Here is a 57671-nt window from a genome sequence, read left to right on the forward strand (position 1 = left end):
GCAAGGTGATTTTTTTGTATAACTTTCGTTGCCGCACCCGCATAGCGGGTGGTTTTATGATTCGCGACTACGTCGCGAACCAGTCTAAAGACAATAATATAAAGGTCAAATTTCTATACTATACATTTGACCTTTTAATACATCCCCCTATAATTGGACTTAATCTTAAATTATAGGTATAATAAATGAGATATATTTTTATGAAAGAAGGTGTTGTTATGGCAGAAGCATTAGGACAAGAACTGTTAATTGATTTATATTCCTGCGATGAAGATGCAATCTCATCCGCTACAGCTGTACAAGAAAGTGTAGCAACCGCATTTGATTTAGCTGACCTTGATGTTGATGAAATCAGTTGTCAAGTTATGGACGAGGAGATCGCCCTCCTATCTGTTGCACCAGGCTTTCACTTTACGTTGCACACGTATCCTGCTCTAGGTTATGTGGCTGTAGATTTGTATTCTTTTGAGCAATCCTTACCGCTCACATTAATTATGAAAGCATTGCGTAAATCTTTCAGAGCAGAAAAGGTAAAAGCAACAAGTGTACAACGTGGCGACTTTGGTAACGAGCGCGATATGAAGCCACGTCGCAAAACTAAGATTACTACACTTGGTCGTGTTTCTCGTACACGTATTCAACTCAAACAAACAGGTGGCAAGTTGAAAAAACAAAGTGCTAAGGTTATCAAAACATTAGCTAAAAAAAGTGGCCTAAAAAAATAATACAAAAGGACTAACCTTATGGACTGCACCCCAAAAATTGGACACAATTTTTGGGGTGCAGTTCATTAGTTAGTCTTTTTTAGATAGATACAAAAAGGCTAGAGGAAATTCCTCTAGCCTTTTTAAGGTTCATATTTTATTTATAATAGCTTATCTACGAACCATCATTTCTTCAAGATCGAGAACATCAGCAATTTCATCAACATCATCACAGATGTACTCTGCATCGGCTTCTTTTAGTTCAGCTTCTGTACCATAACCATAAGTAACACCGATAGAAATACAACCAAGTTCGTTAGCTGCCTCTACATCATACTTACGATCGCCTACCATAAAGGCCAAACGACGACCATTGTCATCAGTTAAAGGATTACCACAAAGTTTAAGAGCCTTTTCAAGAATCTCTTTCTTATGCAATAAACCACTTTCATAATTAGCTCCCACAATTACATCAAAGTAAGGTGTTAATTCAAAGTGATCTAAAATATCCTTAGCATAATGCTCAGGCTTTGCTGTAGCAACGGCAATAGTATATTGTTCTGTTTTGCATTTAGCCAATAAGTCTACAATATTCGGATACACTTGATTTTCAAATTTACCGATTGTACCATATCGTTCACGGAATTTAAAGTACGTTTCTTCCGCTTGCTCAAAGGTCATGCCACAATGTTCTTGAAAAGCATCTACCAATGGTGGTCCTAAAAATAATTGCAATGTTTCTTCATCTGGTACATCATAGCCAAAATGTTCCAATGCAAATTTAATACTTTTAAGAATACCTTCTTGAGAATCTGTTAAAGTTCCATCTAAATCAAATAATATTGTTTTCTTCATATTATTTCTTTAAAGCCTCTTTTAATGTATGCCATGCAAGAACTGCACACTTAACACGTGCTGGCATGTTAGAAATATTTTGCAATGCCATAGCATCTTCTAATTCTTCTAACTCATTTTCATCAGTAATTTCTTTTTTGATCATACCTAAGAAAATTTCTACCAAACGAAGAGCTTCCTCAACAGATTTGCCCTTAATGATATCAATCATCATAGATGCAGACGCTTGACTGATAGCACATCCAGAGCCGGTGTAAGCAGCATCTTTGATAATGCCATCTTCTACGTTGAGTTGTAATGTTAGATCATCACCACAACTAGGGTTATGGCCATGTTCAGAATTTGTAAAATGAGCTAACTCATGTTTATTACGCTTATCTTGGTTATGTTCCAAAATAAGTTCTGTATATAATTGATCCATTTCCATTGATGGTAAATCTCCTAATCTTTAAAACCCATTACTGAACGAACTGTCTTCAATACTTCAAGGAATGCATCTAGATCTTCCTTACGAGTATATAAGTACATGCTTAGACGAGTAGATGCAGATACATTGTAGAATGCACCTAATGGTTGTGCACAATGGTGTCCAGAACGAACACAAATGCCTTTAGAATCCAAAATTGTAGCTACATCATGAGGATGGACATCATCTACAGTGAATGCAATTACGCCATGTTTTTCCTTAGGGTTTTGGGAACCAATCACATGAACATGTGGCAATGCAACAATTTTAGGAAGAATATATGCTACTAGTTCCTCTTCGTAGGCTTCAATAGCATCCATGCCAAAGGATTCTAAATAATCAATTGCCGCATGCAAGGAAACGGCACCGTCAGCATTTGGTGTACCTGCTTCAAACTTATATGGAAGCTCATTGAATGTAGCAGTTTGTTCTTTTACATATTCAATCATATCCCCACCCAATAGGAAAGGTGGCATAGCTTCTAACAACTCACGTTTACCATAAAGTACACCAATCCCTTGAGATGCACACATTTTATGACCAGAGAATACGAAGAAATCACAATCTAATTCTTGAACATCAATTTTTTTATGAGGTGTAGATTGAGCACCATCGAGAACTACTACAGCACCTACGGAATGCGCTTTTTCAGTTAATTCCTTTACAGGGAATTCCATACCAAGCACGTTACTAACATGAGCAAAGGCAACAATTTTAGTGTTCTCATCAATTTTATTGATTTCACCATCTTTTAAATGCCCATGTTCATCAAGGTACATATATTCTAAGGTTGCCCCTGTTTGTTCTGCTACATATTGCCATGTTACAAGATTGGCATGATGTTCCGCAACAGTAATGACAATTTTGTCACCTTTCTTCACATTATGAAGACCATAGCTATGAGCAATCAAGTTCATAGATTCTGTACTATTACGTGTAAATACAACTTCTTCACGTTCACGAGCATTGATAAATTCAACTACGCGATCACGTGCATTTTCATAGTCTTCAGATGCTTCAATAGCTAAAATATGAGAGCCACGATGTGGATTACCATTACGTTGTGTCATATGTTCCACAACACGATCAATTACGGATTGTGGAATTTGTGCAGTAGCACCACTATCCAAATAGATAACGCGGTGCCCATTATGCTCTTTATGTAGTATAGGAAAGTCTTTGTATGCTTCTGCAATTGGTCTCATAAAAACGCCTCTTTAAATTTTATTACGTACAGCTGCTAACGCTGCTTCTTCAATCGTTTCGTCACCAATGCGATCAATAATAGGTCGAATCATAGATTCTACAATGATATGTTTTGCTTCTACTTCACTAAAGCCACGGCTCATGATATAGAACAATTTATTATGATCAATTTGGCCTGCACTCGCTGCATGATTACCCACTACATTATCTTCTTTACACAATAATAGAGGTAAAGAAACAGATTTTACAGTTGGATCTAACAATAAGCAAGTATCTTCTTCCGCACCTTCAGAAGCTGTTGCACCATGAAGGAAATCAAGAGTACCACGGAAAGATTTTTTAGAATTGCCACTAAGAGCACCTAATGTATGAATATCACTAAAGGATTTTTTACCACCATGACTCATAACCATGGAGATATCAAATTTTTGTTCTTCGTTACCAAGATAAGCAATATCATGAACCATACGAGATTCTTGACCTACTAAATCATGATAGTAGTTCAAAATATTTTCACTACCACCAAGTTCAATGTTAATGTATTCTACATCTGCTTTATCTTCCAATTTTGTATAACGATGTTCGATATGTTGTACATGTTCAGGTAAAAGATTTACCTTTTTCACTACAACTTTACCGCCTTCTTTTACATCGTATTCATTTAGATAGCTAACATTTGTTAATGCTTCACCAGCGCCAGTTACATAGAATTGGACCTCTAGTTCTGCCTCTTCACCAACGATGAATTGGAAACGATTAGCTACACGTGCATTAGCATCAATGCGGATGCCTACAACTTCCTTTGCCTTAGCAGGAACATTGATAGCATAACCTTCTGCATTATCCACCAATGCTTGAACAGCATCCTTATTAGCACCTTCATATTTAGCATCTAACAGTGCTGTTCCTGTAGGCAATGGTGAAAGTATATTTTGATTCGCTTCTACAGCGATGGCTTGTACAGATGTATCTTCTCCAGCTAGAGAGCTTACAGTATGGTTAACACGCAACCATCTGAATGTCGGTCTAGGGAGTTCATTAAATAGTAATTCGCTCATAATTCCTCCTTAACCGATAGAACCTTCTAATTCAAGATTGATTAGATTGTTCATTTCTACAGCATACTCAAGTGGTAATTCTTTGGAGATTGGCTCAACGAAACCACGAACGAGCATTGCACGAGCTTCTTCTTCGCTAATACCACGTGTCATGAGATAGAAAATCGCTTCGTCGGAAATACGACCGATTTTTGCTTCATGACCTAAATCCACATTATCGTTTTCTACGATAATAGCTGGAATTGTATCAGATTGAGACTCTGCATCAAGCATCAAGGATTCACAAGATACAGTCGCTTTGGAATGTTCTGCTTTAGGACCAATTTTCAAAAGACCACGATAAATAGCAGCACCACCGGATTTGGAAATAGATTTAGAGTTTACATTACTAGTTGTGTAAGGAGCATTATGAACTACCTTACAACCAGTATCAAGGAATTGTCCTTCGCCAGCAAATGTTACACCTGTGAATTCAGCATGTGCACCTTCACCATTAAGGATACTCATTGGATACAAGCAAGATACCTTAGAACCGAAGGAACCAGATACCCACTCAATAGTACCACCTTTACCTACTACACAACGTTTTGTGTTAAGGTTGTACATGTTTTTAGACCAGTTTTCAATTGTAGAATAACGCAATGTAGCATTATCCTTTACAAACAATTCAACAGCACCGGCATGAAGGTTAGATACGTCATATTTAGGAGCGGAACAGCCTTCGATGAAGTGCAATTTAGCCCCTTCTTCTACGATGATCATAGTATGTTCAAACTGACCAGCACCTGGTGCATTCAAGCGGAAATAGGATTGCAACGGAATTTCTACTTGTACGCCTGCTGGAACATATACGAAGGAACCCCCAGACCAAACGGCACCATGAAGAGCAGCCCATTTATGATCTGTAGGTGGAATCAATGTCATCCAGTATTTTTTTACGATTTCTTCATGCTCATGAAGTGCGGTTTCAATATCAGTATAGATAACGCCTTGTTTAACAAGATCTTCTTGAATACTGTGGTATACAACTTCAGAGTCATATTGAGCACCAACACCTGCAAGAGATGTTTTTTCCGCTTCTGGAATACCTAAGCGGTCAAAAGTACTTTTAATTTCTTTTGGAACTTCGTCCCAGTTTTCTTTCATATCTACTTTTGGCTTAACATAAGTATGGATATTTGCCATATCTAAGCCAGAAATATCAGGAATCCAATTTGGAATACCCATGCGATTGTAGATTTCTAAAGATTTCAAACGGAAGTCAAGCATCCATTCAGGTTCATTTTTATTAGACCAAATTTCACGGATAATATCTTCTGTTAAACCAGCATCAGAAATATAAGAATATTCAAAGTCATTCTTAATATCGTAGACACCACGGTCCATATCCGCGACTTGGGTTTTCTTTCTTTCTTCCATTGTGCCTCCTATGCTAATGCTTTGTATGCGTCGTAACCTTTTTCTTCGATTTCACGTACAAGAGAAGCATCACCAGTTTTAACGATCTTACCATTGATCAATACATGAACGAAATCAGGTTTTAATTTTTGCAAGATTTGGTTATGGTGAGTAATGATCAATACAGCATTTTCTTCGTTATGGAAACGTTGTACACCTTCAGATACGATACGAACCGCATCTACGTCAAGGCCGGAGTCTGTTTCATCAAGAATAGCCAATTTAGGATTCAAAATGGACATTTGAAGAATTTCATTTTTCTTGCGTTCACCACCGGAGAACCCTTCATTTACATAACGTTGTGCATAAGATACATCGAAGGATAATTCATCCATTTTTTCTTTCAATTCTTTTTTGAAAGATAAAGCACGTACATTTTCACCAGTAATTGTAGATTTCGCAGTACGGATAAAGTTTTCTACTGTAATGCCAGGAATAGAAATTGGATTTTGGAAGGACATAAAGATACCTGCTTTCGCACGATCATTTACTGCATCTTCCGTAATATCTTTACCATCAAAAATAATAGAGCCACTATCTACAGTATATGTAGTGTTACCCATAATAGCATTGGCAAGTGTAGATTTACCTGCACCATTCGTACCCATTACAACATGGATTTCACCTTTATTAATTGTTAAGTCGATACCTTTTAAGATTTGTTTACCTTCAACGGATACCTTTAAATCTTTTATCTGAAGTAATTCAGCCAAAATGTTCACTCCTTCTCATAATGTATGTATCGATAAGAAACATACAAGCATTATATGTAAAACGTATATATTGACACATATAAAAAGGCGGTACGCACTAACGTGAATACCGCCGTAATTCTCGCTAACTTAGCAAGTATGTGCATAACAATCTATAATCATTATACAGTCTTATCTAAATGATAGCAAGATATTCCTACTAAAATATACAGGAATTAAAAGAATATCATATATTACATATATTGATAGGTTTTTATTAATATTCATTCTCATCCTATTCGATTCTCAATATTAAATTATAGGTTAGAGAAATCGAGGGTGCCAAACAAATCATCATATGTTTCAGCACGACGAATTTGTGTAACAGAACCGTCTTTATGTAATAACAACTCAGCAGAGCGCAATTTACCATTATAGTTGAAGCCCATAGAGTGACCGTGCGCACCAGCATCATGAATGATGATACGATCCCCAATATCGATTTTTGGCAACTCACGTTGAATAGCAAATTTATCATTATTTTCACATAAAGAACCAGTTACATCGTACACGTGATCCTTAGGTGCATTTTCTTTACCCATTACAGTAATATGGTGGTAAGAACCATATAATGCTGGACGCATAAGGTTTGCCATACAGGAATCTAAACCGATGTAGTGACGATAAATATCCTTTTTGTGAATTGCTGTAGAAACTAAGTAACCAAATGGACCTGTAACCATACGACCACATTCATAAGCCAATGCTACATCACCAAGGCCATTAGCTACGAGAATTCTATTGTAAGCCTCTTCTACACCCTTGCTAAGCGCTTTGAAATCTACAGGTGTTTGTTCTGGTTTATAAGCAACACCTACACCACCACCAAGATCAATAAACTCAACATTGATGCCTAGTTCATTTTTAATATCTACTGCTAGATTGAAGCAAAGTTCAGCAGTGCCAACTAAGCCATCAATATCAAGCTCGTTAGATACAACCATTGTATGGATACCAAAGTGTTTTACACCTTTAGCTTGCAATTGTTTGTAAGCTTCAAAAATTTGTTCACGTGTCATACCGTATTTAGCTTCTTCAGGAAGGCCGATAATTGTATTGCCGCCTTCTTTTAAGGAGCCTGGGTTATAACGTACGCAGAATGTATCAGGCAAAGAACCATGATTTTTTTCCAAATATTCAATATGAGTAATATCATCAAGATTGATGATAGCACCTAATTCAAGTGCTTTTTTATATTCCACATATGGTGTGTCATTAGATGTGAACATAATATCATGACCTGTAATGCCCACTTTTTCACATAGCATTAACTCTGCTAAGGAAGAACAATCGGCACCTACACCGAGCTTTTGTAATACACGCATAATATATGGATTAGGAGTTGCTTTTACAGCAAAATATTGTTTGAACCCTTTATTCCAAGAAAATGCATTAATGAATGCTTTCATATTTTCAATGATACCTTCTTCATCATAAATATGGAATGGTGTTGGGTATTGGGCAATAATATTTTCCAATTGTTCAGCTGTAAACGGAACTGTTTTTGTATTCATAATAACCTCGCTATACAAATAAAAGACCCATCAAACGATGAGTCTATTATCCTAATTATTATTTAAATAAAGCTTTATCAAGGCTATAGCGACCTGCGCCAGCGAAGAACAACATAAGAGCACCGAAGCCCATTTGAGATGGGTAATCCCAGCTAAAGAAACTACCACTAAGATTTAATGTCGTTGCTATTGCTAATGTACCTATGAGTAACAAAGATCCAATTCGTGTAAATAGACCAATTACTATAAGTACACCACCTATCATTTCTGCATATGCGGCCATAGTACCTAATATTTCATAACCACCAGGTACACCTAATGGTGCCAACATAGCTCCAACTTTATAAAGGCCTTCAGCACCGCTCAAGTACTTTAAATATCCATGATAAAACATGGAAATACCAAGTGCCAAACGGTAAACTAAGAGGCCAAAATTAATATAATTAGGTTTACTTTTAAAAATAAAGCTTAACATAGTAATCCTTCTTTCAAAGCAAAACAAAATCGAAATAATTCGATATCGTTATTATAGAGGAGAAAAACTACCATGTCAAACTAGACTCAATATTAAATTCTATAGAATTATAACATATGTGGTATACAAAATCAATTTTATCGATTTGATAAACCTCATATGTTAGTCTAATTCGAATCATAAGTATAAAGAAAAATCGTCTGCTATTTATACGATTTATACTATTGGTACTGTCTATATCATATGTATTGTAAAATACCATTGCTAATTTAGATAAATACAAAATAATCCTAATGAAAAAGTGAACATATAGTTCCTAATTCATTAGGATTATTCTAAATTTTATAGATTATGCGCTAAGCAGTTGATTACATCATACCGCCCATGCCACCCATTGGAGGCATTGCAGGTGCTGCAGCATTTTCTTCTACTTTATCAGCTACGATTGTTTCAGTAGTCAATACAAGAGATGCAATGGATGCAGCATTTTGAAGTGCAGAACGTGTTACTTTAGCAGGGTCCACGATACCAGCTTTAACCATGTCGATATATTCTTCAGTCAAAGCGTTGAAACCAACACCAGCTTCTGTATTTTTAACTTTTTCTACTACAACGGAACCTTCAAGACCAGCATTGTAAGCGATTTGACGAAGAGGTTCTTCTACTGCACGTTTAACAAGGTTAATACCAGTTTGAACGTCGCCAGTTTCTTCCAATGTGTTCAATGCAGGGATAATATCGATGAATGTAGTACCACCACCAGCTACGATACCTTCTTCAACAGCTGCACGAGTTGCGTTCAATGCGTCTTCGATACGAAGTTTTTTATCTTTCATTTCAACTTCTGTAGCAGCACCTACTTCGATAACTGCAACACCACCGGATAATTTTGCAAGACGTTCTTGTAATTTTTCACGGTCGAATTCGGAAGTTGTTTCTTCTACTTGTGCACGGATTTGGCTTACACGTTTAGCGATTACGTCTTTATCGCCTACACCATCGATGATTGTAGTTTCATCTTTAGTGATGCGAACTTGACGAGCTGTACCAAGATCAGTAAGTTCTACAGAATCAAGTTTGCGGCCCATATCTTCAGTAATTACAGTACCACCAGTCAAAATAGCGATATCTTCAAGCATAGCTTTACGACGATCACCGAAGCCAGGAGCTTTTACAGCTACTGCTTTGAAAGTGCCACGCAAACGGTTTACTACCAATGTAGCCAATGCTTCACCTTCTACATCTTCAGCGATGATAAGAAGTTCTTTACCTACTTTTACCACTTTTTCAAGTGTTGGCAACATATCAGCGATAGCACTAATTTTACGGTCAGTAATCAAGATATATGGGTTATCCATTACAGCTTCCATACGGTCAGGATCAGTTACCATGTATGGGGAAATGTAACCACGGTCAAATTGCATACCTTCTACTACGTTTAATGCAGTTTGCAAGCCTTTGGATTCTTCTACAGTGATAACGCCGTCGTTACCTACTTTTTCCATAGCTTCAGCAATTAAGCCACCGATTTCTTCGTCCGCTGCGGATACACTTGCAACTTGAGCGATTTCAGCTTTACCAGAAACTTTAATGGAACGTTTTTTAATTTCTTCAACCAAAGTTTTAACTGCTGTTTCAATACCTTTTTTCAAGATCATTGGGTTAGCACCAGCTGCTACGTTGCGCATACCTTCTTGGATCATAGCTTGTGCCAATACTGTTGCAGTAGTAGTACCATCACCTGCTACGTCATTAGTTTTAGTAGCAACTTCTTTAACTAATTGAGCGCCCATGTTTTCAAATGGATCTGGAAGTTCGATATCACGAGCAATAGTTACACCATCATTTGTGATTGTTGGGGAACCGAATTTTTTATCCAATACAACATTACGACCTTTTGGTCCCAATGTAACTTTTACAGCGTTTGCCAATTGATCAACGCCACGACCTAAAGCGCGACGAGCTTCTTCATTAAACAAGATTTCTTTTGCCATATGTATTACCTCCTAGATAATAACAGTATCTAATGTAAGGGAATGTATATGCCCGTAGGCAATATAGAATGTATCAATAGTAGGTTTAGCTCTATACAGCTATAAATTAGCTATTATAGTACTGCTAAGATATCGCGTTCGCTAATGATCAAATGAGTAGCGCCATCGATTTCTAATTCGCTACCAGCGTATTTTGCGAACATAACAGTATCGCCAACTTTAACTTCTGGAGCTACACGTTGACCATTGTCATAAACTTTACCAGCACCTACAGCTACTACTACACCTTCTTGAGGTTTTTCTTTTGCTGTATCAGGAAGGAAAATACCACTTTTAGTTTTTTCTTCTTTTGCTTCTAAACGGATAAGAACGCGGTCAGCTAATGGTTTTAACATATGATGTCACTCCTTATTTACTAGTTATTATTTACAATTTATTAGCACTCTAAGTTACCGAGTGCTAATCACATGTATTATTATAACCTATGTCAAAATAAATGCAAGCAGAAATTTTGATTTTTTGACTTTTTAGCTTTTATTTGATATTAGACACAAAAGACTAGTATAAGTTTTGATTCTTATACTAGTCTTTGTATCTATTTTGAAACTTGATTAATTAATGCTTTACAGATATTAACAATACTATCTCGTTTCTTCATACTTAGGGCGCGAATACGATTATAGGCTTCCTCTTCTGATATAGAGTATAGCTCCATCAATATACCGGTTCCTTTTTGAATGATTTTACGATCCTCTAATGATTGTTCTAATTCAGCCATTTTTTCGCGTAGCTCAGCATCACTATGATAACGCCCTAATGCCATTTCTAAGGTTGGAACCAATTGTTCTTCACGAACAGGCTTAATTAAATATCCATATACGCCAGATTCTCTAGCCTTATTTATTAAATCCTGTTGACTATAACTTGTTAATAGAACTACAGGTGCTTCATGGTGAAAGCCAATTTGTCGTGCTGCTTCGATGCCATCTAATTCTGGCATTTTTACATCCATTAGAACAATATCAGGTTTATATTCTTTGCAAAGCTTGATGGCTTCAACACCATTAGTCCCTTCTGCCACAACTTCATGACCAGAGGATTCAATAATATCGCGTAGATCCATACGTATAAGGGATTCATCATCCACTATTAAAACGCGCATTTACTTCTCCTTCTTCATATGTATTGTCACTAGAACACCGGCATCAGTATTTTTAACAGATAGACGCCCTTTTAACTCATGGGTAACTAAATTATTAATGATAGTTAATCCTAAACGCTTATTCGAGTTAATAGAGAAATCTTGAGGTAATCCTTTTCCCGTATCAGAAAAATCTAATACAATATATTCCTCTAATTCCGAAACAGCTAGACGAATCTCCCCTGCTTTACCATCTAAACCATGTTCAAGGCTATTAGTAATTAATTCATTAGTTATGAGGGATACATAACTTGCCATATGAGAGGAAATCAATATATCTTCTCCACTATAGGTAAAGGTAACCTCTTGGTCTTGTCTGATCATACTCATGCGCAACAAACGACATAACTCGTCATAGATTGATCGGATACCAATATAATCCTCATCATAATGGGACACAATATCGTGAACCAAAGCCATACTTTCTATACGATTGATTCCCTCTTGTAAGGCTTGTTTCACTTCTGGCAGGCTAGAACGTCTTGCTTCCATACGTAGTAATCCCGCAACAGTTTGTAAATTGTTTTTTACACGGTGATGAACCTCTTTGATAATAGAATTCTTTACCAGCAATTCTTGTTGCTGCTTACTTTCACGGGTACAATCATGAAGCACGAGGAAACAACGTGTTTCATTACGGCCCATCGCAATAGGAATCATATGCTGGCGAATTACCATATCTTGATATATTTCTTCACTAGTATATATCGTTCTATCTGCCAAGACTTGTTGGATAGCAGATATTTTTAAAGTACTGCTATAAATTGAAGAGCCTACTAAGCGTCGATCAAAGCCTAACAAGTCTACCAGTTGTAATGCAGCATCATTGCCGTACAGAATTCTATGAGAATCATCAAAAATAATTAAACCATCAAAATAAGAAATAGGTTCGTAAGATTGAATTTGTTCGTCCGTAGCAGTCAACATGAGACGTTGCATCGTATCAGATAAAGTATATTCTTGTTCATATTGCTCTACCTTGATAGATGGAGATACTGTAAAAGCTATCCCCCCAATAATACGTCCGCCATTATCGACAACAGGAAAAACATGTTGTCGTTGATCATGCTCTACCCCAATAAGAGGTTGACCATTTTCCATCATAGAATGCCACGTATTATTTCCTTTTAATTGACGAGTTATAACACCTTGTTCGCTCCGTTCAATGCATAGCATATCTGAACGTTGCTGCATATCACCTTGTGATTTTTCTAGAAGAGGCGTAAAAATCTGTATCCTTTGACGGGTCAAAGACTCGCCAAAGGATATAAGTTTACTAATATGCTCAAGTAATGAGGTTTGTAATGGTCCTAATGGTGTTGTATTTAAAATATCTTGACCAATATCCACAATTAATCCTCTTTCCAAGATACATGACCAATTTCTACGCTTGGTTTTGCATTCAATGTTAAATCGCCAAATTTACCAGCTTGAGCCATATAATAGGCACGACAACCAATCATAGCAGCATTATCGGTGGACAAAATTTTATGAGGCTTGTAATAGGTAAAGCCTTCTTCCTTACACATAACCTCTAAGGCTTGTTGTAAGCCTTTATTAGCAGATACGCCTCCCGCAATGGTAATACGCGTTTCACCTAATGTATGAGCTGCATCTTTCGTTTTTTCAACTAATACATCAACAATAGCCTTTTGGAAGGACGCGGCAACATCGGCTTGGTTAATAGGTTCATTCTTTTGTTGCTTGCTATTTAAATAGTTTAATACAGCAGACTTTAAACCACTAAAACTAAATTCAAAATTACCAGGCTCACTTAAAGCCTTTGGAAATTCAATAGCATCTGGATTACCTTCAAGGGCAAGTGCATCAATATGAGGGCCACCTGGGTAAGGGAAGCCCATAACACGAGCAATTTTATCAAAGGCTTCACCCGCTGCATCATCACGAGTCTGACCAAGAATATCAAACTCTTCGTACCCTTTTACATGAACTAGCATAGTATGACCACCAGATACGACGAGGCTCAAAAATGGAGGTTCTAATTCTGGATTAGCTAAGAAATTAGCAAAAATATGACCTTCCATATGGTGAACTGGTACCAAAGGAATGCCTGTAGCAAAGGATAATCCCTTTGCAGCAGCTACACCAACCAATAATGCCCCTACGAGACCAGGACCATAGGTAACACCAATGTGGTCAATATCTTGTAACGTTACATTCGCATCGCGTAGCGCTTGATCTATAACAGGTATAACTTGTTCTATATGGTGACGTGATGCGATTTCTGGCACAACGCCACCAAATTTTCTATGAATCGGCACTTGGCTAGAAATAACATTAGATAAAACAGTGCGTCCATCCTTTAAGACAGAGGCTGATGTTTCATCACAGCTACTTTCCAAGGCTAATGTGTAAATACTCATTCTATTTCCTCTGAAACGAGAGACATAATATAAGCATCCTCTTTTGGCTCTGAATAATAATCTTTACGAATCCCTTTAACAGAAAACCCAAGATTTCTATACATTGCTAAGGCAGGCAAATTAGATATGCGCACCTCCAAGAAGATTTCGTGCATACCTCTCTTGAAACATTCATCTATTAATTGTTTAGTAAGTTCTGAGCCATATCCCTTACCACGAGCAGAAGGAATAATGGCAATATTTGTTATTTGTCCTTCATCATATACGAGCCAAGCACCAGCATAACCAACAATATGATTGTCTTCGCAAATAACCATATATAATTTATTATCTGCTCCTTCAAGTTCAGCAAGTACAGATTCCAAACTCCATGGAACTGAAAAGGACTGCTGTTCTATATCATAAATGACCTGGGCATCATCGATGGCCGCTAACCGAATCTCCATTATTCTGCTCCTGCCGCTTCAGTTACTATCACAGTAGGATTTTGGTTTAACATTTCAGGATTATCCTTATGTCGCTCCTCCCATAACACCTCTGCCTCAGAGCGACGAATATAGTAAGGAACCATATCCATTGGATCGCATATCTCTTCACGTTCTACCAATTCACGACCTGCTAATAGTAAAGAACTTGCCTTTGGAATACGTTGTGAAATATCTAGGACAGTCAAATTAGTATCCCTTTCCTCTAAGAGCTTTTCAATTCGCTTGATACCATCCCCTAAGAATAGGACCTCTTCCTTTGTTTCTCTAAATTTATCTAATAAATCACTAGCAGCAATAACAAATGGATCCTCTTTACATACCAGTTTGTTATTTTCATATCTATATAAACCAGCATATACATGCTTTTTCTGAGCATCAATAACAGTACAAATTGTACGATTTGTATATGAAACATTACGAGCTAAGCTGTCCATTGTCATCACACCATACAATGGAATTTGTAAGGCATAAGCCATTGCTTTTGCAGTCCCCATGCCAATACGCAATCCAGTGAAAGAACCAGGCCCGATACTAACGATAATACCTTTTAACTCATTCTTTTTTACTTGAGAGGCACGCAATAACATATCAATATGAGGTATTAGTTGCTCAGAATGAGTTAATCCAGCTTGGATAGTCAACTCACCAATAAGGTTATGTTCATCCATTAAAGCAACACTCGAAACGAGTGAGCTTGTATCAATTCCTAACCACATATGGGCCTCCTATTTCTACTAAATCACCTTCTGAAAGGTAATCACTACCTAATGTGATAGATCGGCTTGTATCATCAATGCGCGTCAAATAAATCCATAATGTTTCATCTGGTAATTCATCTGGGAATTTATCGGCCCATTCCACAATGGATACGCAATCCTCTGTATATTCGTAGAAGCCAATATTTTCAAGCTCGCTTATATCATCTAAACGATATACATCAAAATGATATAAATGTGTTCTATCCACATCATAAGTATTCATGATTGCAAAGGTAGGGCTTGTAATCTCCTCTGTAACTCCAAAGCCTTTCGCAATACCTTGGGATAGGTGCGTTTTTCCTGTCCCCAAATCACCAATTAAGGCAATACATAAAGGTTCTCCGCTTTGTTTGGCCCATCTGCCTAATAACTGTCCAAATTGTTGTGTATCTTCTACTGTATGAGTTTCTAATTGAACATGTGCCTTATGATTCATGAAAATGATTATATCCTTTCGCTTCTATGGTCTTAATCGTTTTATCCGGTGTTACCATCTGAACATGACATGGTCCAGATATAACTTCACCGATTATAGTAATGCCAGATAAATTTTCTAATTTAGGAATCAATGCTTTAGGAGCCGTGAATACTAGTTGAAAATCCTCACCACCATATAATGCATAATCCACTGGATTAGTCTGTAAATACTTAGCTAATTCATAAGTTTCTTCATGAAGTGGAATTGCTTTTTCCTCTATAACAATGGATACGTTACTAGCCGATGCAATTTCGTTTAATTCACTACCAAGGCCATCACTAATATCATTCATACTATGAATTCCCAGTTGTCTCAATTGTTGACCTAATTCAATTTGTGGATCAGGTCGTTGATGACCAACCTTCGTCATAGTATAGCCATCTAAATTATAGGATAACGCACCTAAACCAGTGGAAGCATAACCTACATAATTTGTAACGCCCACAATATCGCCAACTTGCGCACCACTACGCATAATAGCAGTGCCAGTAGGAACCTCTCCTATGATGGTAACAGTCCACACCATAGGTCCTTCCGTACGCACCGTATCTCCCCCAAGTATATTGATATGATATCTAGCACATTGATCTTTAATACCTCTATAAATTTCATCTAAAATAGCAGTATCAATATATTCAGGTGCCGCCACAGATAGCACTATTTGTCGAGGATTCCCTCCCATAGCAGCAATATCACTTAAATTAGCTGTCATGAGGCGATAGCCGACATCATATGGTTTCATATAGCGAAAGCTAAAATGAACACCTTCCACCATCGTATCTGTACTAATTAGTTGATCTGTTTCATCTGTAGCACGATACACTGCGCAATCATCACCAATCCCTGTAATTACAGTGCTCGGATCATGTATTGTATCATTTTGAATGTGGCTTATGAAATTAAATTCCCCTACATCTTTTAATTGCATCTCATCACCTGGCTTCCGATTAGTATACATATTGTATTGTAACATATATAAAAGACAACAAAAATAGCAGATAGTTGATATATCAACTATCTGCTATCAATGAGCCTAATATAATTATTTTTTAATTAGGTTTGTCATCCGTTTAACAGGATCTTTCGTATCAAAGGAACCTACAGTAGGAACCTTTTTACCATTATTAACGAAGAGAACGCCATTAATATTATCAAAGGATGTCAATGTATTTACAATGGCAGCCATTTGCAATTTAACAGTTAAGTCCCCACCATTACCTTTTACGAAAGCGTCATTCACTTCTACAGAAGCAATACCGTCCTTTACAGTAACAGATGTGATTTGAATATCCTTAGAGAATACTGGATATTTTTGTGCTCTATCAGCTTTTAACATCGCTAGAAGAGCGGCTTTAGGCGTTACTTTATCCGCCTCCATCTCAACGGTTGATTGTGTTACCCCTGAGCCATCTTCTGTTGGAACAAAGAAGGCCATCTTAACCTTTTCTTGAGATACTTTCGTTGTTTCTGCATCCTTATTGACTTTCGTCTCTTGCACAGGTTCACTTTTACCTGTTGTAGGAGCTTGATTAGGTGTACAACCTGCTACAAATGCAAGCAAGCCTACACAGAGGATCGACAGAACTTGTTTACGTAATTTCATCGATTAACCTCCAAAGTAACTAGCAATACCATTGGCAATGCGATTAGCAAAGTCTTCTTGTGTTTGAGGGGATTGCAATGCACGTTCCTCATTAGGATTGGAAATAAATCCAAGCTCTACAAGAATGGCAGGCATATTAGTATGTCTTAATACATACAAGTTGCCTTCTTGAATGCCACGGTCACCATTGAATCCTGGTACACTAGCAATTTGAGATTGTACCTTTTGTGCTAAACGAGCATCATTACCTGTTTTAGTATAGTAGTATGTTGCAATACCACCAACGCTTGGATTGTTAAATGCGTTAATATGCACGCTTATGAGCGCATCAGAATTGCTACGGTTCGCTACATTAACACGAGCGCCTAATTCATCAACACCACTTGCATTAGGACCATATACGTCTACGTCTGTAGTACGAGTCATAAGCACTTTAGCGCCACGATTTTCTAAGGCTTTTTTCAAGTACATAGAAATCGGTAGTGTAATATTTTTCTCTTGTACACCATGAGGTCCAACGGCACCAGAGTCACTACCACCATGACCTGGGTCAATAGTAATTGTCTTGCCAGATAAACCACCGCTAATAGAATACTTACCAGATCCTGTGGGCATATTTTTCGCAGGATGTGCAGAAGGAGATGGACGTTTACCATAGTAAGCAGGTTTAGCTACCACACCTTTTTTCTGTACATCTACAACGATGCGATACGGTTTCTTATTAACCGTATCTTTCTTTAAGGAAAATACCTTTACATCACTCGTATCGATAGATGAAGGTGTCTTGATTGTTACCTTCACATCTCTGCCATCCTCTGTAAGTCTAGCAGAACTAGCTATGCTAGAGTCCATATTAATATTCGCTTTAGCAGTTTTTAGCTTTGTGTTATTTAAGGTAACAGTCGTCGTTTTCCCATCTTTGCTAATCGATGCAGATGCTTTCACAGGTGCTGATAAATCCATTACCATACGAACATATGGTACAGGTGCATCAGTTCGTGTCACCCATCGAGCATCTTCAAGATTAGCTGCCTTTGCTTGAGTCAAGAATAGAGGTAAAGCCATCAAGACAGCAAGGCACATAAAAAATAGTTTACGCAATACATTCACTCCAATCTAACTGACATACGTAGTGTCCAAACCATAGAGATGAGTCGATGATATCTTTGTGAATCAAAATCTCATCGTTCCAATCTATCCATAAACTAATGTTAGATTATAGATAGATTATTTCATACAAACATGAAGATTAGTATGCCGATTATACATATTACTATATAAAGTCTTTATACAGTAAACACAAAAATCAGTTGCTTAAAATTATTTTTTGTGCTATACAATCGATGCTAACGTTCAGTTGTAATTTGCCATTCATTCCCATCCGTACTAATGTGAATACGTCCCATCGTATCTGTACGGTAAATGGCAATATTGTTCTCCTGCAAACGACGCAATGTTATATCGTGAGGATGACCATAACTATTATACATGCCATTTGAAATTAATGCACTTTCTGGTTTAATAGATTTCAAAAAATCTTCAGAGCTACTTGTGCGAGAACCGTGATGTCCTACCTTAAGAACACGAGCAAACAGTCTAGAGTTCTGCTCTTTTATGAGTTTTTTCTCTTCTTGTAATTCTGCATCACCAGTAAAGAGCATAGAGAATTTACCAAAAATTAATTTACCTACGATAGAGTTATTATTAAGATCTGGCGCCCCTTTTTTATCTGTTAAAGGTTCCGCCCATGGTGCATATACTACAAATACAGCACCGTGACCAAAATCAACTACATCTCCACTACGCAATGTGGAGCGTTGGATTTTATTTTTATCAATCCATTTCTCATAGGTTTTATACATATTATTATCAACAGAAATGCCATCATCATACACATGTTCAATGGGCATAACTTTCGCAATAGCATAGAAGCCACCCATGTGATCAGCATGTGGATGTGTAATGATAATATTTTTTAACTTAGTAACACCCATAGATTTTAGCTGAGCTACAATATTTTCACGATGCTCTATGTCACCTGTATCGATCATACTATATTCATCGCCAACCTTAAGCAGTATAGCATCCCCTTGACCGATATCTAACATATATACGTCTAAATGACCTTCAGGATTCGTTTGCTTAGTATCGATAGAATAGCCTTCATTTGTACTAGAACTAGTCTGAGATGCTGCATTAGCTACATCTTTATTCGTACATCCTGCAATAGCAAAGATTGGAATACATAGCACTAATAAAAAAGCTATAAAGCGTTGTATTTTATTTGTCATCTTATTCTCCCAATAATTCACTAATGACACAGCCTATAGAAGTACTTACATCACTAGGTGTATATCCCCAAGTTTTCGTATCACTTAGTATATCTGCACTGCGGCTATGTACATAGACCCCTAAAATGGCACTATCCTGTAAGGAATAGCCTTGGCTGATAAAGCCTGCAATGACTCCGGTTAATACATCCCCCATACCGCCAGTTCCCATACCAGCGTTTCCGATAGTATTAACATATACTGTACCATCAGGTAGTGCCACAACAGAAGGAATTCCTTTTAGAACTAGTACTACCTGATGAGCCTTAGCAAATGCTCGTGCCAATGTAATATAGTGACGTTCAATCCATTTTATAGGCAAATCAATAAGTCTACTAAATTCACCTAAATGAGGTGTCATCACGCAATATGGTAACTGTCGTTCCATCTTATATATAGACTCAACCTTACCATCTCGCAATGCATCTTTATCTACAGATCCCACATGACCTAATGCATATAACGCATCAGCATCAATGACTAGAGCACCTTCATAGCAATCAATAACATGATTTACTAAATCCGGAATATCTATTGTACGACCCAAACCGGGTCCAATAGCAACTACTTGACGGCCTTCATAAATGGAATGGTTTTCATTGATAGAGGTAACCATCACTTCTGGTATGATACGTCCTTGTACTGCCCGTTTAATTATCTCAGGAACACATAATGTAACTTTACCAGCACCACTATGAACAGCAGCTTCTGCACTTAACATAGGGGCTCCCACCATATCACTAGAGCCACCAACAATTAGGGTATTTCCATTTACTCCTTTATGAGCCATTGGAACTCGATAATTAATCAGTGTTTCTGCTAAATCTGAATCAATAGTTATAGTGCTATCACGATTAACTAATACTTGCTGCCAAGGAGCTCCTAAAGGGGCAACAATAACTGTTCCTCCTATAGCCTTGCCAGGATACAACAATAAACCTTGTTTTATAGCACCAAAGGTTACCGTATAATCATAAGACAATGTGCCCTCTGAGATTTGACCAGAAGTTGCATCAACACCTGCAGGTACATCAATAGCCCACAAATCAAAATTATATTGACTACGCATAGTATCAATAACGTGCAATATATCTATTGTGGTATCTCGAAGACGTCCAGCTAACCCTGTTCCCATAATGCCTTCTACAACTATAGCTACATTTGACCAATCATTAAAATCATCAAACATATCAATGATACAGCCCATTGCTTCACATCTCTTGAGTTGAACTGCAAAAAGGTCGCTACATTTGCTCGTATCACCTACTAGTGCAATTTGTACAGGTACACCTTGCTCTAAAAGATGACGAGCTGCTACAAGGCCATCTGCCCCATTATTACCTGTGCCACAGATAAATAGTACAAAACTATTGATAGAACGTGCATTATCTAAGGAAAACAAGTCATATTGTCCCCACAAAGCATCCACAATGCCACGTCCTGCATTTTCCATTAAAATTTCTAAAGAGACACCTAATTGCTTAGGTACTTCTTGATCTATATATCGAGCATCTTCAGTTGTTAATATTTGCATCTTATGCTCCTTCAAGTATAACTGTACTCATTGCATATGCTTTGCAATGACTAATCGACACATGTGTATCCGTATAGCCTAATGTTTCATAAATATCTTTAAAAGTATCTTGTAAACGAATTAAGGGAGCCCCTAATTCATCATGACCGATTTCTATATCTTGCCAAGATCCATGACGCATTCCCGTACCTAATGCTTTAATGAAAGCCTCTTTAGCGGCATATATACCGGCATAAGACTCGTAACGCCCCTTATTTCGACTTTCACAGTAATCAATCTCATGAGGCGTATATACACGGTCGCGAAATGATTGAGATTTCTCTAAAGCTTGACGGATGCGGTCAATTTCTATAATATCATTCCCTAATTTCATAATAACTCCTAAATTACCCTAACATATATATTATACACTCTTAAAGTGGATAAAAACATAGATAAAATCTAGGCATTTACAGAGAATGGCAATGTGGCTAGACTGTAAATTTCTACCTTACCTTTACGGTTAACCGCCACGTACATCTGACCATTACGGTAATCCATATCCTCTACTTCCATTCCTGAAGTATAAGGACTTATATTCTTTACTATGCCTTCATTATCGACGAAAACGAAGGTCGTTAAGGTTGTAAAAATAGTGTTACCATTAGCAGCATAAGCACCATTATTATTTAAGTCGGTATGCTCTGCATCAATCTTATACGTTTTTACCTTATTAAAATTTGAATCATAGTAGTTAATAGTACGATGAGAATTTGTTAAAGGCACAATCGACACATATTCATTACGGTCTTTATCAAAGGCAAAATTAAATACCTTTTCTTTCAATTTAATAGGCGCTTCAACAATCATACTATCCGCCTCTATAGGCGTAACAATAAATCCATCTACAACAGCATTAGTAGTATAGTAGCGATTGTTATTCGGATTATAGGTTAACGTATTCATATGACCTAATAAACGTTTTTGACTATATTCATACTTAGCAACCACTTGCAACGTTGTGGGATTAATTTCATAAATAATTTGCTTTGTATTATCAGCATTTATACATGCGAGGACAAATACATCTTTTTTTGAGTTATAACAAAAGCCTTGGCACTGATTAACAGAACTATCTAATGGTATCTCCGCCAATCGTGTTAACGGCAAAGGTATTTGGACCGCACTTACAGGTTGTGCAAGCTTTGGTATATCAAAGACATTAGCAATATAATCAATCACACCTTGATCCATATTATCACCTCAATCAAACAAAAATGTATATAATCGTATATTAATTCATAAATATAAATATATAAAAAATAGGCGGTAAGACAAAAGTCTTACCGCCTAAAGTTGGTGCCGGAGGTGGGACTTGAACCCACACGGTGTTACCCGCTTGATTTTGAGTCAAGTGCGTCTGCCATTCCGCCACTCCGGCGTCTCGGAACATTTGTTATTATACAGATATCCCAAAACAATGTCAACACATTTTTTATATTTTATCTAAAATATTTTGAACCGTCTCCATACCGATGTCACATTGTTGCTTCCACGTAAGAGCTACACCTGTTATATAGCCTTTACGAGCATATTCCACATCAGTAGGAACACTTTCAGCACCATAATCTAGCTCGCCTGCCAACCAATAGTAATCCTGCCCTCTTGAGTTAATGCGAGCATCAATAATATTGCTATAAGTTTGTAAACCTTGGCTAACCATTTTAAAATGATCCCAATCACATACGCCACGTAACGGAAAGTTCACATTTAATAGGCCATCAAAATTCCCTTTCACATAAATTTTTTCTATCAATTCATGGATAAAGGGATGCATTTCATCCCCTCGTTCAGGAGAATATCGTTCCACAGATAATGCTAACCCTGGAATGCCATAAAAACAACTTTCCATAGCAGCAGATACAGTACCAGAATATAGCACATCTGAGCCCAGATTAAAGCCATGGTTAATACCTGAAATCACAAGATCAGGCATATCATCACTCAATAAATAACTAAGGCCAAACTTCATGCAATCAGAAGGAGTTCCCGTTAGAGCATAAAGGCGAGGATTTTCATCCTCGCCATTGTACGCGTCTAATTTTAAAGGAATCTCAGTCGTCAATGCATGGGATTTAGCACTTTGCTCATTTGCAGGTGCTACAACGGTAACTCGATAATATTGACTTAAGTACGATGCAAGACGGCGTAAACCATCTGCTAAAATACCATCATCATTACACATTAAAATATGCATAGTCACTCCTACAGATTCTATTTTTTATTCTTATTCATATTGCCCATACGTGTTAATTTCACGTCATTCAAACCAACAGCTCGCGTATGAACTGTATGAGACCATTCCTTATTATGACGACGGAACCAACCTAAAATATTTACAGGAACCCAAGAGTATACAAAAATTGGATATAACAAATAGTAGAACCAAATTTTAGGTGGAACTTTAATTTTTAACAACACAATAAGTGGGAACAAATATTGACCAATACCGATAATTTGCCATACAGACATCGGCATAATTTGATATAAAATATTTGTATAAATAGGCACATATGCATTGATATATGAAAATACTAAATATATAGTTGTCAACAACAAGAAATAAGGCTGACTAACTTGTAAAATGCCATCTAGGATAACGATATTTCCTTGTTTAATACCTGCGGCAAATAATTTAGGAATATATCGATCCGCACAGTCAAATTGACCTTGTGCCCAACGTAAACGTTGTTTACAAGAAGCCATCATAGTCGTAACTTTTTCATCATACACAATGGCATCGTGAGCCCAAGTAGTTTTAAGACCATGTGTTAATAGCTTCATAGAGAATTCCATATCCTCAGTCAAGCTATTACAATCCCAGCCATATTCACGGATGATAGATGTGCGTATACACATACCAGTACCACCTAGTGCTGTGGACAAGCCAATGCGGTATTTTGCTAAATGCCACATATGATTAACCATCCAAAACATGATGGAAAATGTACCCGCAACCCAAGAGTCTGTTGGGTTTTTAGAGTTCAAATAACCTTGAATTACAGACTCACCTTTTTCAAGATGATCATTCATTTCTAACATAAATTGAGGATGTACTAAATTATCGGCATCAAAGATAAGAAAGGCATCATATTTCCGATCCATTTTTTCCACACGATCAAACATCCACCCCATGGCATAGCCTTTGCCTACTTCTTCTTTATTGAATCGTTCATGTACATTGGCACCAGCGGCACTTGCTACCTCAGCAGTCTTATCTGTACAGTTATCGGCAACAACAAAGATATCGTACAACTCATCAGGATAGTCCAAACTACGTAAGTTTTTTACTAACTCACCAACTACGGCTTCCTCATTATGAGCACACACAACGATAGCAAAGGAATTTTTAGGGGTATAGTTTTTATGTACTCGAGACCGCCACATACCAATTACGGCGAGCACAAAATAATAAACCGTATAAATTACGATTATTACCTGCATAGGGATCAATATCAGATCCAGTAGGTAATTCATACTATTATCCTCCACACACTTATTTACGCACTATATTTAACGCCCCATTAACAAGGCCAAATACTACATAACCAGCAAAGATCATTACTGCCCATGTATGCCAATCATATACGAGACAAGCTATGACAAAAATAGCAGTTAGTACAATGGAAAGTTTATTAATATAGATTGCAGTTTTACCTTTGAAGTCTGGGTATTTTACTTCACTAACCATTAAGAAGCCTACACCAATCATGCAAACTACTAATACAAATTGAGGAACCTCTACACCACTCAATACGTAGGTAGCTGCCAAGCAACCTGCAGCCGGAATTGGCAATCCTTCAAAGTAACCATGAACTTCTTCGGTTTTAATGTTAAAGCGAGCAAGACGGAATGCGCCCAATACAGCAAATACTAATAATGGTACATAGGCAATCCATCCCAAACCATAAAGCTCTTTCATATATAACATATAAGCTGGTGCTACACCAAAGCCTACAACATCTGATAAAGAGTCTAATTCACGACCCATAGGTCCTGCCACACCTAAAGCTCTTGCTACACGACCATCTAAACCATCAGCAACTAAGGACAATAGTACGCAGATAGCAGCATAGAAGGTATTCCCTGTGGCAGAGAATGTGATACCTAGAACACCAAAAGCTAAATTAGCACTGGTAAACAAATTTGGAATAATAGATTTATTCATGACGTAACCTCCCGATAACAGTGTCTCCACCTGTAATATGTTGACCTTTTTCCACGAACAACTCTACATCCTTATCCATGTAGATTTCAGTACAAGAACCGAATTTAATCATCCCGTACAATTGGCCGCGTTCAAGCACGCTATCAAGGTCTGTCCAAGATACGATACGACGCGCTAAAAGGCCTGCAATTTGTGTTACCAATACGGAAGTGCGATCATTTTCAATACAAATAGTATGACGTTCATTTTCAAAACCTACACTATCTTTAAAAGCAGGCAAGAAACTGCCCATTGTGTAGTGACGGTATGTAATTTTACCATCAATAGGCGCACGATTAGCATGTACGTCAAAAACAGATAGGAAAATAGTTACTTTTTTACACTCTTTATGTAAGTAAATATCTTCGTATACATCAGAAATATCCATAATTTTACCATCCGCTGGAGATAAAATTAAATCTGGATCTTGAGGGATTACACGTTTAGGATTTCTAAAGAAATTGACGAAAAATAATGCCAGAATAAATGAAATAATCGCAATTACATAATGTCCTAAAAATCCTAATACCACCGCGATAATGAGCATAGCCCCTATCAGTGGAAACCCTTCCTTAATTATTGGTCCTGTAGGCACGATTCAACACTCCTCTATTTATTTCTAATAACGGTCCACATAAACTTCGGAATAGCCAACATGCGGCCAATCCGTTGAGGTTCTAAATATAATCGATACAACCATTCGAGACGATTGCGTTGCATCCATTCTGGAGCCCGAGGAATATTACCTGCCAAGACATCAAAGGAACCACCTATGCCGATAGCAACAATGCCATCCAAGTGACTCAATTTTTCTGAAATCCATTGTTCTTGCTTTGGTACGCCTAAGGCAACAAAGACTAATTTTGCCTTAGACTCCCCAATAGCTTTAACGATTTCTTGTTCCTCTGTGCTATCGAAGAATCCATCATGAATCCCTGCTATATTTAACGGTCCAACTTGGGCAGATAAATTATCAATTGCTCGTTGAGCAACACCAGGAGCTGCCCCTAAGCAGTATACAGGAATTTGCCGTTCAGCCGCAACTTTAAATAATCGTTTAGTTACGTCTACACCAGTTACGCGTTCAGGAACATGTTCACCTTGACGCTCTGCAGCCCACAAAATGCCAGCCCCGTCAGGAACGACGAGACTAGCATTATTCAATATGGTGTGCAATGTAGGATTTTCATTTGCCAACATAACCATTTCTGCATTAGCCGTGGCTACTAAATGTAGTCCCGGCTCGTCAGTTAATTGTAAAATACGTTGGACAGCCTCATCCATTGTTACACAATCGATAGGCACAGATAAAACAGAAATACGTTTATTCAATGTAATACTCCATTATCAACCACTATAATTTGGTGCTTCAACGGTAATGCTTACATCATGCGGATGACTTTCTTTTAAACCAGCCGCTGTAATTTGAATGAATTGAGTATTTTCAATCATTTCTTGGATGTTATGACATCCGCAATACCCCATACTTGCACGCAAACCACCAACCATTTGGAAAATTGTATCAGCCAACATACCTTTATAAGGCACACGACCTTCAATACCTTCAGGAACTAATTTCTTAGCTTCTGTTTGGAAATATCGATCTTTACTACCAAGTTTCATAGCACCTAGACTACCCATGCCACGGTATACTTTATAAGAACGACCTTGGTAAATCACTGTTTCTCCTGGACTTTCATCAGTACCGGCTAAAATATTCCCCATCATGACTACATTAGCACCAGCAGCAATAGCCTTAGCAATATCGCCAGAATATTTAATACCCCCATCAGCGATGATAGGAATGCCATAGCGACGACCTACTTGAGCAGACTCGTAAACAGCAGTAATTTGAGGTACTCCAATACCTGCAATAACGCGAGTTGTACAAATAGAACCAGGTCCAATACCAACCTTAACAGCATCAGCACCAGCTTCAATAAGAGCCTCTGTACCAGCTGCAGTAGCAACATTACCTGCAATAACAGGAATATGTGGATAGGCTTGTTTAATTTCTTTCAATGTACGTAGTACACCTGCAGAATGCCCATGTGCTGTATCTACAATAATTACATCAGCCTTTGCAGATACAAGTGCATCAAGACGATCATATAAATCTTTAGACACACCAACAGCAGCACCAACTAATAGGCGGCCACTACTATCTTTAGCTGAATTTGGATATTTTGTCGCTTTTTCAATATCTTTTATAGTAATTAATCCTTTTAAGTTTCCATCATCATCTACAAGAGGTAATTTTTCAATGCGATGTTTACTTAAAATTGCTTTCGCCTCTTCAAGAGATGTACCTTCTGGTGCAGTAACAAGGGAATCCTTTGTCATGCAGTCTCCGATTTGGCGAGTTAAATCAGTTTCAAAACGCATATCGCGATTTGTAATGATCCCTACTAGTTTACCATGTTCTGTGATAGGTACACCAGAAATTTTATATTTTTCCATAATTTCTGCTGCATCAGATAGTAAATTTTGAGGGCTTAAGAAAATAGGATCGACGATAACACCATGTTCAGAGCGTTTTACCTTATCAACTTCATGGGCTTGTTCTTCAATAGACATATTTTTATGGATAACACCAAGGCCACCTTCACGAGCCATAGCAATAGCCATACGGGATTCAGTAACTGTATCCATCCCAGAACTAATCATAGGGATATTCAATGTAATGTCACGAGTTAGTTGAGTTTTTAACTCTACTTGATGTGGTAGTACATCAGAAGCCGCTGGTACTAACAAAACATCATCAAAAGTTAGTCCACGCATACCGAATTTATCGTCTCTCATATTTAATTCCTTTCCGTATAATAAAACAAAACTACGACCCGCCTAGTCCATCTGGACTAGGCGGTCAGTCGTAGCTTAGCGTTCAGACCGCAAAATGCCGCCTTCCATATAATCATCTTTTTTCATATCTACGAAGATAATCTTTACTGCGTCAGCAGGTACATTAACGATATCAACCGCAGCTTTAGTGATAGCTTCACCTAATTGTTTTTTTTGTTCTTTTGTGCGCCCTTCAACGAGCTCTACATGAATAAGTGGCATATTGACCTCCATAGATGAAAATGAAATAAATTTGTTTGTTCTATTATACGGTATGAGGAACAGATACACAAGGGAAAAACCCAGATAAAATCTAATATTATCGCTACTTATGTACTTATTATTCCTACCTCTTAATTATACAATATTCTAAGAAATTTTTCACCAAATCTTTTTTCTAATTCTTCTTTCATTACAGATTCAAGTTTTTCCATTCCATAATTATTTGCAAAATCTAATACATCCTTGCGAGCCTGTACCAATATTTCAATATCTTTAATAATATTGGCAACCCGTAAATCAGGTAATCCCGATTGAGCTAAGCCAAATAATTGACCGGACCCACGCAACAATAAGTCTTGTTCGGCTAGTTCAAAACCATCCTGTGTTTGCTCCATCAATTTTAAACGCTCTTGGCTCACATCATTTTTTGAGTCACTTACAAGAATACAATAGGATTGATGAGATCCACGACCTACACGGCCACGTAACTGATGCAATTGAGATAGGCCAAAACGTTCTGCCCCTTCAATGCACATAATGGTCGCATTAGGCACATTAACACCAACTTCGATAACGGTTGTAGAAACGAGTAGTGAAATCTCACCCTTATGAAAGGCATTCATCACTTCATCCTTTTCACTTGGTTTCATGCGCCCGTGTACAAGACCAACTTCATAAGCCTTGTAAAAGTACTCTTTTAACTCCAGATACAATTCCTCAGCAGCTTGTAAATCTAACTTTTCAGATTCTTCAACAAGTGGGCATACTACATAAACTTGACGACCTTCTGCCATCTCCTTGCCAAAGAATGTTCTTAATCGTTCCTTATACGAACTATCTACAGCATAGGTTTTGACAGGTTTGCGTCCCGGTGGCATTTCTTTGATCAAGGATACGGCCAAATCACCATATACAGATAATGTCATGGTTCGAGGAATCGGGGTCGCCGTCATAATAAGTACGTGAGGATATGTACCCTTCTGTTGCAACCGAGCCCGTTGCTCTACACCAAAGCGATGTTGTTCGTCAATAATAACGAGTCCTAAGTTGTGGAAGTTAACACCTTCTTGAATAAGAGCATGGGTGCCAATAATCATATGAATGGATCCATCAGCTAACCCTTCATAGATTCGTTCTTTTTCTTTTTTTGTAGTAGAACCCGTTAATAGCTCTATGGTAATACCTAAGTTACCGCACACCTCTGTTATACCTTCGTAATGTTGTGCCGCCAAAATCTCCGTTGGAGCCATTAACGCCCCTTGGTATCCATTCTCAATGGCTTTTAACAAACTCAACGTAGCTACGACAGTTTTACCAGAGCCTACATCACCTTGTAACAACCGTTGCATAGGGCGTTCATCTTCCATATCGATACGAATATCCTCTAATGCACGTTGTTGATCACCCGTCAAAGAGAATGGTAGATTTTCGATACATTTAGCCATTAACTTTCCATTAGGTCCCATTTTCGGACCTTTATGACATTGTTCTTTATTTCGTAACAATGCCAATCCAGATTGCATGACAAATAACTCCTCATAAGCTAGTTGATGACGCGCCTCTTCATATCGCGCTGAAGACTCTGGGAAATGCATCATTTTAAATGCATCATAACGACTCATATATTGATGTGCTTCACGAACTTCAGCAGGCAAAATCTCTGGCAACTCATGATTTGCACCGAACCAATTACGTACCGATGAGCGCACCACAAACTGAGATACTCCATCTGCAAGGGCATAAATAGGCACGATACCACGATCAGGCTCTACACCTTCTCCCAAATTTTCTATTTGGGGTGTATTCATTTGCATAGAGCCATATTGGAACTCTGCTTTACCATATGCATATAGACGCTGTCCTTTTTTATAAAAGTTCTTCTTATACCCTTGGTTAAATAGCACAATCTTTAAAGGACCTGTACCATCTGCAATGACTACTTCTAAAATAGACAATCGGGGACGAGGTCGTTTTTCTTGTACAGCAATAACATTCCCAACTACGCCACCAGTCATGCCAGATTTTAAATCACCAATTCTATAAATCGTACGGCGGTCTTCATAGGTTCTTGGGAAATACGTTAACAAGGATGTTATATTGGTAATTCCCAACTTATGTAATTGTTTCTCTCGACCAGGACCTATCCCCTTTATGGTCGTCAACCGTTCATCCATAGAAACTCCTTTAAATATACGATAAACACATGAGATATATCCAATTTCTGTATATCCTTGTGTAAAAGCCCACTCATATCATAGAATATGATATATAGTATACCTTATATTGTAGTATATTTCATAAAAAGAGCAATATGTACGATAAAAACACTTGCTTTACGCTACTCTTTATGATAATATACTTTTGTTATGTTATAGATTAAGCTTGGAGGTGGAAACTATGGCAAACCTTTGCGAAGTATGTGGCAAATCCACATCTAGCGGTATGAACGTGAGTCACTCTCACATTCGCACAAGAAAAACTTGGAAACCGAACATTCAAAGAGTACGGGCGGTTGTAGACGGTGCTACTAAAAAAGTAAACGTATGCACTCGCTGCCTTCGTTCTAATAAAATTACACGCGCGTAAAATAAAAAGTACATGTACTCTTTGGGGTTCTAGAGCCCCAAAAAAAGCAGTTAGTTCATTCGAACTAACTGCTTTTTTTGTTACCGATGTACCTATTACTAAAAGTTACAAGGTAATATTTGGAATGTAATACTGTTTAAATAGCTTAATAGCATATTGATCTGTTAAGCCTGCTACATAATCCACCACATCACGGGTAGAATAAAACTCTCTTGTACTTTCACAGCCCTCCATATCGTCAGGATGCTCCATAAAGTGAGTAAATAAGTTTTTCACCACATGAGATGCCTTATTTCGATCTGGAATTAAAGCTGGCGCCAAATAAACATTTTTAAACATAAATTGACGGAATAGATTCATGGTCATCTCTATATCACTAGACATAGAAATAACAGGTTTATCTAAAGACTCTCGCACCATATCTTCAACCATAGCGGTAATCATACTAGAAGGAGTCATTCCAAAGTGTTCACGCACTTCAAAAGGTAACTCCTCAGCCGTCAACATACCAGCGCGCTGTGCATCATCAAAATCATGACACAAATAGGCAATGCGGTCTACAATACGAATAATTTGACCTTCCAAAGTGATCGGGATATGGGCCCCTGTATGACCTACGATGCCATCACGTACAGCAGTGGTTAAATTAAGACCTTGATGGTCGCCATGCTTTTCTAAAACCTCAACCATACGCAAGCTTTGTTCATTATGATTAAAGTGACCAACCATATCACGCAACGCATATTCACCGACGTGACCAAATGGGGTATGTCCCACATCATGACCCATAGCGATAGCTTCTACTAAATCTTCATTTAGTCGCAACGCACGAGCCACTGTACGACCTATTTGTCCTACCTCAAGGGTATGGGTCATACGCGTACGATAATGGTCACCTGGCGCAATATAAACTTGTGTCTTATGCTTTAACCGTCTAAAACATTTACTGTGAATAATGCGGTCCCGATCACGTTGAAAAGCAGTTCTAAGTGGATCGGGTGCTTCCTCTAAATCACGGATGGCATCGCGGCTTTTTGCAGCATAAGGAGAGAGGAGTAATGCCTCCCTCTCCTCTATTTGTTCCCGTATATTCATTTACCCTCCGATGCACGGTTTTTATCGATCAATTGCATAACTAGAGATGCTGTTTCTTCAATAGATTTATTAGAAACATCTAGCACTTGGCAATGTAAACGACGCATAATAGCTTTTGCATATTCTAATTCAGATTGAATACGCTCAATAGAAGCATAATTTGCTTCGTCTTCAAGACCGATAGCACGCAAACGTTCACTACGAATATTATTTAACTTAAATGGGTCGATAATAAGGCCTACTATTTTCTTTGCTGGAATTTTAAATAATTCTTCTGGCAATGGTACCTCTGGCACCAATGGCAAGTTAGCAGCTTTAATCTTTTTGTATGCCAAGAACATAGATAATGGCGTCTTACTTGTTCTAGATACACCAATAATAACTACATCGGCCTTTTCAAAGCCAGATGGGTTTTTACCATCATCATATTTTACGGCAAATTCAATAGCTTCAACCTTTTTAAAATATTCTTGGTCAAGCTTATGAACCATGCCAGCTGTCATACGAGGTTTTGTAGTTGCTACAGTACCTACTGCATCGAGAACTGGGCCCATAATATCTACAGCAGGAATATTGTATTCTGCTACTTTTTCATGAAGATATTTGCGCAAAGACTCAGATACGATGGTATGACAAATAACATGATTACCACGTTTTGCATCTGCTATAATTTCATCAATTTGGCTTTCACTATCAATATAAGGAATACGAACAATTTCAATTTGTTCCTTATCATATTGACTCGCCGTAGCTCTTGCTACAGCCTCTGCGGTCTCCCCAAGGGAGTCCGATATTGCATAAATAATTTTTTCTGCCATTCTATCAACCTCAATGTATGCTACATTCTAAAAATACTTTTGTTACCGTCGTTTTAGATACACGGCCTACAACCTTTAGGCGTTTCTTGTTTTCCACATCCTCGCGAACGACGACAGGTAAACAATCCACTTCATAATCTATCATCTTCTGTGCAGCCTCTACTAATGTATCGGCAGGCTCCACAGTTATAACCTTGCTCACAGGGGTCATAATCATAGATATAGGCATTGTGTGCGAATCTGTTTGCCCCATAGAGGCACGCAACAAGTCCTTACGGGATACTACACCTACTAAATAGGAATCATCACACACTAGAATAGTCCCTACATCTTCAGTAAATATAGTAACAATCGTGTCATATAAACTTGTATCCCCATTGACTACGACGGCTTGAGATAATACATCACTTACCAGAAATGATTTTAATCGCTCCGCCGTTTGTGTTTCTTTTGAAAGTCCCACATAGTAGTAACCTACATTCGGACGCGCATCTAAAACACCTAGCATAGTTAACACCGATAAATCTGATCGCAATGCAGATCTAGTAACCTCTAAATGTTCAGCAATAGCACTGCCCGTTACAGGCCCTTCTTCACGAACGATTTGAGCAATTTGTTCTTGTCGTTTCGACAGTTTCACACGGTAACCCCCTTTCATCTCTGTTTGTATTATATCCTAAGTTACCATTCAGAAAAAGAGGAGACCTACGGGCCTCCTCTTTCAATATCACTATATGATTACCAAGTTAAGTCATCAGTTTCTTGACGACCACGACCAGTCATAGCATCGAGCATAATTCGTTGTTCGATTTGAGCCACCATTTTCTTAGTGTTCACAACCGCATCTGGGTTAACAGAAATGGAGTCGATACCACTCTTCACGAGGAATTCGCAAAGTTCAGGATACACGCTTGGCGCTTGGCCACAGATGGATACAGTTTTACCATCTTTGTGAGCCACTTCGATTAAATGACGAATTGCTCTACGAACTGCTAGATTCCGTTCATCATAGATATGTTGAACTGTTTCATTATCACGGTCACAGCCTAGAACGAGCATAGTCAAATCGTTAGAACCGATGGAATAACCATCTACGTATTTATTAAATTGATCAGCTAAGATAATATTTGCTGGAATTTCAGCCATAAGCCAGATTTTGAAATCTTTACTGCGTACAAGACCTTCTTGAGCCATTAAATTAGTTACTAATTCAGCTTCCTCTACAGTACGGCAGAATGGAATCATAACTTGTAAGTTTTTGAAACCAAATTCGTTACGTACTTTTTTGATTGCTTCTAATTCTAATTTGAAAGCAGGTGTATATTTTGGATCATAGTAACGGGCTGCACCACGCCAGCCAAGTAATGCACTGGATTCATGTGGTTCATATTTGTCGCCACCGTTGAGATCACGGTATTCACTAGATTTGAAGTCGCTCAAACGAACTACTACTTGGCGAGGAGCTAATGCTTGACATACTTTACGCATACCTTCTGCCAATGTATTAACTGCAAAGTCACTGCGACCAGTTTCGATAAGGTGTAATGGGTGTTCGTGAATGAAAGTAGTCCAAATGAACTCTTCACGCATTAGACCAATACCATCACATGGTAATACACCATGTTTTTCAGCTAAATCAGGGTTGCCTAAATTCATGTAAATCTTAGTGCCTGTTACAGGAACATATTCAGTTGCAACACTTGCAGTAGCTTGTGCTTCTGGCTTTTTAACGATATCTTCTAATACGCCATCGTATACAATACCATTTGTGGCATCAACAGTAATCATTTGACCATCTTTAATGGATGTTGTTGCTTCATGGCTACGGCTCTTAGTACCTACGATACAAGGAATACCAAGCTCACGGCTAACGATAGACGCATGGCAAGTCATACCACCTGCATCAGTAACGATTGCTTTTGCCTTTTTCATAGCTGGTACCCAGTCAGGAGCAGTCATAGCAGTGACAAGGATTTCCCCTTCTTTGAACTCATCAATATCCTCAGGATTGATGATAACATGAGCTTTACCAGCTGCATTGCCAGGGGATGCTGGCAAACCTTTTACGATAATATCGCGATTACCTGCATCTAATGTGCTAGGTTTTTCAGATGTTTCTGGTTTTTCTTTACGGGACCAAACTGTTTCTGGACGAGCTTGTAAAATCCAAATTCTACCGTCCCGTTCATCTACGCCCCATTCCATATCCATGTAGCAACCATAATGTTTTTCGATTGCTTTAGCATATTCAGCAAGTTCCAATACTTGAGCATCTGTAATAACTTGCTGTTTAGCTTCATCTGCTGGTACGACTTCTTCAACACAGTCACCATCAGCTTTACGAACCAAGCGGATATTTTTGTCATTGATCATGCGATCAGTAATTTCCATTTTAGCTTTATCAACACGGAAATTATCTGGTGTAACTGTACCTTGTACAACATACTCACCAAGGCCCCAAGAACCTTCGATAAGGATATTGTTATCGTTGCCTGTTACAAGGTCAACAGTGAACATTACGCCAGCGGCTTTAGAGAATACCATCATTTGAACAGCAGCACTCAATGCTACTGTCATATGATCGAAACCTTGTTTTACACGGTAGTATGTTGCACGGTCTGTGAAAGTAGATGCATAACATTCTTTTACTTTCTCAATGATAACGTCGGCACCACGTACATTTAAATATGTATCTTGTTGGCCTGCGAAGCTTGCATCTGGCAAGTCTTCTGCTGTTGCACTAGAACGAACTGCGACGAATGGATTTTCTTCGTTTACTTTTTTACCAAGCTCTTCATAAGCATGACGGATAGCATCTGCCAATTCTTTAGGCATTTCTTCTTCGCAAATCATGCGGCGAATCTTAGCACACACTTCACGCAATAATGCAGAATTTTCTACATCATCTAACGCATCAAGTTCAGCGCGGATTTTATCTTCCAAACCTGTTGCTTTCATAAACTCACGATAACCATGAGCAGTTGTAGCAAAACCGTAAGGTACAGGTACATTAGTGGAGGATGTCAATTCCCCTAAAGAAGAAGACTTACCACCAACTAAATTAACATCTTCACGTTGTAATTCATCAAACCAAAGTACGTATGCTGTTTCGCGATTCATGTGAGAACCTCCTAGTTAATTAGTGCAACACATTAAACCTTTTACACATAAATAGTATACCTTAATTTGCAATCTGTCAATTTTTATAGGCATTAATATACTAATTTATCTGAATAGAAACTAAAAAGATGATCGCCTAATAATAGACAATCATCCTTTAAATTATAAGCATTAGTATTTAATAGTAATCTCTAATGTAGAGTATAAGGTAAATACTATTACTGTGGTAACTAGGAATATGAGTTTGTTTATGTTAGTCAGACGATATAAGGTTAAAAATTGCAATATGCAAGTATAGAATATAACTATATTTCCCAATAAGCCCACAATATTCCACATGAGAAAGCTCCAATTACTGTCATCAAGATAATCTAAGCTCAAAAAATAGGATTGTAAATTAAGTTTAATACTAGCAAATAAGAAACATAGTCCCATAAAGTAAAGTGATATTATTATCATCTTTTTCAGGGATACGGAACACCAGAACCGATACAAAATCCATAATAATAAAATGGCTATGATTAATCTCAGTAAAATAGTTATATAGTCAATACAAAAAATGACTATAGTACTAAAATATGAAAGTATCTCAACATCATTAATAATTGGTGCTATATGAAGAACATCTACACCTATATCTCCCAAAACAAGTCGTAGCAGTACCCAAGATACAGTATATAAACATAAAGCACCTTTTAAACTTGTACTTTCAATGACTTGGCTAATTCCAACAGATCGCGGACGTATAAAGAGATTAATAAAGGTTTGTAACATTATAATTCCTTTCAAATTGGAGTTAAGAGATTAATCTAATAATTATATTCTGAAGTTGTGCAATACCTATAAATACTACAATAGCAAATAAAGTTATCGCAAACCTATTAACTTTTGTTAGTTTATATAACAATACAATAAAGAGGAACAGAATATATATCTCTGATAAATTAATTATTGTCTTTAAGCAGTCCAATGCAACTTTCGTCCAGTATGGACTATACAAAGATAAAAATTTTACTAAATACAAGAAAATCGATCTTATAATACTAGGGATTTGCTGTAAGCAGGATATTATTAAGGACACCTTGAAAAGTTTAATAAAACTCACTTCTGACCATAAATTAAAGTTAGCCCAACATAAACAAGCAATCAAAAGACTAACAACTATACTACTAATAAAATCAAAAATATAAGGAAACAAGTTAAATCCAATATATCTATCTAGAGATAAACTAAACAAAAAATTAGAATACTTTACATACCCACCATGTAGGACTACTAATATACTATTTATAAACCAAAATAGAGTAAAAGTAGTAAATAAAGATTTAATAGTTCCATTTTCAATTATATTATTTGCACCAATTGAAATAGGTTTAAATATTAATAAAGCTAAAAATTTAATCATAAAAAATAACTCTTCCGATTAATCTAGGTTGTGATTACGGATATAGCGCCTAATACGTCCAGTTTTATCTTCAGATGGGAAAATCTTTAATAAACCTTATATATTATTAAGATTAATAAAGAAAATATCCATAATACCAATAAAGGTTTTAAATATTTTATTACAATTATACGCATATAAGATTATAGAAAATATAAGCTAATGTAATACTAAAAATAATAAGAAAAGTTATTCTTTCTACTTTATAGGATTTTTTATATGTTCCATAAACAACATCATTAAGCCAAGGAAATAATATTCCAACTAGACAGAAAAATAAAATAATCAAAGAGTTGAAAATATAGTCTGGCATTTCAATTAATTTGCTTAAAATTGTTTCTAGTAAATTATTTATTAACATTCATATTACCTATATTTATAGATATTACCAGCTTCAGCAAGTTGATTTTATTCAGCAGCATAAGAAAATCACTAATAGCTTTGAACCACTATTACCTTCTATATTATTTGACATAGCTAAGTCCATATTCAAAAGATAAATAAAACAGAGTAAAATTAGTGAATAATGATTTAAAAGTTTCATTTTCTATTATACAATTTGCACCAATAGAAGTTGCTCAAAATATTAATAACATGGAACAAATTCAGGTTTCATTTAACCACCTTATATATATCTAAAAAGTTTTTCAGCACTCGCCCCGTTAGTCCCCATATGGTGTATTGTTCATAGGGATAGAAATAGACGGAGTAGTTTTGTCTGATTTTCCAATCGATATTGTAGCCTTCTAATAGATGGAATGGAAAGTCTTTCAATGGTCTTGTAGCTATATCTAGATGACCTACGGTAGGTTCCATATTTAGCAGATATTGTAAAGGTACGGTAAATACTTCTTCTACTTCGTCAGGATTTGGTTTTAAATCATTTGTATGTAGGCGTACGGCTACGGCATATAGTTTTACCCCTATCGCAGATACTAAACAGTCTAAATTACCCAGAAGTTCAATTTTATCTAAATCTATACCCAGCTCTTCAGAGCATTCACGCATGGCAGCATGGGCACCGCTTTTATCATTATGCTCACAATGACCTCCAGGAAAGCTAATTTCACCAGGCTGACGGCGTAGCTTATTACTACGCACCGTAAAGACTACGTGATCTTCCCCATTAATTTCTAATAATGGAACTGCTACTGCTGCAGTTATAACATCGATATCGGTAAGAACAGTATGTTCACGTTGTTCTAAAAAGTTGCTTAGTTCTTTATCCATATATGCCCTCTTACTTTATAGTAAAATTTATACGATACACATATAAATCTTTTATGTATCAAATTTGTATTTTATATTTATCTTTTATATTCATTATACATTAACTTGTAAGTCAAATTTTGCTTTACTATTAATAAAAATAGTGGATAAAAAATCTTATACCCAAATAGACAAAAAAACTGTGATGAGGTTTCTACCCCATCACAGTTTTATATTAGTTAAATTTAATTTTTACAAATTTGCGTTTACCGACTTGAATGATCATGCCATCTTCAAGGGTAAGATTTTCTTCGCTGTATTTTTCACCGTTTACTTTGAAAGCACCTGCTTTAATAGAGCGACGTGCTTCACCATTAGACGCAGTCAAACCAGCATCTGTACAGAATTGTGGTACAAAGATTGGTTCAGTTGGCGCATCCATAGCGTATTCAGGAATATCTGTAGGCAACGCACGTTGTTGGAATACGCGCTTGAATTCTTCTTCAGCTTCGAGAGCAGCTTCTTCGCCATGGTACAAACGAACGATGGTACGAGCTAATTGCATTTTAGCATCACGTGGATGTAATTCACCACTTTCAAGACGTTTTTCCATGTCCTCTTGCTCTTCAATTGGCATATCTGTAACGAGCATGAAGTAGCGCATCATCAATTCATCCGGAATGGACATAGCTTTACCATACATTTCTTTAGGTTCTTCGTCGATACCGATGTAGTTACCTAAAGATTTACTCATTTTTTGAACACCATCAAGGCCTTCAAGCAATGGCATTGTGATAACAACTTGTGGTTCTTGACCTTCTAATTCTTGTAAATGACGACCCATTAACAAGTTGAACGTTTGGTCTGTACCACCAAATTCTACATCAGCATGTAACGCTACAGAATCATAACCTTGCATCAATGGATACATGAACTCATGTACACCGATTGCACGACCTTCTTTGAAACGTTTATTGAAATCATCACGTTCCATCATACGTGCTACAGTGTAAGAACTTGCCAAGCGAAGCACATCAGCAAAGTTCATAGATTCTAGCCATTCACTATTGTCGCGGACGATAGTTTTTTCAGGATCTAACACTTTGAAGATTTGTGTTTTATAGGTTTCAGCATTTTTCAATACTTCTTCTTTTGTAAGTGGTGGACGAGTTACACTTTTACCAGTAGGATCACCAATACGAGCAGTGAAACCGCCGATAACGATCACTACTTGATGACCAAATTCTTGGAACAAACGTAGTTTACGAAGTGGTACTGTATGGCCTAAATGAATATCTGGCGCTGTTGGGTCCAAACCTAATTTTACAACTAAAGGTTTATTTTCCTTAATGGATTTTTCTATTTTCTTTACAAGATCTTGTTCGTTAATTAAATCTGCTACGCCGTGTTTAATTTGGCGCACTTGTTCTTGAGCACTAACCATGATAATCCTCCTCGAAATACTATTGTTTTAGTATACCATTATCTAAAAACTTTCACAATTATATATATAGTATTGGTTTTAACCCTTTTATGATATAATATTTATAACTGCGTAATAGAATTTACGTTATATTTACTAACAAAAGAAAAAAGAGGTGACTCTATGAGTAATAACTCAAATGCGAGAAGCAGCCGCCGTTCTAATGGTAGCGGCTCTACACCGAAGAAAACAAGTCCGAAGCGTCTATTTTGGATTTGTGCCCTTCTCCTTATACTCATCGTAGCCGGAGGTGGCTGTGGTTTCATCAGTGCTACACTGTCTAACCTACCAGATGTATCCAATGTACGTCCTTCTGCATCGTCTCAAATTTACGATGTCCATGGTAATCTCATCACAACGGTTCATTCCACAGAGAACAGATTACCAGTACCTTTAAAAGATGTACCAAAGGATTTACAAAATGCCTTTGTTGCTACTGAGGACTCTCGCTTCTATTCCCATCATGGTATCGACCCTGTTGGTATCTTGCGTGCTGTATGGGTTAACCTTGTTCATAGTGGCGTATCTGAAGGTGGTTCTACAATCACTCAACAGTTAGCGCGTAATGCATTCTTATCTCAAGACAGAACATTTAAACGTAAAATTTCTGAAGCATTGCTAGCACTTAAAATTGAACAACATTACACTAAGGATGAAATCCTTGAAATGTACATGAACCAAATTTACTTTGGCCAAGGTGCATACGGTGTACAATCTGCAGCTCATGTATACTTTGGTAAGGATGCTAGCCAATTAACGCTAGCTCAAGCAGCACTCATTGCAGGCTTACCACAAAGTCCTAACTACTACTCTCCATTCAATGATTTGGAAGCTAGTAAAAAACGTCAAGCTGTTGTATTAGGCCAAATGGTTAAATACGGTTACATTACACAAGAGCAAGCTGATGAAGCACGTCAAGCAGATTTAGGCTTAGTGGCAAAACAAGAACAAACGCATGAAAAATCTAATGCGTCTTACTTCATTAACTATGTTATTGCACAAGTTTCTGAAAAATATGGCGACGATGCAATCTATAAAGATGGTTTAAAAATTTATACAACTCTTGATATGGATGCACAAAATGCAGCTGTAGCAGCAATGCAAAACTTGCCTAATTACTACACTGATAGCAATGGTTTACATCAACCACAAGGTGCTATCGTAGCTATGAACCCTCATAATGGTTACATTATGGCTATGGTTGGTGGCCGCGGTGATGATGCATTTAACCGTGCTACACAAGCAGAACGTCAACCAGGTTCCGCCATGAAGCCATTTGTATATTTAGCAGCTATTCAATCTGGTAAAACTCCTGGTTCTATCGTAGATGATAGCCCTGTTACATTTGGTAACTGGAGCCCTAAAAACTATGAAAATGACTTCGTAGGTAATATTACATATCGCTATGCATTACAACATTCTCGTAACATACCTGCCGTAAAAATTGCTGATGAAGTAGGCATGTCTAAGATTATTAAACTTGCCAAAGAAATGGGTATCACTACCCTTACAGATCAAGATAATAACTTGTCTACTGCACTTGGTGGTTTAACTCACGGCGTGACACCTCTTGAAATGGTTCAAGCTTATGGTGTACTCGCTAATGGTGGTATCAAGGTTCAACCTACGGCAATCGTTAAAATTGTAGATCGCAACGGTCAAGTGGTAGAGGAAAACTCCATCCAAGAAAAACGCGTTGTAGACGAAAAAGATGCAGCAATCATTACAAATATGCTAGAATCTGTTATAAAGGGCGGTACTGGTGGCAATGCTGCTATCGGTAGACCTGCAGCTGGTAAAACAGGTACAACAGATGATGAAAAAGATGCTTGGTTCGTTGGATATACGCCTGATTTAGTTGCTGCTGTTTGGATTGGTGATGACTACGGATCTGAAACATTAGGTATTACTGGTGCTGATACACCAGCTGTTATGTGGGGTCAATTCATGGCTAATGCACTTGCCAACACCCCTGCATCTGACTTCTCCGTTCCTGCTAGCGCTCAATCAGCTGTTTCTGAAGGTTATTATAATCCTGTAAAAGCACAGCCTAAAAAAGAAGCTTCTAAGGACGAAAAAGCAGACAAAAAAGACGATAAAGACAAATCGAAAGATGAAGCTGTAAAAGATGACAGTGGCTCAAAAGATGATGCAACTGAACAGAAATCTAATTCATCGAAAAGTAAAAAGTCTAGTAAAAAAGATCGTTAATCTCATACGTTAAAGGAGTGGAACATGTGTTCCGCTCCTTTCTTTTACGTAAAAAAAGATAGTAAGTTCAAAGAACTTACTACCTTTTCTATTTCTATATATGTATATAGCTATACCCCATAATCAATTTGATAGACGATAATAATTTACTGTATTATCTATAACTATATCACTATTGAGTAGCTTTATTTCAGAACTACATTGGTAGCTCCTGCACCACCTTCATCATAGCCTGCCGTTTCAAAATGAGCTACATGCGGTAAGGTACGCAAATATTGATGTACACCTTCTCGTAATGCGCCAGTCCCCTTACCGTGAATAATGCGCACTTGATTAACACCACCAAGTAAAGCTTGGTCAATAAATCTACCAACAGAAACTGTCGCTTCATCTACGGTTTGTCCGAGAATATTGATTTCAGTACGAACCTCTTTTTGGCGTTGTACGGCAGAGCCACCCATACGTTTTCTAGTCTTAGGCATAGCCGCTTTTTGTTCCCGTTCAAGCTTATTTCCTTCTTCACGTGTAGTAGATTGTAATTCACTAACCTTTACAGTAGCTGTTAATCCATTAATATCTACATTCACACGATTACCATTGATAGCTAATACGGTACCTAATGAGCGTAAAGATGTAACATATACTGCTTGGCCTACCTTAATAGCATCTGCAGTCAAAGATTTACGATCATCATCAACTGGAGATTCTGGTATATGTACATTAGAGATACCCTTACGTGCTGCATTAATAGCAGATTGACGCTTATCCTTATTTGTTTCAGAGAATTGTGCTTTCAATTGCTTGATAATCGCTTCCCCTTCGACGCGTAAGCTACGTTTCATAGATTCTGCATCAGCTTGAGCTTTGGCTAAGATTTGTTTACGCTTTTCGTTAAACTGTTTCTTTTCCTTCTCTAATTGACCACGCATGCGACGTGTTTCATCAAGCTCTTTCTTTAAGGCTCTTTCCCGTTCAGATGCCTTACGAAGTTGCTCATTCAAATCTGAAAGAACTTCTTCCATTTCATGGCTACCAAATTGAGATTTATACTCTGCAGCGCGCGTTACGATATCTTTTGGTAAACCTAAGCGAGCCGCAATACTCAATGCATGGCTACTACCAGCTACACCGATATGAAGTCGATATGTTGGTTTTAAGGTACGCTCATCAAACTCAACATGGCCATTTTCAATACCTTCCGTATGATATGCATAATTTTTAAGCTCATTGTAATGAGTACTTACCATCATAAGGGCGCCCTTTTTACGGAAGAATTCAAGGATAGATACAGCTAAAGCACTACCTTCCTCTGGATCTGTACCAGAACCAAGCTCATCTAGTAATACCAAGTCATTGGGACCACAATGTTTAATGATGGAAATAACTTGAGTCATATGGGCAGAGAACGTACTAAGGCTAGCCTCAATACTTTGTTCATCCCCAATATCGGCAAAGATATTATGAAATACAGGCAACATTGAGCCGTGGTCTGCAGGGATAAATAAACCACATTGGTTCATTAAACTCAATAACCCTAATGTTTTAAGGGATACTGTTTTACCACCTGTATTAGAACCAGTAATTAATAGAATACGATATGATGTGCCTAATACAATATTCGTAGGCACTACCACATTCGGTGGAATTAATGGATGACGAGCTCTCATGAGGTTAACTGTTCTATCAGTACTCAATATGGCTGGTACACCCTTATAGGAAATAGCAAGGCTCGCCTTACCATATACAAATTCGATGTGAGACACCTTTTCACAAGCATCCATCAAATCATTACTATGTTGTTTTACAAGGGCAGATAATTCACGGTAAATGCGCAATACCTCTTGCTCTTCACCAATCAAAGCCTCTTGTAATTCATTATTTAGATTCACCAAGCGCATCGGTTCAATATATAGCGTTTGACCCGTTGCAGAACGGTCGTGAATAAGACCATCAAAATATTGGCGATATTCCTGTTTTACAGGGATTACATAACGATTATTACGCTGCGTAATGATCGTTTCTTGGAAATACTTCTGATTATCTTTGTCGTGTAAGATAGCTTGAATATCATTTTTAATCTTTTCACGTGTTTTAATAATCGTATTTCTAAGGCTCGCCAACTTAGGAGATGCAGTATCTAGCAATTCCCCTTTTTCATCAAAGACCCGTTTAAAACGGTTTTCAATGCGATCTGTATTCGGCATATCCTGTACCCATAAGGATAGCAACGGATATTCCATATATTTCGTTCTAAAGAACTTGGTCATGCGCTTATAAGCACCAATGGTTAAATAAATATCCCACAATGCTTCACGAGTAAGAACAAAGTCTTTACGACTCTTTTTACAGGACTCACGAATATCTCGTGTTCCACCCAATGGTTGTTCTACCTCTGTTTGCAATGACCGCATTGCCTCTGCCGTTTCATCAAGGTTCTCTTGAATTTGTTTCGCATCAATCATCGGCTCCATGTTCATAGCCAATTCCTTAGCTATGGCAGAGCTACAATGCTGTTGTAATTGTTCTTTTATATGGTGAAAGTCTAATACATCTTCGTTAAACAATGTACTACCTCTTTTATAAAATACCTCTAAAATAGTGGCCCCTTGTAATAGGCGTATCATCTTTACCTACACTCTTAGGAGGAGCCTCTTGAGTTCCATTTTGAATGGATACATAATCTGCTACAATAGTACGCAATCGCTTTGGATCCATATGCCGTCCATCAATACGCAAAATATGTAGCCCTTTTCGCTGTAACTCTGGCACGTAGGCACGCATATCCATTTCATGACTGTTCATGATGTGCATACGGCAATAAGGATCAGTGCGAAGTGGGAACACTTCCCCTTTACGATCCTTCAATGCGTAATCTTCCTTTACACACGGCATAGGACAATTTTCTTTTTTACCAGTCCCTACAAAGCTAGCGATGGCACAGTATTCAGAAATCATCATTTCCGTATACCCATGAACCATGACCTCTAATGGCAAATTGGTAGATTTTTGTAAGCTTACGAGTTGTGTTAATGTTAACTCTAAGGATGGAGCTATACTACTCATATTAAAATCTTGCCATACTTGTAAGGCAAAGCCATTAAATATGTTAAGGCCCGTATCAGCTTCAATAGCACCTTTATACCCTAAATCACGAAGCCACAATAAAGCCTGTGGGACGTGAATAGAAATGCTATCTGGTTTCGCCTCAACTATGGCCTTAAGGGTATTCATATACGCCTCAACTTCATCATCTTTCACAACCCGAGGCGTAGCAAATACACAAAGTACATTATGGTCTTTGCAAAGCTTAGCTACCTGCTCGTAGATGCTAAGTTCATAAGGCTTACGTTGTAAACGGTCACCACCGAAGATAATCTTCTTAGCGCCCCCTTCAATAGCTGCTTTCACAGCCTCTAGTTCATCAACGCGAGTACTCACCATAGGCTCAGAATATTGAACCTTATCCTTAGCAACCATAGATGACATATCTTGAGGCACTACAGTCAACTCAGCCCAAGCCGTTTCATGGTCTGTGATTAACAAGTTTTCTAGTGCCTCAACAGCATCGCGACGCAATGCATTTAATACACTAGCTGGCCACATATACGGACCTTCAGGGATAGACATAGAGCCAAGCGTAAACAATGTATTGCCTAATCTACCTACTTGATCTGTAACCTTCTCTAATGTAGTCGGTTTATTATTAGCATAAACCGGTTCAAACTCATTAGATACTGTCACAGTATGCCCATCATTCAATACAAAGGTTAATTCTGTACAAGGTGTATCTTGCTCCGTATTAATAGATAGATACCCATGTACCTCTAATTTAGCACTAAAATCTTGCAAGCCTCGTTGCTTTTGAGATTTTGGAGTAGATGCTAAGAATACTTGCCCTGCCGCAAAGCCTTCATCAGGCTTACCTACAAAATGCTTTTCATCTACTAAGGACCAGTTTTGATCGATTTGATAATACGTAATACTACCGGATGCTTGCATAACCTTTAAAAGTGATCCTTTTTCAATCGGTTCTGTTAGGAATAAATGAACTTGGCCCTTTTTGATTTCTGCTTTACCAATCAATTTCCCTTGATTATTTGGAGCTACAACAGTCATCATAGATTTCCCAACATGGTCAGTTAAATAATCTGTAGAGAACCCACGATTAAACCCAGACGCCAATGCATCGGCATCAGCAGCATCCATATGAGCTGTATCTAAAATATGACGATATGTCCCAATAACTTGACGAACATAGGAAACCTTTTTCATACGCCCTTCTACCTTAAAGGATGTAACACCGGCAGCTACTAGCTCATTCATATGCTCACTATAGTTAAGATCTTTAGGGCTCAATAAATAAGCTTCGTGTTTAGGTAGCAAACTCGTACCAGAAGAATCCAATAGTTCATATGGCAAACGGCAAGGCTGAGCACAAGCACCACGGTTACCACTGCGACCACCGATAAAGGAACTCATCAAGCATTGACCAGAATAGCACACACATAAGGCACCATGTACAAAGACTTCTATTTCAGCCGTACAGTTTTTACAAATATGTTCGATTTCAGGGAGGCTCAATTCACGAGCCAATACAACACGGGTAAAACCGAGGCTTTCATAAAAACGAACTGCATCAAGTGTAGCCGCCGTCATTTGCGTACTGCCATGCAAGTGAAGTTTAGGAGCCACTCGTTGTGCCAATTTAGCAACGGCTAAATCTTGAACGATAATAGCATCCACACCGATGCGCTCTAAGTCCTTTAAATACGCCTCGAGAGCCTTTAATTCGGAATCACCGATGAGGATGTTTACGGTTACATAGACGGACACATCTAAAATATGGGCCAAACGAATAGCCTCAGCCAGTTCTTCAATGCCAAAGTTTGCTGCATGAGCACGGGCATTAAAGCCTTTACCACCAAGATAAATAGCATCAGCCCCAGATTCTAAAGCGGCTATAAAGTTTTCCATCGTACCGGCAGGAGCCAATAATTCCATGGATAATCCTTTCTACCTAACTAAAGGTATAACTATAGTACTAAAAGGGTTTACCATACGGTAAACCCTTTCAATATACTGCTTGAGATTAACGTAATCTGCAGTTGATTTCTGCTAATGCATCGATAATAGCTTGAATATTACCGTCAATATCTTCATCGTTCAACGTGCCTTCCATAGAGCGGAATTGCAAGTTGTACGCAAGACTGCGATAACCAGCTTCAATATGTTTACCTTCATAAACGTCGAAGATAGATGCATTTTCTAAATATTCTCCACCATGCTCTTTAATAATAGATAAAATTTCACCACTAGTAACGGACACAGGTGCTACGATAGCAAGGTCACGGCTAGTACCTGGGAATTTACTGAAGGATGTATAGCGGAATGTTGGAATCGTCAAAGATAATACTGCTTCTAAATCGATTTCAAACATATATACTTTACCAGGCAAGTCAAAGTTTTTGCTCACTTGTGGATGTAATTCGCCATATTGAGCAATCATTTTACCATCTACAAGGTATTGAGCACTTACACCTGGGTGTAAGTATGGCTCAGTGCCACGATTAATATCGTAGTCTGTAACGCCAAGTTCCGCCAACAATTCATCTATGATGCCTTTTACATCATAGAAGTCTGTAGTACGTTCTGTTTGATTCCAACTAGCTTGATTCACCTTGCCCATCAAAATACCACAAGCCATAGGGCGTTCATGAGGTACCTCTGTTAAAGGCAATGCTTTTGGTTCATATACATTCGCTGTTTCAAACAACCAAAGATCCTTATTTTGTTGCGCAATATTGCGTTTGGCAGCTTCGATAACAGCCGGCACCAATGTAGTACGCATATAAGGGAATTCTTCGGAAATAGGATTCAAAATTGGAATGGCTGTATAACGGCTATCCCCTTCAGGAAGCATCATATTGGAAAGGCCATCTTTATGCATAAAGCTAAATGTAATGATTTGAGTCATACCCAATTTAGCTAACGTATGTGTTACCTCTTTCGTAAGAGCTTTCTTAGGCGTCATACCACCAGAGGACAATACGGCTACAGGAATTGTAGGAGCGATATTATCATAGTTATAAATACGAGCTACCTCTTCAGCGATATCAGGCATTACTGTTACGTCACCGCGCCATGTTGGAACGAGGGCAGATAATTGGTCCCCTTCTTCAGTTACAACGAATTCAAGAGCAGTCAAAATGCGAACCATTTCGTCTTTTTCGATATTTGTACCCAAGTAATCGTTGATTTGTTTTGCTGTGAAAGTAACTGTATGTTGCTCTACAGGGTTCTTGTACACATCGATAATGCCTACGTCAACTTTACAGGATGGGCAAATTTGTTGCAACAACTGTGCTGCTCTATCGATAGCATAGGCAGTGTATTTATGGTTTACGCCACGTTCAAAACGTCCAGATGCTTCAGAACGCATACCAAGCGCTTTTGCAGTACGGCGAATGGATGGTCCATTAAACACAGCAGCTTCAAGCATAACAGTAGTCGTTTCATTGGTTACTTCACTATCAAAGCCCCCCATGATACCTGCAACACCTACTGGGCGTTCTGCATCGGCAATTATAAGCATAGAATCATTCAATTCACGTTCAGAACCATCAAGTGTAACAAGAACTTCACCATTTTTAGCACGTCTTGCCACTAATTGATGACCTTTTACATGGTCATAGTCATAGGCATGCATAGGTTGACCAAGTTCTAACATAACATAGTTTGTTACGTCTACTACATTATTAATAGGACGGATGCCGCTGTTACGCAAACGATTTTGCATCCACAATGGAGATGGCTCAACCTTTACATCTGTAACGATACGAGACATGAATCGTGTACAAAGATCATCAGCTTCAATAGATACAGATGCTTTGCCTTCAATGGACTCACCATTTTCGTTAACCATGATAACAGGGAATAACGCTTTTTGATTTGTCATCATGCCGAATTCGCGGGATAAGCCAACCATGGAGAAGCAATCTGCACGGTTTGCAGTCAATTCAAATTCATACACTGTATCATTTAAGCCCAATACGTCTTTTACATCAAGGCCAATTGGCGTACCTTCAGGGAAGATATAAATCCCTTGTGCTTCTTCTGGCAATACTAAATCGCTGGAGATACCAAATTCTGCAACGGAACAGAACATGCCTTCAGATACTTCGCCGCGCAATTTACCTTTTTTAATCTCTGTGCCATCAGCTAGGCGAGACTTATGGTACGCTACAGGTACAATTTGACCTACCGCTACATTTGTGGCTGCTGTTACGATTTGTTTAGTAACAGGCTCACCTTCTTCAGTAAGGCATTCAACTTGGCATACTTGTAATTTATCTGCATCTGGATGCTTTGTAATCTCTACGATTTTACCAGTATAAATTTTCTTAATGCCATTATCCATAGCAATGACATCTTCTACAGGAATACCAGCTTGTGTTAATTCATCGGCCAATTCTTGAGCAGGACGATTCATATCCACAGGCACGTATTCGTTCATCCACTGTAAACTTGCTTTCATGAGTTCCTCCTAAAATTGTTCCAAGAATCGTACATCATCTTCAAAGAATAGACGTAAATCGTTAATGCCGTATAAAAGCATAGCAATACGTTCTACGCCCATGCCAAAGGCAAAGCCTTTAACCTTTTCAGGATCGTACCCATTAATGCGCAATACATCAGGATGAACCATACCGCAGCCTAAGATTTCAAGCCAACCTGTATGAGAACATACACGGCAACCTTCACCACCGCACATAACACAGGAGATATCTACTTCGGCAGATGGTTCTGTGAATGGGAAGAAGCTTGTACGGAAACGTACCTTTGTTTCATCACCATACATGTGACGTAAGAAGGACTCTAATGTACCTTTCAAATCAGCAAATGTAATATGCTCGTCAATGATGAGACCTTCCACTTGATGGAATACTGGGGAATGTGTCGCATCATAGTCCCAACGATAAACCTTACCAGGCGCAATCATACGGATTGGGCTGTTTGGCTCATGACGTTGCATTGTACGAGCTTGTACTGGAGATGTATGCGTACGCAATAAGAAGTTTTCTGTAATATAGAAGGAATCTTGCATATCACGGGCAGGATGATCTTTAGGCAAATTTAAGCATTCAAAGTTAAAGTAATCCTGTTCAATTTCTGGCCCCTCTTCAACGGTATACCCCATTTTCATAAAGAAGTCTTCAATCATTTCATTAACCTTAGTTAATGGATGGATATGACCAGATTTTACTGCACGACCAGGCAATGTAATATCGATGCGTTCTTGTTCTAAACGAGCGTTTAACTCTGCCGTTTCCATACGAACTTTAACCGTATCAATTTCGGCTTCTAATGCTTCACGAACAGCATTAACGAGGGCGCCAGCCTTCGGGCGTTCTTCTGGAGATAATTTACCAAGACCTTTTAGTAATGCCGTTACCTCACCTTTTTTACCTAAATATTTAACGCGTATATCTTGCAGTGATTGTATATCTGTCAACCCTTTAATCGCATCAAGAGCTTCAGCCTTAATCCGTTGTAATTCTTCTTTCATTAAAGCATCCTCCTATATTTAAAAGTCTAAACTATATTATACCAAATCAGGGTTGTCTTCTTCAATAAAACGCCATGGTAATTCAGGTAATGGCTTCTCTTCTAGTACAAAAAATGTACCCCGTGCTAAATGAACTAGTTCACCTAATTCATTATAGATACGTGCTGTAGCAACCATGGTTGTTTTACCACTGTGCTCTACATTAGCTACACCACGCAATACGGTACCGCCTTTAACAGCTTTCACATAATTACCATTAAGATCAATGGTGCTCACAGATTTACCCAATGTAAAACATGCCGTCCCCATCACACTATCTGCTAAACCAATACAAACAGCGCCATGCAAGTCCCCTCTAAAATTGCAATACTCTGTGTCATTAGTTTGCAAGGTCATTTCTGCATGACCTGGTTCAACTGCTGTAATTTCAGAATCTTTTACCCAAGAAAATGGATTCTGACCTCGTAATTCGTTGAAATATTCTAACAATGTTGTAGCCATAAGGTTCTCCATTCTATATACGCACCCATAGATTAACTAATCTAAATACTAAGTCTATACAATACCTGTATCAAAATCTCTATAGTTATATACCAAAAATTCAATACAAACATATAAAAATGGTGCGTTACATCATACATATTGTATCATGCAACGCACCATATGCGAATAACTCTATCTATTTATTAGTATGTTCTTAAAATACAAACTTACAATTCAAGACTATTCATAATGTAATGCATCAATTGGATTAAGTTTTGCCGCCTTGCGAGCTGGATAAATACCAAAGATCAAACCAATTGCCATAGAGAAGGCAAAAGACATTACAATAGTTGGTATAGATATAACTGTACTCATGCCCGAAGCCATACCAATTAACTTAGAGGCCCCTATACCGAGTGCAATACCTATGATGCCCCCCATCAGACTGATAACAACAGCCTCGATAAGAAACTGTGTAACGATAACACTATAAGTAGCACCCAGCGCTTTACGTACCCCAATCTCTCTTGTCCGTTCAGTTACAGATACGAGCATAATATTCATAATGCCAATACCACCAACAACGAGAGAAATAGCAGCTACGGCACCAAGGAATAATGTTAAGGTTCCTGTAGTTTCTTCCATGGTTTCCATGATGGAGTTCATGTTTTGGATATTAAAATCATCGAGGTTTGTATCCTTAATACCATGACGTACTCGCAATAGGTTTTCAATATCGGATTGCAAACGATCGATACCGCTTTCATCCTTACCTACTACGTAGATCATGCGGAGATAGTCAACACCTTCTACCCGTTCCATAGCTGTAGTATATGGAATAATTACCATATCATCTTGGTCATTACCCATAGCACCACTGCCCTTACTATTAAGGACACCAATGATACGGAATGGAATGTTTTTGACACGAATTTCAGCACCTACTGGATCTTCATCACCAAATAGATTCTTAACAACTGTTTTACCTACGACTGCAACGCGTTCACGATTCTGTACATTCTTTTCAGACAAGAATCGACCGGATTTCATAGACCAATTATTTACATCTAAATAATTATAACTAACACCAGATACTGAAGTAGTCCAGTTCTTATTTTGATAAATCACTACATACGAGCCATTTGTCATCGGACTGGCCGCTTTCACACCATCCAATTTTGAAATAGCTTCGTAATCAGAAACCTTTAAAGACTTCATAGAACCTGCAGAAGGTCGAACACCTGGTGTGCGTGGTGCCCCAGGCATAACCATCAATAGATTAGAACCTAAGCTAGAGATGGAGTTTTGGATATCTTGCTTTACACCATTACCAATAGATACTAAGGCAATTACGGCAGCTACACCGATAATAATGCCTAACATGGTCAAAATGGATCGCATTTTATTAGCAATGAGGGATGCCCATGCCATTAAGAAACTCTCTTTATACATGTGGCACCTCCTGTACAGGCGTCATATTGAGATTTTGAGAATCCTCTACAATCAAACCATCACGCAATACTACATTACGACTGGCATAGGTTGCAATTTCAGGTTCATGAGTAACGAGGATAATTGTACGCCCTTCATCATAGAGTCCTCTAAAGATATTCATAACATCAATAGTCGACTTGGAGTCAAGGTTGCCTGTCGGTTCATCGGCCATGATGATAGCAGGATTATTCGCTAACGCGCGAGCTATGGCTACACGTTGACGCTGACCACCAGATAACTCAGATGGCAAGTGATCCATACGATCCCCAAGGCCAACAGAGGATAACAATGCAGCGGCACGTTCATTACGTGACTTTTTATCCATCCCTGCATAAATCATAGGGAGCGCCACATTCTCTAAGGCTGTCAATTTTGTTAATAAGTTAAAACTTTGGAATACAAAGCCTATTTGTTTGTTTCGTACAAAGGCCAATTCATCGTCGGATAAGGTTGCAACCTCATCGCCATTTAGGCGGTATGAACCTGTTGTTGGTCTATCTAAACAACCAAGTATGTTCATAAAGGTAGATTTACCAGAACCAGATGGACCCATAATAGACACAAATTCGCCTTTGTTGACCTGTAAATCGATGCCATGCAGAACAGGCACCGATAATTTACCATTTACATAGGTCTTCGTAATCCCTTGTATATCGATTACTGCTTGATTCATATTCACCTACTATTAGAACGGTCCACGGCTATTATTCTTAGGTGCTGTTACATCACCACTTACGATGATTTCATCACCTTCAGATAAACCTTTTAGAATTTGTACATTAGTATCACCAGTTACACCTGTAGAAACAGCTGTACGTACTGGTTGACCATCTTTAATAACATATACATATTCTCCTTGCTTATCTGTACGCACTGCAGTAAGAGGTACTACCAATGTATTTTTAATATCTTCGCCAAAGATAGTTGCACGTGCCGTCATAGATGGTAAGAAATTGTTAGAAATATTTTCAGGAATTTGAACTTTTACGGTATAGTACACAACGCTATTGCTTGTAGCGCCCATATTGCCTTTTGTACCTTTTGCAATTTCAGACACGTATCCTGTGAAAGTTTCACCTGGCTTAGAGTCTACTGTAAATTCTACTTTAGCGCCCTGTTTAATACTACCAATATCTGTTTCATCTACAGTTAGGTAAATTTCTAAATCACTTAAATCTGCAATCGTAGCGATAATCATTTGTGTAGAAATGCCAGTACTGATAGTTTGACCAGCTTTCAACGGTGTACCAATAACAGTACCAGACATTGGCGCCGTAATAGTAGCATCATTTAAATCTGCTGCTGCACGGTCATACGCAGATTTTGCCCGTTCATAAGCTGTTACAGAATCATCATAGGTTTGTTGAGCAATAGCATTTTGATCGGCTAATGCTTTATAGCGGTTCATATCAAGTTCCGCCTTAGCTAATGCAGCACGAGCATCATCTGCAGAGGCTTGTAATTGACGTGTATCAATATAGGCAATCACTTGACCAGCTGTAACTTGATCATTCTCTTTAACTAAAACTTTTTCAAGTTTACCAGCCACATTCGTAGAAACGTCTACATAATTAACAGGGTTAATAGTACCCGTAGCACTAATACTTGTTTTTACATCACCCTTTTCTACCTTGCCAGTAGTATATAAGTTTTGTGTTTGCTTAGAACCTTCACTATGCATGTAGTAGTATGTACCACCACCAAGAACACAAAGAACAACAGCACCAGCAATAATGCGTTTACGATGCTTTTGTAAGAATTCTTTCATTATAATCTCCTTATAAAAAGATGAAGATATTGCCAATAAAGTATCTATTTATGATGATACTATTAGTATTTTTAAATTATACAGCACCAATTACTTTTATGCAATATAATTTCATTAATGAATAAATGATGATAAAAAGAAAATGACCCTTTCGGGTCATTAAATAATATCAACTGCTTAAGATTGATAAAAGTGTATAGTCCTTATCATTGATAGGGAAACTAAGACTTTCTGCCTCTTGATAGGAAATAGGACGAATATGACCATCTATATAGCCCAATAATCGATTATCTGTACCATTCATCAATAACTCAATACAGGTTTCACTCATACGAGCCGCTAAAATAGCATCAAATGCAGATGGACCGCCACCGCGTTGTAAATACCCCAATACAGTCAAGCTCGGATCAAATTCCGTATGATTCTTAATATAGGATTTAACTTCCCCACTATTATAAGCACCTTCTGCAACGAGTATCACACTATATTCTTTACCACGAATCTGTGTCTCCTTTAAATGGCGACACACCTCATGTAAAGGCATAGGATTTTCAGGAACGAGTACAATTTCTGCACCACATGCAAGTCCAGCTTTAAGCGCAATATGACCTGCTTTACGTCCCATTACTTCGACAATGGCTACTCGTTCATGTGAATTAGAAGTATCACGAATTCTACCAACCGCATCAACTACAGTATTGAGCGCCGTATCAAAGCCTATAGTATATTGAGTGCCACCCATATCATTATCTATGGTACAAGGAATAGTCATTGTGGACATACCTAGTTTCGCTAAACTCGTAGCGCCTCGCATAGATCCATCACCACCGATAACAATAAGGTGATCGATACTATGAGACTTCAATATATCATAGGCCTTTTTTTGAACATCCTCATTTTGGAACTCTGGAAAACGAGCTGTTTTTAGCATCGTTCCACCTTGAGTAATAATGCCTCCTACAGAGCGGTTTGATAAAGGAATAAATTGCTCTTCCATAATGCCTAAATAGCCACGTTCAACGCCGAACACTTCAAAACCTTCATGTATTGCTTTTCTAGTTATCGCTCTGATGGCGGCGTTCATGCCAGGTGCGTCTCCGCCGCTTGTTAGTATTGCGATTCTTCTCATATCCATTACCCCCTTGTGGTGTACGTTGTTTGGATATAGCTTCTGACTTACGTCCTTTACCTGCCTGATTAGACGTCTTCTGTTTACGACGTTTATCACAGCAAGATGTATTAGATCCTACCTTATTAGAACCTAATGTTTGAGAAGTTCGTTTATGAGCTTCTATTTTCTTAGGTATTCTACTATCATTTGTATTTCTAGTAACAGAATTATTTAGTTTTAGTTCTTGAGATGATTCTTTATCATCTCCATTGTTCATATCATTGGGTTGACGTCTTGCTTTAAATTGCACGCCTGAAGCAACTAATTCATCTTCAATACGTTGCATAAAATCATAGGTCCGACCATTTGTTGTATCTAGTACAAAATCACACTGCTTATATACTGGTTTCCAGGATTGTATCATAGCGTGTACAAAAGCATGTACATTATTGTAATCCATAGTTGGCCGTTTCCCAATTCGGCGATTTACACGGCTCACAATACGAAATTGTGCAGCGCGAATACCAATAATATATGAGTATTTTTTTAATACTTTTAACGTACGATGTTCAATCGGAAAATTACCACCTACAGATATAACCGCTTCATGGTATAAGCATACCTTTTTAAGTACATCCATTTCAGCACGACGGAATGCTTTTTCTCCAATTTTCTTGAATATTTCAGCAATAGGCAACCCAAAACGACCTTCTAATACGCGATCAGTATCTACAAATTGCCATCCCTTGCGTTCTGCAAGATTACGACCGAAATGACTTTTGCCACTTCCCATAGAACCGATGAGCATAATATTGCGTTTTATTATCATCTATTTATGTGCCCCTTATTATTTCATATCCTTCATTGTACTATAAAATGCTATAAAAACAAAGACAGACTATAGATTAACTCTCTATAATCTGTCTCTATTAGTATTACTAAAAACAATTTATATGTTAAGACCTCATAGTTGGTTTCACTGCACAATGCACGTATACGACATTGCCTTTCCGTTCTATGTCCTCTATTTCTATACGGCGTGAAGGTTCTTTCTCATCAACAGTATTAATCCAGTTTATAAGTCGTTCTGTACTCCCTAATACAGTTAACTCTAATACACCTTCATGCTCATCAGTACTAACAATCATTAATGGTTCTCCTTGCAAAGAATCAAAAACACTTGTATTAGAACTCGTGTTAGATACCTTATTTTGCGTAAATGACTCTAACAATTTGGCTTCCTTAGATACAATATAATCTGACTCAGCATGCATTTTAATAACATAGTTTTCTTGTCGCTCTTTCAATTGAATAACTTTCTGATTTAAACTAATAAATCCATATAGTGAACTACTAATGATGATGCTCCACACTATTACGATCATTAGTATCTTCTCTACTGGATGTGTTGTGCTCTCCTTTAGATCCTTCCACATGGAATGTATATATACCTTTATCTGCTTTAACTGTTCCATGACACTCCATTCCTATTAGTCTGTGTTGAAGACTAGCTATAAACTTACGACACGCGTCATCAGTAACACCTACACCATCCACACTAATCTGTCCATCTTTTATATGGAGGTGCTGTAAACTAATACCTTGCTCCATAGCTATATCAATGACATATAGGACTATAGTATTTTGAATCATAGATGATGTATTATTTTTTGAACTATTCTTAAGAATTTGATCTTTAACGGCTATTATATCTGC

The 57671-nt window shown here is 37.9% G+C and carries 52 protein-coding genes and 1 tRNA gene (1 of these 53 running past the window's edge); 3 read left to right on the forward strand and 50 right to left on the reverse strand.

The features are described 5' to 3' along the window. The first annotated feature begins 218 nt into the window (after window positions 1-218). A complete protein-coding gene (locus KH109_RS01225; protein WP_005386379.1) occupies window positions 219-725 on the forward strand; it encodes an S-adenosylmethionine decarboxylase in 507 nt (168 codons plus the stop codon). A 150-nt stretch (window positions 726-875) separates the two neighbouring features. Here KH109_RS01225 and KH109_RS01230 read toward each other — a convergent pair whose 3' ends face one another. The 32 genes from KH109_RS01230 to recG all read right to left on the reverse strand — a co-directional run bounded on the left by KH109_RS01230 (window position 876) and on the right by recG (window position 30741). Next, window positions 876-1559 (reverse strand): HAD hydrolase-like protein, encoded by a 684-nt coding sequence (locus KH109_RS01230; RefSeq protein WP_295214920.1) that lies wholly within the window; start codon window positions 1557-1559, stop codon window positions 876-878. A 1-nt stretch (window position 1560) separates the two neighbouring features. Further along, a complete protein-coding gene (gene sufU / locus KH109_RS01235) occupies window positions 1561-1986 on the reverse strand; it encodes a Fe-S cluster assembly sulfur transfer protein SufU (protein ID WP_024066921.1) in 426 nt (141 codons plus the stop codon). Window positions 1987-2000: 14 nt separating this feature from the next. Then, window positions 2001-3230 (reverse strand): SufS family cysteine desulfurase, encoded by a 1230-nt coding sequence (locus tag KH109_RS01240; protein ID WP_060924276.1) that lies wholly within the window; start codon window positions 3228-3230, stop codon window positions 2001-2003. Window positions 3231-3242: 12 nt separating this feature from the next. Continuing rightward, a complete protein-coding gene (locus tag KH109_RS01245) occupies window positions 3243-4289 on the reverse strand; it encodes a SufD family Fe-S cluster assembly protein (RefSeq protein ID WP_295214926.1) in 1047 nt (348 codons plus the stop codon). Window positions 4290-4298: 9 nt separating this feature from the next. Continuing rightward, window positions 4299-5708, reverse strand: a complete 1410-nt coding sequence (gene sufB / locus KH109_RS01250; RefSeq protein ID WP_295214929.1) for a Fe-S cluster assembly protein SufB — start codon at window positions 5706-5708, stop codon at window positions 4299-4301. Between the two features lie 8 nt (window positions 5709-5716). After that, entirely contained in the window at window positions 5717-6460 is a 744-nt protein-coding gene (gene sufC, locus KH109_RS01255; protein WP_295214932.1) for a Fe-S cluster assembly ATPase SufC, read from the reverse strand. 296 nt (window positions 6461-6756) lie between these two features. Then, entirely contained in the window at window positions 6757-8013 is a 1257-nt protein-coding gene (locus tag KH109_RS01260; protein ID WP_295214934.1) for a diaminopimelate decarboxylase, read from the reverse strand. 58 nt (window positions 8014-8071) lie between these two features. After that, on the reverse strand, window positions 8072-8488 hold the full coding sequence (locus tag KH109_RS01265; protein WP_129823082.1) for a DoxX family protein: 417 nt from the start codon (window positions 8486-8488) through the stop codon (window positions 8072-8074). 368 nt (window positions 8489-8856) lie between these two features. Continuing rightward, window positions 8857-10482 (reverse strand): chaperonin GroEL, encoded by a 1626-nt coding sequence (gene groL, locus KH109_RS01270; protein WP_024066582.1) that lies wholly within the window; start codon window positions 10480-10482, stop codon window positions 8857-8859. Window positions 10483-10595: 113 nt separating this feature from the next. Continuing rightward, the gene (gene groES, locus KH109_RS01275; RefSeq protein ID WP_004696047.1) at window positions 10596-10877 is read right to left on the reverse strand and encodes a co-chaperone GroES; all 282 of its coding nucleotides are present in this window, start codon (window positions 10875-10877) and stop codon (window positions 10596-10598) included. Window positions 10878-11077: 200 nt separating this feature from the next. Next, window positions 11078-11644 (reverse strand): response regulator, encoded by a 567-nt coding sequence (locus KH109_RS01280; RefSeq protein ID WP_119208027.1) that lies wholly within the window; start codon window positions 11642-11644, stop codon window positions 11078-11080. Beyond that, window positions 11645-13033 (reverse strand): sensor histidine kinase, encoded by a 1389-nt coding sequence (locus KH109_RS01285; RefSeq protein WP_295214937.1) that lies wholly within the window; start codon window positions 13031-13033, stop codon window positions 11645-11647. A gap of 2 nt (window positions 13034-13035) precedes the next feature. Next, window positions 13036-14067, reverse strand: a complete 1032-nt coding sequence (gene tsaD / locus KH109_RS01290; RefSeq protein ID WP_024066579.1) for a tRNA (adenosine(37)-N6)-threonylcarbamoyltransferase complex transferase subunit TsaD — start codon at window positions 14065-14067, stop codon at window positions 13036-13038. Further along, the gene (gene rimI / locus KH109_RS01295; RefSeq protein ID WP_024066578.1) at window positions 14064-14513 is read right to left on the reverse strand and encodes a ribosomal protein S18-alanine N-acetyltransferase; all 450 of its coding nucleotides are present in this window, start codon (window positions 14511-14513) and stop codon (window positions 14064-14066) included. Before rimI ends, tsaD begins: the two co-directional genes overlap by 4 nt. After that, on the reverse strand, window positions 14513-15271 hold the full coding sequence (tsaB, locus tag KH109_RS01300; RefSeq protein WP_295214941.1) for a tRNA (adenosine(37)-N6)-threonylcarbamoyltransferase complex dimerization subunit type 1 TsaB: 759 nt from the start codon (window positions 15269-15271) through the stop codon (window positions 14513-14515). Before tsaB ends, rimI begins: the two co-directional genes overlap by 1 nt. Next, window positions 15255-15749, reverse strand: a complete 495-nt coding sequence (gene tsaE, locus KH109_RS01305) for a tRNA (adenosine(37)-N6)-threonylcarbamoyltransferase complex ATPase subunit type 1 TsaE (RefSeq protein WP_024066576.1) — start codon at window positions 15747-15749, stop codon at window positions 15255-15257. Before tsaE ends, tsaB begins: the two co-directional genes overlap by 17 nt. Then, window positions 15739-16719, reverse strand: coding sequence for a thiamine-phosphate kinase (gene thiL / locus KH109_RS01310; RefSeq protein ID WP_295214943.1), 981 nt, complete (start codon window positions 16717-16719; stop codon window positions 15739-15741). Before thiL ends, tsaE begins: the two co-directional genes overlap by 11 nt. Window positions 16720-16833: 114 nt before the next feature. Beyond that, window positions 16834-17394, reverse strand: a complete 561-nt coding sequence (locus KH109_RS01315) for a GerMN domain-containing protein (protein ID WP_156718963.1) — start codon at window positions 17392-17394, stop codon at window positions 16834-16836. Window positions 17395-17397: 3 nt separating this feature from the next. Further along, a complete protein-coding gene (locus tag KH109_RS01320) occupies window positions 17398-18495 on the reverse strand; it encodes an N-acetylmuramoyl-L-alanine amidase (protein WP_295214945.1) in 1098 nt (365 codons plus the stop codon). Between the two features lie 245 nt (window positions 18496-18740). Continuing rightward, window positions 18741-19685, reverse strand: coding sequence for a ComEC/Rec2 family competence protein (locus KH109_RS01325; protein ID WP_295214948.1), 945 nt, complete (start codon window positions 19683-19685; stop codon window positions 18741-18743). 1 nt (window position 19686) lies between these two features. Further along, window positions 19687-21258 carry an NAD(P)H-hydrate dehydratase gene (locus KH109_RS01330; RefSeq protein ID WP_295214951.1) on the reverse strand — a complete coding sequence of 524 codons (1572 nt, stop codon included), beginning with the start codon at window positions 21256-21258 and terminating at the stop codon, window positions 19687-19689. Between the two features lies 1 nt (window position 21259). After that, window positions 21260-21631, reverse strand: a complete 372-nt coding sequence (gene acpS, locus KH109_RS01335; protein ID WP_024066570.1) for a holo-ACP synthase — start codon at window positions 21629-21631, stop codon at window positions 21260-21262. 68 nt (window positions 21632-21699) lie between these two features. Continuing rightward, window positions 21700-22491 carry a hypothetical protein gene (locus tag KH109_RS01340; RefSeq protein WP_295214955.1) on the reverse strand — a complete coding sequence of 264 codons (792 nt, stop codon included), beginning with the start codon at window positions 22489-22491 and terminating at the stop codon, window positions 21700-21702. A gap of 103 nt (window positions 22492-22594) precedes the next feature. Continuing rightward, a tRNA-Leu gene (locus KH109_RS01345) sits at window positions 22595-22678 on the reverse strand. A gap of 54 nt (window positions 22679-22732) precedes the next feature. Further along, complete coding sequence (gene surE, locus KH109_RS01350; protein ID WP_295214958.1) at window positions 22733-23494, reverse strand: 5'/3'-nucleotidase SurE; 762 nt, start codon at window positions 23492-23494, stop codon at window positions 22733-22735. A 17-nt stretch (window positions 23495-23511) separates the two neighbouring features. Further along, the gene (locus tag KH109_RS01355) at window positions 23512-24774 is read right to left on the reverse strand and encodes a glycosyltransferase family 2 protein (RefSeq protein WP_105085711.1); all 1263 of its coding nucleotides are present in this window, start codon (window positions 24772-24774) and stop codon (window positions 23512-23514) included. A gap of 19 nt (window positions 24775-24793) precedes the next feature. Continuing rightward, window positions 24794-25465 (reverse strand): CDP-diacylglycerol--serine O-phosphatidyltransferase, encoded by a 672-nt coding sequence (pssA, locus tag KH109_RS01360; RefSeq protein ID WP_024066566.1) that lies wholly within the window; start codon window positions 25463-25465, stop codon window positions 24794-24796. Next, window positions 25458-26099, reverse strand: a complete 642-nt coding sequence (locus KH109_RS01365) for a phosphatidylserine decarboxylase family protein (RefSeq protein WP_060924257.1) — start codon at window positions 26097-26099, stop codon at window positions 25458-25460. The genes pssA and KH109_RS01365 overlap by 8 nt, the downstream gene beginning before the upstream one ends. A 14-nt stretch (window positions 26100-26113) precedes the next feature. Continuing rightward, a complete protein-coding gene (locus KH109_RS01370) occupies window positions 26114-26836 on the reverse strand; it encodes a WecB/TagA/CpsF family glycosyltransferase (RefSeq protein ID WP_295214965.1) in 723 nt (240 codons plus the stop codon). 15 nt (window positions 26837-26851) lie between these two features. After that, a complete protein-coding gene (gene guaB / locus KH109_RS01375; RefSeq protein ID WP_295214968.1) occupies window positions 26852-28306 on the reverse strand; it encodes an IMP dehydrogenase in 1455 nt (484 codons plus the stop codon). A 75-nt stretch (window positions 28307-28381) separates the two neighbouring features. After that, window positions 28382-28567, reverse strand: a complete 186-nt coding sequence (locus KH109_RS01380; RefSeq protein WP_060924254.1) for a 4-oxalocrotonate tautomerase — start codon at window positions 28565-28567, stop codon at window positions 28382-28384. Between the two features lie 131 nt (window positions 28568-28698). Further along, window positions 28699-30741: an ATP-dependent DNA helicase RecG gene (recG, locus tag KH109_RS01385; protein ID WP_295214971.1), complete on the reverse strand. Its 2043-nt coding sequence runs from the start codon at window positions 30739-30741 to the stop codon at window positions 28699-28701. A gap of 223 nt (window positions 30742-30964) precedes the next feature. Here recG and rpmB point away from each other — a divergent pair, with 223 nt between their 5' ends. Beyond that, window positions 30965-31153 carry a 50S ribosomal protein L28 gene (gene rpmB / locus KH109_RS01390; protein WP_005386334.1) on the forward strand — a complete coding sequence of 63 codons (189 nt, stop codon included), beginning with the start codon at window positions 30965-30967 and terminating at the stop codon, window positions 31151-31153. Window positions 31154-31258: 105 nt separating this feature from the next. On the opposite strand, the gene KH109_RS01395 is transcribed toward rpmB, so the two are convergent. The 6 genes from KH109_RS01395 to tyrS all read right to left on the reverse strand — a co-directional run bounded on the left by KH109_RS01395 (window position 31259) and on the right by tyrS (window position 40283). Continuing rightward, window positions 31259-32248: a deoxyguanosinetriphosphate triphosphohydrolase gene (locus KH109_RS01395; RefSeq protein WP_295214974.1), complete on the reverse strand. Its 990-nt coding sequence runs from the start codon at window positions 32246-32248 to the stop codon at window positions 31259-31261. Continuing rightward, complete coding sequence (locus KH109_RS01400) at window positions 32245-33066, reverse strand: pyruvate, water dikinase regulatory protein (protein ID WP_295214976.1); 822 nt, start codon at window positions 33064-33066, stop codon at window positions 32245-32247. The genes KH109_RS01395 and KH109_RS01400 overlap by 4 nt, the downstream gene beginning before the upstream one ends. 10 nt (window positions 33067-33076) lie before the next feature. Beyond that, window positions 33077-33706, reverse strand: coding sequence for a helix-turn-helix transcriptional regulator (locus tag KH109_RS01405; protein WP_295214979.1), 630 nt, complete (start codon window positions 33704-33706; stop codon window positions 33077-33079). Between the two features lie 98 nt (window positions 33707-33804). After that, window positions 33805-36186 carry a phosphoenolpyruvate synthase gene (ppsA, locus tag KH109_RS01410; protein ID WP_295214982.1) on the reverse strand — a complete coding sequence of 794 codons (2382 nt, stop codon included), beginning with the start codon at window positions 36184-36186 and terminating at the stop codon, window positions 33805-33807. A gap of 2056 nt (window positions 36187-38242) precedes the next feature. Beyond that, window positions 38243-38860, reverse strand: coding sequence for a CoA pyrophosphatase (locus KH109_RS01415; protein ID WP_295214984.1), 618 nt, complete (start codon window positions 38858-38860; stop codon window positions 38243-38245). A 214-nt stretch (window positions 38861-39074) separates the two neighbouring features. Further along, a complete protein-coding gene (tyrS, locus tag KH109_RS01420; protein ID WP_295214987.1) occupies window positions 39075-40283 on the reverse strand; it encodes a tyrosine--tRNA ligase in 1209 nt (402 codons plus the stop codon). 162 nt (window positions 40284-40445) lie between these two features. On the opposite strand from tyrS, the gene KH109_RS01425 reads away from it, so the two are divergent. After that, on the forward strand, window positions 40446-42533 hold the full coding sequence (locus tag KH109_RS01425; RefSeq protein WP_295214990.1) for a penicillin-binding protein 1A: 2088 nt from the start codon (window positions 40446-40448) through the stop codon (window positions 42531-42533). A 185-nt stretch (window positions 42534-42718) separates the two neighbouring features. Here the strand turns inward: KH109_RS01425 and KH109_RS01430 are convergent, their stop codons facing one another. The 12 genes from KH109_RS01430 to KH109_RS01485 all read right to left on the reverse strand — a co-directional run. Beyond that, window positions 42719-45097, reverse strand: a complete 2379-nt coding sequence (locus tag KH109_RS01430; protein WP_295214993.1) for an endonuclease MutS2 — start codon at window positions 45095-45097, stop codon at window positions 42719-42721. Window positions 45098-45110: 13 nt separating this feature from the next. Next, the gene (locus tag KH109_RS01435; protein ID WP_295214996.1) at window positions 45111-47534 is read right to left on the reverse strand and encodes a U32 family peptidase; all 2424 of its coding nucleotides are present in this window, start codon (window positions 47532-47534) and stop codon (window positions 45111-45113) included. An 88-nt stretch (window positions 47535-47622) separates the two neighbouring features. After that, window positions 47623-50067 carry a phenylalanine--tRNA ligase subunit beta gene (gene pheT, locus KH109_RS01440; protein ID WP_295214998.1) on the reverse strand — a complete coding sequence of 815 codons (2445 nt, stop codon included), beginning with the start codon at window positions 50065-50067 and terminating at the stop codon, window positions 47623-47625. Between the two features lie 9 nt (window positions 50068-50076). Continuing rightward, on the reverse strand, window positions 50077-51099 hold the full coding sequence (gene pheS, locus KH109_RS01445; RefSeq protein ID WP_295215001.1) for a phenylalanine--tRNA ligase subunit alpha: 1023 nt from the start codon (window positions 51097-51099) through the stop codon (window positions 50077-50079). Between the two features lie 36 nt (window positions 51100-51135). Next, entirely contained in the window at window positions 51136-51600 is a 465-nt protein-coding gene (locus tag KH109_RS01450) for a PaaI family thioesterase (protein ID WP_295215004.1), read from the reverse strand. 222 nt (window positions 51601-51822) lie between these two features. After that, entirely contained in the window at window positions 51823-53034 is a 1212-nt protein-coding gene (locus KH109_RS01455) for an ABC transporter permease (protein ID WP_295215007.1), read from the reverse strand. Further along, a complete protein-coding gene (locus KH109_RS01460; protein WP_005386312.1) occupies window positions 53027-53749 on the reverse strand; it encodes an ABC transporter ATP-binding protein in 723 nt (240 codons plus the stop codon). The genes KH109_RS01455 and KH109_RS01460 overlap by 8 nt, the downstream gene beginning before the upstream one ends. 12 nt (window positions 53750-53761) lie before the next feature. Continuing rightward, the gene (locus tag KH109_RS01465; RefSeq protein ID WP_295215010.1) at window positions 53762-54844 is read right to left on the reverse strand and encodes an efflux RND transporter periplasmic adaptor subunit; all 1083 of its coding nucleotides are present in this window, start codon (window positions 54842-54844) and stop codon (window positions 53762-53764) included. 169 nt (window positions 54845-55013) lie between these two features. Next, a complete protein-coding gene (locus KH109_RS01470) occupies window positions 55014-55928 on the reverse strand; it encodes an ATP-dependent 6-phosphofructokinase (protein ID WP_295215354.1) in 915 nt (304 codons plus the stop codon). Then, window positions 55900-56784 (reverse strand): shikimate kinase, encoded by an 885-nt coding sequence (locus KH109_RS01475; RefSeq protein WP_295215013.1) that lies wholly within the window; start codon window positions 56782-56784, stop codon window positions 55900-55902. The genes KH109_RS01470 and KH109_RS01475 overlap by 29 nt, the downstream gene beginning before the upstream one ends. 127 nt (window positions 56785-56911) lie before the next feature. Next, the gene (locus KH109_RS01480) at window positions 56912-57103 is read right to left on the reverse strand and encodes a hypothetical protein (RefSeq protein ID WP_082717862.1); all 192 of its coding nucleotides are present in this window, start codon (window positions 57101-57103) and stop codon (window positions 56912-56914) included. Window positions 57104-57308: 205 nt separating this feature from the next. After that, a protein-coding gene (locus KH109_RS01485; RefSeq protein ID WP_295215015.1) for a fimbrial assembly protein crosses the window boundary here: on the reverse strand, window positions 57309-57671 show its 3' portion. It continues 234 nt past the right edge of the window; 363 of the gene's 597 nt are visible here — the last part of the coding sequence; its start codon lies beyond the right edge, outside the window; it ends in the stop codon at window positions 57309-57311.

Origin of the sequence: Veillonella sp. (assembly GCF_018381775.1) — a bacterium.
Taxonomy (GTDB): domain Bacteria; phylum Bacillota; class Negativicutes; order Veillonellales; family Veillonellaceae; genus Veillonella.

What these genes read in the sequence shown, in the direction of transcription:
- groL (WP_024066582.1), bottom strand. Translation starts at nt 10,482, where the DNA reads ATGGCAAAAGAAATCTTGTTTAATGAAGAAGCTCGTCGCGCTTTAGGT.
- pheT (WP_295214998.1), bottom strand. Translation starts at nt 50,067, where the DNA reads ATGAAAGCAAGTTTACAGTGGATGAACGAATACGTGCCTGTGGATATG.
- KH109_RS01425 (WP_295214990.1), top strand. Translation starts at nt 40,446, where the DNA reads ATGAGTAATAACTCAAATGCGAGAAGCAGCCGCCGTTCTAATGGTAGC.
- KH109_RS01355 (WP_105085711.1), bottom strand. Translation starts at nt 24,774, where the DNA reads ATGAATTACCTACTGGATCTGATATTGATCCCTATGCAGGTAATAATC.
- pheS (WP_295215001.1), bottom strand. Translation starts at nt 51,099, where the DNA reads ATGAAAGAAGAATTACAACGGATTAAGGCTGAAGCTCTTGATGCGATT.
- rpmB (WP_005386334.1), top strand. Translation starts at nt 30,965, where the DNA reads ATGGCAAACCTTTGCGAAGTATGTGGCAAATCCACATCTAGCGGTATG.
- KH109_RS01470 (WP_295215354.1), bottom strand. Translation starts at nt 55,928, where the DNA reads ATGAACGCCGCCATCAGAGCGATAACTAGAAAAGCAATACATGAAGGT.
- tsaB (WP_295214941.1), bottom strand. Translation starts at nt 15,271, where the DNA reads ATGTGGTTAGGAATTGATACAAGCTCACTCGTTTCGAGTGTTGCTTTA.
- KH109_RS01400 (WP_295214976.1), bottom strand. Translation starts at nt 33,066, where the DNA reads ATGGCAGAAAAAATTATTTATGCAATATCGGACTCCCTTGGGGAGACC.
- pssA (WP_024066566.1), bottom strand. Translation starts at nt 25,465, where the DNA reads ATGAATAAATCTATTATTCCAAATTTGTTTACCAGTGCTAATTTAGCT.
- ppsA (WP_295214982.1), bottom strand. Translation starts at nt 36,186, where the DNA reads ATGAATCGCGAAACAGCATACGTACTTTGGTTTGATGAATTACAACGT.
- KH109_RS01435 (WP_295214996.1), bottom strand. Translation starts at nt 47,534, where the DNA reads ATGGAATTATTGGCTCCTGCCGGTACGATGGAAAACTTTATAGCCGCT.
- tsaD (WP_024066579.1), bottom strand. Translation starts at nt 14,067, where the DNA reads ATGAGTATTTACACATTAGCCTTGGAAAGTAGCTGTGATGAAACATCA.
- KH109_RS01265 (WP_129823082.1), bottom strand. Translation starts at nt 8,488, where the DNA reads ATGTTAAGCTTTATTTTTAAAAGTAAACCTAATTATATTAATTTTGGC.
- KH109_RS01415 (WP_295214984.1), bottom strand. Translation starts at nt 38,860, where the DNA reads ATGGATAAAGAACTAAGCAACTTTTTAGAACAACGTGAACATACTGTT.
- KH109_RS01480 (WP_082717862.1), bottom strand. Translation starts at nt 57,103, where the DNA reads ATGATTGTTAGTACTGATGAGCATGAAGGTGTATTAGAGTTAACTGTA.
- groES (WP_004696047.1), bottom strand. Translation starts at nt 10,877, where the DNA reads ATGTTAAAACCATTAGCTGACCGCGTTCTTATCCGTTTAGAAGCAAAA.
- thiL (WP_295214943.1), bottom strand. Translation starts at nt 16,719, where the DNA reads ATGCAATTAAAAGATGTAGGGGAATTTAATTTCATAAGCCACATTCAA.
- tsaE (WP_024066576.1), bottom strand. Translation starts at nt 15,749, where the DNA reads ATGAATCATAAGGCACATGTTCAATTAGAAACTCATACAGTAGAAGAT.
- KH109_RS01240 (WP_060924276.1), bottom strand. Translation starts at nt 3,230, where the DNA reads ATGAGACCAATTGCAGAAGCATACAAAGACTTTCCTATACTACATAAA.
- KH109_RS01450 (WP_295215004.1), bottom strand. Translation starts at nt 51,600, where the DNA reads ATGGCTACAACATTGTTAGAATATTTCAACGAATTACGAGGTCAGAAT.
- tyrS (WP_295214987.1), bottom strand. Translation starts at nt 40,283, where the DNA reads ATGGTTAGTGCTCAAGAACAAGTGCGCCAAATTAAACACGGCGTAGCA.
- KH109_RS01475 (WP_295215013.1), bottom strand. Translation starts at nt 56,784, where the DNA reads ATGATAATAAAACGCAATATTATGCTCATCGGTTCTATGGGAAGTGGC.
- KH109_RS01260 (WP_295214934.1), bottom strand. Translation starts at nt 8,013, where the DNA reads ATGAATACAAAAACAGTTCCGTTTACAGCTGAACAATTGGAAAATATT.
- KH109_RS01280 (WP_119208027.1), bottom strand. Translation starts at nt 11,644, where the DNA reads ATGCGCGTTTTAATAGTGGATGATGAATCCCTTATACGTATGGATCTA.
- surE (WP_295214958.1), bottom strand. Translation starts at nt 23,494, where the DNA reads ATGCATATTTTAATGTGTAATGATGATGGTATTTTAGCAGATGGTTTA.
- sufU (WP_024066921.1), bottom strand. Translation starts at nt 1,986, where the DNA reads ATGGAAATGGATCAATTATATACAGAACTTATTTTGGAACATAACCAA.
- KH109_RS01225 (WP_005386379.1), top strand. Translation starts at nt 219, where the DNA reads ATGGCAGAAGCATTAGGACAAGAACTGTTAATTGATTTATATTCCTGC.
- KH109_RS01395 (WP_295214974.1), bottom strand. Translation starts at nt 32,248, where the DNA reads ATGAATATACGGGAACAAATAGAGGAGAGGGAGGCATTACTCCTCTCT.
- KH109_RS01465 (WP_295215010.1), bottom strand. Translation starts at nt 54,844, where the DNA reads ATGAAAGAATTCTTACAAAAGCATCGTAAACGCATTATTGCTGGTGCT.
- rimI (WP_024066578.1), bottom strand. Translation starts at nt 14,513, where the DNA reads ATGGAGATTCGGTTAGCGGCCATCGATGATGCCCAGGTCATTTATGAT.
- KH109_RS01230 (WP_295214920.1), bottom strand. Translation starts at nt 1,559, where the DNA reads ATGAAGAAAACAATATTATTTGATTTAGATGGAACTTTAACAGATTCT.
- KH109_RS01455 (WP_295215007.1), bottom strand. Translation starts at nt 53,034, where the DNA reads ATGTATAAAGAGAGTTTCTTAATGGCATGGGCATCCCTCATTGCTAAT.
- KH109_RS01330 (WP_295214951.1), bottom strand. Translation starts at nt 21,258, where the DNA reads ATGCAAATATTAACAACTGAAGATGCTCGATATATAGATCAAGAAGTA.
- KH109_RS01460 (WP_005386312.1), bottom strand. Translation starts at nt 53,749, where the DNA reads ATGAATCAAGCAGTAATCGATATACAAGGGATTACGAAGACCTATGTA.
- KH109_RS01380 (WP_060924254.1), bottom strand. Translation starts at nt 28,567, where the DNA reads ATGCCACTTATTCATGTAGAGCTCGTTGAAGGGCGCACAAAAGAACAA.
- acpS (WP_024066570.1), bottom strand. Translation starts at nt 21,631, where the DNA reads ATGAAATTAGGGAATGATATTATAGAAATTGACCGCATCCGTCAAGCT.
- sufB (WP_295214929.1), bottom strand. Translation starts at nt 5,708, where the DNA reads ATGGAAGAAAGAAAGAAAACCCAAGTCGCGGATATGGACCGTGGTGTC.
- KH109_RS01325 (WP_295214948.1), bottom strand. Translation starts at nt 19,685, where the DNA reads ATGACAAATAAAATACAACGCTTTATAGCTTTTTTATTAGTGCTATGT.
- KH109_RS01315 (WP_156718963.1), bottom strand. Translation starts at nt 17,394, where the DNA reads ATGAAATTACGTAAACAAGTTCTGTCGATCCTCTGTGTAGGCTTGCTT.
- KH109_RS01340 (WP_295214955.1), bottom strand. Translation starts at nt 22,491, where the DNA reads ATGGATCAAGGTGTGATTGATTATATTGCTAATGTCTTTGATATACCA.
- KH109_RS01245 (WP_295214926.1), bottom strand. Translation starts at nt 4,289, where the DNA reads ATGAGCGAATTACTATTTAATGAACTCCCTAGACCGACATTCAGATGG.
- recG (WP_295214971.1), bottom strand. Translation starts at nt 30,741, where the DNA reads ATGGATGAACGGTTGACGACCATAAAGGGGATAGGTCCTGGTCGAGAG.
- guaB (WP_295214968.1), bottom strand. Translation starts at nt 28,306, where the DNA reads ATGAGAGACGATAAATTCGGTATGCGTGGACTAACTTTTGATGATGTT.